The organism is uncultured Hyphomicrobium sp. (assembly GCF_902826555.1).
GTDB lineage: Bacteria > Pseudomonadota > Alphaproteobacteria > Rhizobiales > Hyphomicrobiaceae > Hyphomicrobium_C.
The window spans coordinates 64685-122234 of sequence record NZ_CADEFI010000002.1 but is presented as its reverse complement, the minus strand read 5'-3'; the positions used below and the strand labels follow the sequence as shown (position 1 = coordinate 122234).

Annotated in this window: 50 protein-coding genes and 1 other RNA gene; 30 read left to right on the top strand and 21 right to left on the bottom strand. The window is 64.8% G+C overall.

What is annotated here, in order from left to right; all coding sequences use genetic code 11:
* Positions 1-338: 338 nt before the first annotated feature.
* Positions 339-1871 (bottom strand): hypothetical protein, encoded by a 1533-nt coding sequence (locus tag QZV93_RS01950; RefSeq protein WP_295555520.1) that lies wholly within the window; start codon positions 1869-1871, stop codon positions 339-341.
* A gap of 172 nt (positions 1872-2043) precedes the next feature.
* Positions 2044-3078, bottom strand: a complete 1035-nt coding sequence (locus QZV93_RS01945; RefSeq protein WP_295555519.1) for a DUF1134 domain-containing protein — start codon at positions 3076-3078, stop codon at positions 2044-2046.
* Positions 3079-3530: 452 nt separating this feature from the next.
* Between QZV93_RS01945 and chpT the strand changes: the two genes are divergently transcribed.
* From chpT to fetB, 4 genes are all read left to right on the top strand, one after another.
* The gene (chpT, locus tag QZV93_RS01940; protein WP_295555518.1) at positions 3531-4178 is read left to right on the top strand and encodes a histidine phosphotransferase ChpT; all 648 of its coding nucleotides are present in this window, start codon (positions 3531-3533) and stop codon (positions 4176-4178) included.
* A gap of 238 nt (positions 4179-4416) precedes the next feature.
* Positions 4417-4788: a response regulator gene (locus QZV93_RS01935; protein WP_295555517.1), complete on the top strand. Its 372-nt coding sequence runs from the start codon at positions 4417-4419 to the stop codon at positions 4786-4788.
* A gap of 134 nt (positions 4789-4922) precedes the next feature.
* The gene (locus QZV93_RS01930) at positions 4923-5528 is read left to right on the top strand and encodes an ATP-binding cassette domain-containing protein (protein ID WP_295555515.1); all 606 of its coding nucleotides are present in this window, start codon (positions 4923-4925) and stop codon (positions 5526-5528) included.
* Positions 5525-6322: an iron export ABC transporter permease subunit FetB gene (fetB, locus tag QZV93_RS01925; protein WP_295555513.1), complete on the top strand. Its 798-nt coding sequence runs from the start codon at positions 5525-5527 to the stop codon at positions 6320-6322. The genes QZV93_RS01930 and fetB overlap by 4 nt, the downstream gene beginning before the upstream one ends.
* Positions 6323-6395: 73 nt before the next feature.
* On the opposite strand, the gene QZV93_RS01920 is transcribed toward fetB, so the two are convergent.
* The 5 genes from QZV93_RS01920 to QZV93_RS01900 all read right to left on the bottom strand — a co-directional run bounded on the left by QZV93_RS01920 (position 6396) and on the right by QZV93_RS01900 (position 10073).
* A complete protein-coding gene (locus QZV93_RS01920) occupies positions 6396-7337 on the bottom strand; it encodes a hypothetical protein (RefSeq protein WP_295555511.1) in 942 nt (313 codons plus the stop codon).
* Between the two features lie 245 nt (positions 7338-7582).
* Positions 7583-7909 carry a hypothetical protein gene (locus QZV93_RS01915; protein WP_295555510.1) on the bottom strand — a complete coding sequence of 109 codons (327 nt, stop codon included), beginning with the start codon at positions 7907-7909 and terminating at the stop codon, positions 7583-7585.
* Positions 7910-8065: 156 nt separating this feature from the next.
* Complete coding sequence (locus QZV93_RS01910; RefSeq protein WP_295555509.1) at positions 8066-8281, bottom strand: cold-shock protein; 216 nt, start codon at positions 8279-8281, stop codon at positions 8066-8068.
* A 267-nt stretch (positions 8282-8548) separates the two neighbouring features.
* Positions 8549-9415 (bottom strand): 23S rRNA (adenine(2030)-N(6))-methyltransferase RlmJ, encoded by an 867-nt coding sequence (gene rlmJ / locus QZV93_RS01905; protein WP_295555508.1) that lies wholly within the window; start codon positions 9413-9415, stop codon positions 8549-8551.
* A gap of 103 nt (positions 9416-9518) precedes the next feature.
* Entirely contained in the window at positions 9519-10073 is a 555-nt protein-coding gene (locus QZV93_RS01900; RefSeq protein WP_295555507.1) for a polymer-forming cytoskeletal protein, read from the bottom strand.
* A 182-nt stretch (positions 10074-10255) separates the two neighbouring features.
* Between QZV93_RS01900 and QZV93_RS01895 the strand changes: the two genes are divergently transcribed.
* Complete coding sequence (locus tag QZV93_RS01895) at positions 10256-10936, top strand: protein-L-isoaspartate(D-aspartate) O-methyltransferase (RefSeq protein ID WP_295555506.1); 681 nt, start codon at positions 10256-10258, stop codon at positions 10934-10936.
* Between the two features lie 64 nt (positions 10937-11000).
* Positions 11001-11216, top strand: coding sequence for a hypothetical protein (locus QZV93_RS01890; RefSeq protein ID WP_295555504.1), 216 nt, complete (start codon positions 11001-11003; stop codon positions 11214-11216).
* 42 nt (positions 11217-11258) lie between these two features.
* On the opposite strand, the gene QZV93_RS01885 is transcribed toward QZV93_RS01890, so the two are convergent.
* The gene (locus QZV93_RS01885; RefSeq protein ID WP_295555503.1) at positions 11259-13790 is read right to left on the bottom strand and encodes a UvrD-helicase domain-containing protein; all 2532 of its coding nucleotides are present in this window, start codon (positions 13788-13790) and stop codon (positions 11259-11261) included.
* A gap of 466 nt (positions 13791-14256) precedes the next feature.
* On the opposite strand from QZV93_RS01885, the gene QZV93_RS01880 reads away from it, so the two are divergent.
* Positions 14257-18300 (top strand): AsmA family protein, encoded by a 4044-nt coding sequence (locus tag QZV93_RS01880; RefSeq protein WP_295555501.1) that lies wholly within the window; start codon positions 14257-14259, stop codon positions 18298-18300.
* Between the two features lie 26 nt (positions 18301-18326).
* Here the strand turns inward: QZV93_RS01880 and QZV93_RS01875 are convergent, their stop codons facing one another.
* Genes QZV93_RS01875 through fumC form a run of 3 tightly spaced genes read right to left on the bottom strand, consistent with a single transcriptional unit; the run spans position 18327 to position 20210 of the window.
* Positions 18327-18587 (bottom strand): ribbon-helix-helix domain-containing protein, encoded by a 261-nt coding sequence (locus QZV93_RS01875; RefSeq protein ID WP_295555499.1) that lies wholly within the window; start codon positions 18585-18587, stop codon positions 18327-18329.
* On the bottom strand, positions 18584-18790 hold the full coding sequence (locus QZV93_RS01870) for a DUF4169 family protein (protein WP_295555498.1): 207 nt from the start codon (positions 18788-18790) through the stop codon (positions 18584-18586). Before QZV93_RS01870 ends, QZV93_RS01875 begins: the two co-directional genes overlap by 4 nt.
* Before the next feature lie 7 nt (positions 18791-18797).
* Positions 18798-20210, bottom strand: coding sequence for a class II fumarate hydratase (fumC, locus tag QZV93_RS01865; protein ID WP_295555497.1), 1413 nt, complete (start codon positions 20208-20210; stop codon positions 18798-18800).
* 236 nt (positions 20211-20446) lie between these two features.
* On the opposite strand from fumC, the gene QZV93_RS01860 reads away from it, so the two are divergent.
* Positions 20447-22057: a cyclic diguanylate phosphodiesterase gene (locus QZV93_RS01860; protein WP_295555496.1), complete on the top strand. Its 1611-nt coding sequence runs from the start codon at positions 20447-20449 to the stop codon at positions 22055-22057.
* Between the two features lie 69 nt (positions 22058-22126).
* Here the strand turns inward: QZV93_RS01860 and QZV93_RS01855 are convergent, their stop codons facing one another.
* Entirely contained in the window at positions 22127-22435 is a 309-nt protein-coding gene (locus QZV93_RS01855) for a hypothetical protein (protein WP_295555495.1), read from the bottom strand.
* Between the two features lie 261 nt (positions 22436-22696).
* Here QZV93_RS01855 and QZV93_RS01850 point away from each other — a divergent pair, with 261 nt between their 5' ends.
* Positions 22697-23053, top strand: coding sequence for a hypothetical protein (locus tag QZV93_RS01850; RefSeq protein ID WP_295555493.1), 357 nt, complete (start codon positions 22697-22699; stop codon positions 23051-23053).
* Between the two features lie 31 nt (positions 23054-23084).
* Here the strand turns inward: QZV93_RS01850 and QZV93_RS01845 are convergent, their stop codons facing one another.
* Both QZV93_RS01845 and ssrA read right to left on the bottom strand, forming a co-directional pair.
* On the bottom strand, positions 23085-23792 hold the full coding sequence (locus tag QZV93_RS01845; protein WP_295555491.1) for a ClpXP protease specificity-enhancing factor SspB: 708 nt from the start codon (positions 23790-23792) through the stop codon (positions 23085-23087).
* A 51-nt stretch (positions 23793-23843) separates the two neighbouring features.
* Positions 23844-24254, bottom strand: a transfer-messenger RNA (tmRNA) gene (gene ssrA, locus QZV93_RS01840).
* A 104-nt stretch (positions 24255-24358) separates the two neighbouring features.
* Here ssrA and QZV93_RS01835 point away from each other — a divergent pair.
* From QZV93_RS01835 to QZV93_RS01790, 10 genes are all read left to right on the top strand, one after another.
* On the top strand, positions 24359-25126 hold the full coding sequence (locus tag QZV93_RS01835) for a type II CAAX endopeptidase family protein (protein ID WP_295555490.1): 768 nt from the start codon (positions 24359-24361) through the stop codon (positions 25124-25126).
* Positions 25127-25170: 44 nt separating this feature from the next.
* The gene (locus tag QZV93_RS01830) at positions 25171-25989 is read left to right on the top strand and encodes a thymidylate synthase (protein ID WP_295555632.1); all 819 of its coding nucleotides are present in this window, start codon (positions 25171-25173) and stop codon (positions 25987-25989) included.
* 3 nt (positions 25990-25992) lie between these two features.
* Positions 25993-26496, top strand: coding sequence for a dihydrofolate reductase (locus QZV93_RS01825; protein ID WP_295555489.1), 504 nt, complete (start codon positions 25993-25995; stop codon positions 26494-26496).
* A 211-nt stretch (positions 26497-26707) separates the two neighbouring features.
* Positions 26708-27835 carry an FtsH protease activity modulator HflK gene (gene hflK, locus QZV93_RS01820; protein ID WP_295555488.1) on the top strand — a complete coding sequence of 376 codons (1128 nt, stop codon included), beginning with the start codon at positions 26708-26710 and terminating at the stop codon, positions 27833-27835.
* Between the two features lies 1 nt (position 27836).
* Entirely contained in the window at positions 27837-28718 is an 882-nt protein-coding gene (gene hflC, locus QZV93_RS01815) for a protease modulator HflC (protein WP_295555487.1), read from the top strand.
* Complete coding sequence (locus tag QZV93_RS01810; RefSeq protein WP_295555485.1) at positions 28718-28903, top strand: DUF2065 domain-containing protein; 186 nt, start codon at positions 28718-28720, stop codon at positions 28901-28903. The genes hflC and QZV93_RS01810 overlap by 1 nt, the downstream gene beginning before the upstream one ends.
* Positions 28904-29105: 202 nt before the next feature.
* Positions 29106-30581, top strand: coding sequence for a Do family serine endopeptidase (locus QZV93_RS01805; protein WP_295555483.1), 1476 nt, complete (start codon positions 29106-29108; stop codon positions 30579-30581).
* A gap of 44 nt (positions 30582-30625) precedes the next feature.
* A complete protein-coding gene (locus QZV93_RS01800; protein ID WP_295555482.1) occupies positions 30626-31339 on the top strand; it encodes a phosphatidylserine decarboxylase in 714 nt (237 codons plus the stop codon).
* Between the two features lie 21 nt (positions 31340-31360).
* Positions 31361-32326 carry a phosphatidylcholine/phosphatidylserine synthase gene (locus QZV93_RS01795; protein ID WP_295555480.1) on the top strand — a complete coding sequence of 322 codons (966 nt, stop codon included), beginning with the start codon at positions 31361-31363 and terminating at the stop codon, positions 32324-32326.
* 148 nt (positions 32327-32474) lie between these two features.
* The gene (locus QZV93_RS01790) at positions 32475-34262 is read left to right on the top strand and encodes a hypothetical protein (protein WP_295555479.1); all 1788 of its coding nucleotides are present in this window, start codon (positions 32475-32477) and stop codon (positions 34260-34262) included.
* A 19-nt stretch (positions 34263-34281) separates the two neighbouring features.
* Here the strand turns inward: QZV93_RS01790 and QZV93_RS01785 are convergent, their stop codons facing one another.
* Both QZV93_RS01785 and QZV93_RS01780 read right to left on the bottom strand, forming a co-directional pair.
* Positions 34282-36363 (bottom strand): DUF87 domain-containing protein, encoded by a 2082-nt coding sequence (locus QZV93_RS01785; RefSeq protein WP_295555478.1) that lies wholly within the window; start codon positions 36361-36363, stop codon positions 34282-34284.
* A gap of 14 nt (positions 36364-36377) precedes the next feature.
* Entirely contained in the window at positions 36378-37220 is an 843-nt protein-coding gene (locus QZV93_RS01780; RefSeq protein ID WP_295555477.1) for a HAMP domain-containing sensor histidine kinase, read from the bottom strand.
* Between the two features lie 228 nt (positions 37221-37448).
* Here QZV93_RS01780 and QZV93_RS01775 point away from each other — a divergent pair, with 228 nt between their 5' ends.
* A complete protein-coding gene (locus QZV93_RS01775) occupies positions 37449-38516 on the top strand; it encodes a hypothetical protein (RefSeq protein WP_295555475.1) in 1068 nt (355 codons plus the stop codon).
* 31 nt (positions 38517-38547) lie between these two features.
* Here QZV93_RS01775 and mscL read toward each other — a convergent pair whose 3' ends face one another.
* The gene (mscL, locus tag QZV93_RS01770) at positions 38548-38931 is read right to left on the bottom strand and encodes a large-conductance mechanosensitive channel protein MscL (RefSeq protein WP_363156411.1); all 384 of its coding nucleotides are present in this window, start codon (positions 38929-38931) and stop codon (positions 38548-38550) included.
* Positions 38932-39106: 175 nt separating this feature from the next.
* On the opposite strand from mscL, the gene QZV93_RS01765 reads away from it, so the two are divergent.
* The 9 genes from QZV93_RS01765 to QZV93_RS01725 all read left to right on the top strand — a co-directional run bounded on the left by QZV93_RS01765 (position 39107) and on the right by QZV93_RS01725 (position 50967).
* The gene (locus tag QZV93_RS01765; protein WP_295555471.1) at positions 39107-39367 is read left to right on the top strand and encodes a DUF4212 domain-containing protein; all 261 of its coding nucleotides are present in this window, start codon (positions 39107-39109) and stop codon (positions 39365-39367) included.
* A 50-nt stretch (positions 39368-39417) separates the two neighbouring features.
* Positions 39418-41241, top strand: a complete 1824-nt coding sequence (locus QZV93_RS01760; protein WP_295555469.1) for a sodium:solute symporter — start codon at positions 39418-39420, stop codon at positions 41239-41241.
* Between the two features lie 81 nt (positions 41242-41322).
* The gene (gene pip / locus QZV93_RS01755) at positions 41323-42285 is read left to right on the top strand and encodes a prolyl aminopeptidase (protein WP_295555468.1); all 963 of its coding nucleotides are present in this window, start codon (positions 41323-41325) and stop codon (positions 42283-42285) included.
* Positions 42286-42431: 146 nt separating this feature from the next.
* Positions 42432-43064 (top strand): response regulator transcription factor, encoded by a 633-nt coding sequence (locus QZV93_RS01750; protein ID WP_295555467.1) that lies wholly within the window; start codon positions 42432-42434, stop codon positions 43062-43064.
* Between the two features lie 417 nt (positions 43065-43481).
* Positions 43482-44687: an aminotransferase class V-fold PLP-dependent enzyme gene (locus QZV93_RS01745; protein WP_295555466.1), complete on the top strand. Its 1206-nt coding sequence runs from the start codon at positions 43482-43484 to the stop codon at positions 44685-44687.
* Between the two features lie 127 nt (positions 44688-44814).
* Positions 44815-45771 carry a CoA ester lyase gene (locus tag QZV93_RS01740; protein ID WP_295555465.1) on the top strand — a complete coding sequence of 319 codons (957 nt, stop codon included), beginning with the start codon at positions 44815-44817 and terminating at the stop codon, positions 45769-45771.
* A 42-nt stretch (positions 45772-45813) separates the two neighbouring features.
* A complete protein-coding gene (locus QZV93_RS01735) occupies positions 45814-46983 on the top strand; it encodes a malate--CoA ligase subunit beta (protein WP_295555464.1) in 1170 nt (389 codons plus the stop codon).
* A gap of 12 nt (positions 46984-46995) precedes the next feature.
* Positions 46996-47892, top strand: a complete 897-nt coding sequence (gene sucD, locus QZV93_RS01730) for a succinate--CoA ligase subunit alpha (protein ID WP_295555462.1) — start codon at positions 46996-46998, stop codon at positions 47890-47892.
* A 222-nt stretch (positions 47893-48114) separates the two neighbouring features.
* Positions 48115-50967, top strand: a complete 2853-nt coding sequence (locus QZV93_RS01725; protein ID WP_295555460.1) for a phosphoenolpyruvate carboxylase — start codon at positions 48115-48117, stop codon at positions 50965-50967.
* A 249-nt stretch (positions 50968-51216) separates the two neighbouring features.
* Here the strand turns inward: QZV93_RS01725 and QZV93_RS01720 are convergent, their stop codons facing one another.
* The 4 genes from QZV93_RS01720 to prmB all read right to left on the bottom strand — a co-directional run bounded on the left by QZV93_RS01720 (position 51217) and on the right by prmB (position 55466).
* Complete coding sequence (locus QZV93_RS01720) at positions 51217-52542, bottom strand: TRAP transporter large permease subunit (protein WP_295555459.1); 1326 nt, start codon at positions 52540-52542, stop codon at positions 51217-51219.
* Positions 52539-53177 (bottom strand): TRAP transporter small permease, encoded by a 639-nt coding sequence (locus QZV93_RS01715; protein ID WP_295555457.1) that lies wholly within the window; start codon positions 53175-53177, stop codon positions 52539-52541. Before QZV93_RS01715 ends, QZV93_RS01720 begins: the two co-directional genes overlap by 4 nt.
* Before the next feature lie 93 nt (positions 53178-53270).
* The gene (locus QZV93_RS01710) at positions 53271-54290 is read right to left on the bottom strand and encodes a DctP family TRAP transporter solute-binding subunit (RefSeq protein WP_295555630.1); all 1020 of its coding nucleotides are present in this window, start codon (positions 54288-54290) and stop codon (positions 53271-53273) included.
* A 246-nt stretch (positions 54291-54536) separates the two neighbouring features.
* Positions 54537-55466, bottom strand: coding sequence for a 50S ribosomal protein L3 N(5)-glutamine methyltransferase (gene prmB / locus QZV93_RS01705; RefSeq protein ID WP_295555456.1), 930 nt, complete (start codon positions 55464-55466; stop codon positions 54537-54539).
* A gap of 301 nt (positions 55467-55767) precedes the next feature.
* Here prmB and QZV93_RS01700 point away from each other — a divergent pair, with 301 nt between their 5' ends.
* Positions 55768-57444 carry a formate--tetrahydrofolate ligase gene (locus QZV93_RS01700; protein WP_295555453.1) on the top strand — a complete coding sequence of 559 codons (1677 nt, stop codon included), beginning with the start codon at positions 55768-55770 and terminating at the stop codon, positions 57442-57444.
* The last annotated feature ends 106 nt before the right edge of the window (positions 57445-57550 follow it).

Here is a 57550-nt window from a genome sequence, read left to right as displayed (position 1 = left end):
CCCGATAGGAGGCGCGACGATCGGAGCGCTCGGGGCCGAAGCGATCATGGTCTCTCCAGTGGGACCGATGATTCACGCTTCGGCCTGATAGGGGCCGAAGCGATCATGGTCTCTTTAGTGGGACCGATGATTCACGCTTCGGCCTGATAGGGGCCGAAGCGATCATGGTCCTTGGCGAGCGTGAAACGAAATGCGGGGTGGCGCCCTGCGGCTCCACCCCGACGATCTTCTCCCTAGACTTGGGCCTTTATTTCGTTCGTTTGCCGGTGTGGATTGGCCCCTCGCACCCCGATGGCGGCACAATGAAAGCGCCGCTCGCTGCTGTCAAGAACCGCAACTCAAGCAACGGGCTTTTCTGCCCGGGTAATCCTTTCGATGAGGCTCGCGCGGCGGTCGCTCTTCTTGGGAGCGGCGTCGCCGTTGGCTGCCGGCGCGGCCGAGGAGCCGGCTCCATTCTCTGCGGAACCGTTGGAAGGTTCGTGGGCCGCGGCCGCGGTGGAGGCTCCATCAAGGGCCCGCAGGAAACCGTTTACGCGCGCCGAATCTCCAGTCTCCCTCCGCGCGCCTCCGACCAACGGTTGTGCCGGACGCGTGGGGCGCGGGGCGGCGATGCGGTCGACGAGAGGTTGCTTGGGACGCCCCGTGCTGTCCTTTCGCGTGCCGCCGGTCTGCACCGTTCCCGCACCCAGGCGACGCATCTCGTCCATGAAATGGGCACCCTGACGGGCAAGCTTCTCGTTGGCTGCCGCGATCTCGGCGCGCAGCCTCTGGATGGTGCTGGTCTGCTCCTCAGACTGAGCCTGCAAAGCGCTGACGCGTGCGCGCATCGCCACCTTGCTGTCCTTCAGCGTGCGATCGTCGGCGTCCTCGGCCTCGTAGGTCGCGAGCGCGGCCTTGAGCTTCGCGACCTCGGCGGCGCGATCCTCGTTGGCCGTCTTGAGTGAACGGATCTCGGCCTCCAGCGCCGCTTGACCGGCGTGATTGGCCTCCGCCATGCCACGCGCCGAGCGCAAGGCGTTCTCGGCATCGACCAGATCCTTGCGCAAGCGATTGATCTCGGCGGTGAGATCGATTCCGGATCCGGCGGGCTGCGCGGCACGCTCGCTCGACGCTCTCGCGGAGGGCGCAGCTTCGTCTGCCGCAGCGGCGGCCGAAACCGGATCGGATTTGGCGGCGGCCCCCGACATCGCACTCTGCAAGCGGCTGATGAGCGCCGACTGATCGCGCGTCTTGGAGCGCAACGCCTCGATTTCCGCCCGCAGCGCCACTTCGCCGTCGAAGCGGGGGTCAGCGAGCGTCTCGCGGTTCCTGGCTGCGCGGGCCGTCAAGGTGGCATTCAGGCGGTGAATTTCGTCACGCTGCTGAGCGTTGATCTGTGTCGCCTCCTCGAGCGCCTGCGACTGGCGCTGCGAGGCGTGCGTGAGACTGCCGATCTCGCGGTCGCGGTGCACGAGCATGTTCTTCGCCTCGTTGAGGCGGAACTCCACCTTCGGCATGCGCTCGGCAATCGTCTGCTCCAGAACGCGGCGGGCGTTCTCGTGCTCCTCGAGGCGTGCGCGCAGGCGCTCTACCTCGCCTTCGAGCTCGCTAATTCCAGCGTCGCGGCGGTTAAGCTCGACACGCTGGCGGGCAGCGGAGTACGCGGCCTTCTCCACCTTCTGCTCGAGCTTGTGAATGGTGAGGGCATACGTGGCGCGCAGACGATCCTTGTCGGCTGCGATTTCCGCCGAGGACAGGGGCATCGTGGCGCGGAGCGTATCGGTCGCTATGCGCGCGGAGCGACGCCCGTAGAGAGGCGCCAGCAGAAAGCCGATGAGGCCTGCCGTAAAAAAACCGAGCGCGACCAGCATGGCCGACTGGATGGTGATCACCGGCGCATCTCCCGGATCACTCCTCTCATTTCCGCGTGCTCGTCTCTATCTCCGCAGTCCTCGTCACGGTCCGCGGAGGCGGACGTGCAAGCCAACGCACCCGACAGGGCGACTTAATCTGCCCCCGGTCTCCGGCGCAAGTGTGTCGCGCCGGAACGCGTTCGCCGCCCCCTTATAAAGGATTCCATGTCGGCGCGCGGGTATACTTCAGGTAGCCCACGTTGGCACCCAGACGGAGGCCGACACCCGAGCGGATGACCGCGAGCGTCACGTTGCCATAGGTTTGGAACTGCACGCTCAATCCGCCGACGAGATAGGCCGCTCCCTGAACGCCGCCAAATCTATTATAGATTTCCGAGGGATCGTGGAGATTGTAGACAAGCACCATCGCTTTTGAGCCTTCGGCGCCGGCGTCGTAGCCAAACGACGGGCCTTGCCAGAACACTTTGTGGTCGCCCGCGTCCTTCGTGTAGAGCATGCCCTCGCCGTAGCGGAGGCCCACCACAAATGCGCCACCCGCGTCCTCGCCCAGAATGTAGCCGTTCGGGCGACCCTGGCTCTTGAACGCATACTCGACGGCCTGGCCGAGGCCCTGGCTTATGGCACCGAAGAACCCATGCCCGGCAGAGATGATCTCGTTCTGCTCATAGGTCCTGGCCTCGCGCGGCGGCGGGCCTTCGCGATAGCCCTCCTGCGGCGGGGCTGCATAGGGTTCGCCATAGCCTCCGGGGCCTGCACCGTCGATGGGCTGACCGGGATCGCTGTAGCTGTCGGCGCCGCGAGACGGCGAGTAGGACTCGCCGGCGGAGTAGCCGCCTTGGCGCGCGGGCGAATAGGCATCGTTGCCGCCGCCGTATCCGCCACCGTTTTGCGGGTAGCCGTCTCCATTGACGGCATAGCCGCCCCGGCTCGGCGAATAGGTCCCGGTATCGCCATTACCACCGCCCGGAGCGTAGGAGCTGCCGTTTCCGGCGCTGCGCGATGCGTAGGACCCATTGCTGCCGTATGAGCCGCGATTGGGCGCATACGAATCGCCATTCGAGGGATATGGCTCGGGGCGCGGCCCGGAGTAGGACTGCTCGCCGCCACTGCGGTAGCTGTCGGGACTCCACGTCCCATTCTCCTGTGCGACGGCTTGGGCGCCGACAAGCAAAAGCGCCGTTCCGGCAAGCGCGGGCCAACGGCGCGGACGAACATTCATGGTCATGGGTTTTCGAAATCCTTGGGGCACGCAGCCGCGTTGGACGAGCGCGACGGCAGCGCGCAGAGACGAGCCGAACCCTGAATGATCCTTGCTTCAAAGTATTACCAAAGTGTGGCTGGACCGCGGCCCGAACGGCCTCGCAATTCGGCAGAAAAGTGCAAGACGCAGAGACGACTCGCAAATTTCGGATTGCGCTTTCTTCGCCGCAACGCACGCGGAGGGATGCGGAAGGGTCGAGATCGATTCGATTTTGCATCGCCCGCACGAGCGCAAGCACCGCGCGTGGCCGTCGAGACTCATTCGCACGTGAAAATCGGGGCTTTTCCAGCATCCCGGGCCGGCGGGCTTTGCAGTTCTGCAGGTGGCGTGTATCAGAGCTTCAGGGGTGTTTGTGACAGGTCACGACACACGCGGGAGAGGGCGCTTTTCCGAAAGCACTCCAGGGGGCGAATTTCATGACTGATGCACCGCAGCGCGTTCATCCGACAGACCTCGAGCTTGCTGCACTGATCTCGAGCAAGATCTGCCACGACGTGATCGGCCCGGTGGGCGCCATCTACAATGGCCTCGAAATTCTGAACGATGATGACGACTTGGAAGCCAAGACCTATGCGCTTTCCGTCATCCGCAACGTTACGGAGCAGGCTTCCGCGCGTCTGCAGTTCGCGCGCTTCGCATTCGGTGCGGCGGGGAGCGCCGGTGCGCTGATCGACCTCGGTACCGCAGAGCAGATTTCCCGCGGGTTCATCGGCCAAGGCAAGCACAAGCTTTCCTGGCAGGGACTCGGCGGATACATGTCCAAGGACAAAGTGAAACTGCTGCTCAATCTCGTCGCGGTGGCGGTGACCGCGCTGCCGCGCGGCGGCGATATCGAGGTTCACATGCAGGGGACGACGGAGGCGCCGAGCTTCGTCATCCGTTGCCGTGGGGCGGGCGCTCGCGCCCCGCAGCATCTCGGCGAGTTCATCTCCGGCGAAGGCGTGCCTCCGCTCGATGCGCTGACCATCCAAGCCTACTATACGTGGCGCCTGGCCCAGGCCGCAGGGATGAACCTCTCCATCGTCAAGGATGGTGCAGACGTACTGCTTTCGGCGCTCGCTTGAGACGACCGAAGAACGCCAGTTAAGGTTCGACCCCTTCGGCGCGGACGTTCGCGCGGCGTATATCCCCTGCATTTCCGGTCGTTCGAGGCGTCCCGGCGGACTCGCCTCAACCAGTCGTTAACTCCTTTAGATCACAAATGACTTGTCATTTCGTACACCAGTTGCCTGTCGGCGGCTCGCCGCGCAACTCGCCGTGCCGCAGAACTGTTCCGATTGCCCCACGTGGAGTGCAAAAGACATGAAGCGGTGTCTTGTCGCCGATCAGTCCGAAATCATCCGCAAAGTCGCGCGTCATTACCTCGAGCAAAGCTCGTTCGAGGTTCTCGAGGCCGACTCTGCCGACGACGCGCTCGCGCTCTGCCGCAACAATCGCATCGACGCCATCTTTCTCGACTGGCGCCTCCCCGGAACGACACCGGTCGAGTTCCTGACCGCACTGCGCTTTTCGGGTGAAAATACGCGCAAGCCGCTGGTGATCTACGCCACATCCGAGAACGATCCGGCTGACATCTCGCGCGCGTTCTCCGCCGGCGCCGATACCTACATGATGAAGCCGTTCGATCGCATCGCGTTCCTGGACACGCTGAGCAACGCCGGGCTAACCGCCTGATTCCGGCGCATTCCCCGACAAGCCGCGGGGACAACCCCGCACGCCGTCTGGCCTCCCGTCTCCGCGCTTGGTAAGCGTCGCTATCCTCAGCTCGAAGATAGGGACCGGATTTGCTGCGAGTCGAGCATCTCAGGGTGGGATCTCTGCCACCGCTGTCATTCGCCGTCTCCAACGGCGAATGCCTGGCGATCGAAGGTCCGTCGGGCTCCGGCAAGACGCGCATCCTGCGCGCCATCGCCGATCTCGATCCGGTTGAGGGGCACGTTTTTCTCGACGGCACGGAGCGGCGGGAGATGGCGCCGCAGCTCTGGCGACGCGCGGTGCGCTATGCGGCCGCGGAGCCCGGATGGTGGACCGATACGCCGCGCGACACGCTCCCAATCTCTCAAGCCACCCTGCCCCGTATCGATCGGCTGATTTCCGCACTCGGTCTCGCCGAGGACATCCTCGACCGGCCGGTCAGCCTGCTTTCGACGGGCGAACGGCAGCGCATCGCGCTCGTGCGCGCGCTTGCCGACGACCCCAAGGTGTTGCTGCTCGACGAGCCTACCGCCGCGCTCGACAAGTCGGCATCGGCACTCGTCGAGGAGATGGTCCGGTTTCAGCTTCTCGCCGGACATTGCGTGCTGATCGCCAGTCACGACGCGGGGCTGATCGGGCGTCTCGCGCATGTGCGCCTCCAGCTCGCGCCGTCGGACCGTACCACCAAGTCAAAACCTGACCGGACGCCGCCGCCATGACCTACGTCCCTCTCGAAATCCCTGACCTTGCGCTGGCGGCTCTGCTGCTGATCGCGAACGGCGTGGTGTCATTCTGGTTCCGGCTCGGGCTCGAGCGATCGCTCGCCATCTCGGCCGTGCGCATGATCCTTCAGCTTGCCGTGGTGGCGCTGGCGCTGCGCTTCATCTTCGCGCTCAATTCCCCATTGTGGACGGTGCTGTTCGCAATGTTCATGGCGGGCGCGGCCGCGTTCGAGGTGATCTCGCGGCAAGAGCGGCGGGTGGTCGGACCAATTGCGATGGCACTCGGCGCCGGCGCGCCCTTCTTCGCCGGGCTCGTGGCAACCCTATTCGCGACGACGATCGTCATCGGGCCGGATCCCTGGTATGCGCCGCGCTACGTGCTGCCGCTGTTCGGCATGATGCTCGGCAACGCCATGGCGGGGACCAGCCTCGTGCTCGATGCCATCACGTCCGCGGCGGTGCGGGAACGCGCGGCGATCGAGGCCCGGCTCGCGCTCGGGGCGAGCCGCTTCGAAGCGCTCGACGGCATTCTGAGGCGCGCGCTGACGACGGGGTTGATGCCGATCCTCTCGGCGATGGCGACAACCGGCGTGGTGGCACTGCCGGGCATGATGACGGGCCAGATCCTGGCCGGCATCGATCCCGTGTCGGCGGCCAAGTATCAAGTGATGATCATGTTCCTGATCGCCGGCTCGACGGGCATCGCAGTGGTGGCGGCGGGGCTCGGTGCGGTGCTGCTCATCACCGACGAACGCCACCGGCTGCGTTTGGATCGACTGTCCAAGGTCTGATTGCTGGTCGCAAAGCAAATCGGCCCCTCCCGTTCGGGAGAGGCCGATGCTGAAACTATCTCGAGCGCACGGATTACGGAGTCGGCGCGACCGGTGAGACCGGTACCGAAGCGGTGGATGACGTGTCCGATGCCGGAGGCGCGGTGGCCGCCGGTGCCGTGGATGCCGTCGACGCAGACGGGGTTGCCGCGGGCGATGCAGCGGGCGCGGCCTGCTGCTGGGCCGACATAGCTGCAGCAGCGCGCTCAGCGGCCTGTGCCGCCCGTTCGGCCGCTGCGGCGGCACGCTCGGCTGCGGCGGCAGCAGATTCGGCTGCGGCGGCGGCAGCCTTGCTCGCCTCATTGGAAGCCCCGGTGTCGTCGGCCTTCACGGCGGCATCGGTGGCGGCCGGAGATGCGGCTGCGGCGGCTGCGGCGGCGCTCGGCGGGACGGGGATCGCACCGGTCTCGACGGCCGGCGTGGCTGGAGTGTCAGGCTTGGCGTCAGCCGACTTATGCTCCTCGGTCTTCGTCTCCGCCGGCTTTGCGTCGGCGGCCTGCTCCGGCTTGGTTTCGGCCGGCTTCTCAGCCGCCTTCTCCTCGGTTTTGGCCGGGCTCGACGATGTATCGGCTTGCTTGCTCGTCGAGGACTTCTCGGTGCTGCTGCCGGCGACAGAGTCCTTTTTCTTCTTTTCGGCGGGCGCCTTCGCGTCCTGCGTCTTGCCGGCCTTGTTGATGTCGGGACCCCAGCAGACGGTGGCCGATGCCGTGCACGTGTGCTCGTCGACGACGATGAGGTTCAAGAAGAGTTCGCAGCTCACGTCCTTCTTGCCGACCGAGTACTTCTCGATGCCCTGCTCGGCCGCCCAGGTGGCGACGTGCTTGTCGAGCAGATCCATGGAATCCCTCGTCGGGCCTTCCTTGCCATAGTCGTTGACCGTGAAGCCCATGCGCTTGCAGCCCGCGATCGCAGGGTGGGCAAAGGCGAGCGCGCCGGTCAGCGCGGTTGCAAGGGCAAACCTGGACACGAAACCCATTAAGTTTCTCCGTAACGGCCGAGGATCGTTTGTGCTTCCTGCTGCTATAGCCGTGTCAGGCAAGCATGCCTAGACTGCTTGGCAAGATTATGCGCAGGTTTACTAACAGCGCAAAATACTTACCCCTCGGGAAGAACTCGTCGGCAGGCGGCTACCATCGCCCGCCGGAACCGCTTGTCCAAAAAAACCGACACCGCGCCCTCTGAAAGGCGCGGTGTCGGAATTCCACCTTTCGGCAGGGCCGATCAAAGCTTGCAAATCGTGGCAGAACCGCGGCAGGTCCAGCCCCAGCTGCCACTCTGCTTGCAGCTGTAGGTGCGCGGGCCGTACGTGTAGCCGGGCAGATTCGCCGCTGCGCCGACTTTGTTGTTCGAGCCCATCCAGGCCGCCCAGGCGCCCCAGTCAACGGCCTGAAGCAGAGCTTCGTCGACCTGCAGCTTCGCGTCCTGCTGGCTGCCCGCCTCGCCGATCGCACCCTTCTTGACGCATGACTTCGCCTCGGCCGAAGCCGACATGGCCACCAGGCCCATGACGGCCGCGAGCGCCGTTGTCAAACGCACAGCTTTGAGCATCGCTCTATCTCCCTAAGCAAACCACCCGTAGGTCATATGCATATCACGACCGGGCCGGACTCTGCCCGAGTTCACAAGCCCTGCCCATCCGTCTTTCACAGGAAAGCGGTGCCAAAATGCGATTTTCAACATCTCGTTGCCTGCCGACAACTGACCTCAATTGGCCTGCTGTAAGTTCACGGCTTTCGGTCCTTTTCCGCGCTTGTCGGGCTCGGTATCGAAGGAGAGGCGCGTGCCTTCGGCCAGTGTCCCCACACCCGACCGCTCGATGGCGGTCACATGCACGAAAACGTCCTTGCCGCCGTCGTCGGGCGTAATGAACCCGTAGCCCTTCTGGTCGTTGTAAAACTTGACTGTTCCAACTTGGCGCATCTCACTCTCCAAGGGCCCGCGTCGCTCAGGGACTTCAGCAGGAGAGCGGGCGACGCTCCAGCTGGAGGGCCGCCATCACCTTCGACGCGTGAGACGCTTTGGATTTTTCGAGACCACGACTCTCAGCACGGACATCCCACTCGAACCGGACCGGTCACGCCGGCGCTTGCGTGCGCTTGCTCAGTCGCAAGAACGCGGGAAGTATTCCGAAAAGAGGTGTCGCGCGCAACCCTCGCGCGTGCCGGAGAGGCACGGAAAACCCGGGCTTCACGAGGATGTTACGCGCTCTCCGGCGAGCCATTCGAGACGGCTCGTCGCGCTCTTCTCGCGTGCAAGCTTCGATGCGAGATAGGGCAGCAAGATCGATAGCTTCGTGTCGAGGGTGAAGGGCGGGTTGAGGATCAGAAGACCGGTTGCCGTCAGTCCTGCATCGGCGCGCGGCGTCTCGACGAAAAGCTCGGCCGCGAGCAACTTGGGGATGCCGAGCGCGGCTGCATCGCGCAAGAACGCCGTCGCAGCCCGGACGTCCTTGATGGGATACCAGAGGAGCACGGTGCCGGTCGCGAAGCGGCGATAGGCTGTGACCAAGCCTTCCAGCAGCCGCTGAAACTCCCCGGGCTCCTCGAACGGCGGATCGATCAGGACGAGGCCGCGCCGCTCCTTGGGAGGTAGCACCGCCTTGAGCGCCGTCCAGCCGTCGAGGGCCAGGACCTTGGTTTGCCGGTCCTTGGCGAACAGATGCGCAAGACGGGCGGCGTCCTCGGGATGCGCCTCGTTGACGATCAGGCGATCGCCCGGGCGCATGAGGCGGCGCGCGACGAGGGGGCTTCCAGGGTAGCGGACGATCCTTTCGCCACCATCGTTCTCGTCGCAAACGATCTTCAGATATGGCGCCAGAATGGACTCGATCTCGGGAGGGCGCATTGCGGGGAGAATGCTGCCGATGCCGTCCCACCACTCACCCGTCTTCTGGGCCTCCTCGCTCGCGAGGTCATACAGTCCGGTGCCGGCGTGGGTGTCGATGACGCGGAACGGCGCCTCCTTGAGCTTCAGGTGCTCGATCACGAGCGCGAGCACGGCGTGCTTCAGGACGTCGGCGAAATTCCCGGCGTGATAGATGTGGCGATAGTTCATTCTTACACGAGGCTCGAAACCATCCGGGGGACGGACCGCCATCGGTCTCGCCCCCCGATGTCTCGTAGCACACCCGCGGGGCTTAGTGACCCCGCCGATCCGCTTACCCGGCGGACGGGTAGCTGTAGGTCGGCACGGCCGGCGGCACGCCGACGTTCGACGGGCGGGCGGGATCAGGCAGGCCGGGTTTCTCGAGCTGCGGGGCAATCTCGGATGGGTCCCGGACGCGGCGAGAGCGACCGTCGAAGGCGGCGCCCTGCTCGATCGAAAGCAGGTGGCTGTGAATATCGCCCTCGACCTCGGCTCCGGCATGGAGAACAACATGGGTGCCCATGATGGCGCCATTGACACGGCCGAACACGTCGATCGTCTCGGCGGCAACCGCTCCGTTGATCACGGCCTCCTTGCCAACCTCGAGCTCGCGGCTGTGCAGGTCGGCCTGGATATTGCCAAGCACCTTCAACGAACCTTTGCAGCGAATGGTAATCGCATCGCCCTCGATCGACAGATCGTTGCCGATCACGGATTGCGTGGCCATTCCGGCGGACGCGACGGTGTGCAGATGCTGTTTCTCCACCCCAGCTCCGCGATCCATGCGGCGCAACTGCGGGGCGGGAGCCTCGACCGGGACCGGCTCGGGCTTACGACTAAAAACCATGCTCACTCTCCCTGACGCTACTCGTGATCCGCACACGCCTTGTGTGCGGCCGGAGTTGGTCGAAACGATGTCAAAAGTTTCTGCTCTGATGGAGGGCAACGCGTGACGAAATTCCGTGCATGCGACCATTGTCGGATGGATTTTGCGGGCTCCGAATTCGAAGCTCGTGCGTTGGGGTTGTCATGACCGAATTCGACGACGAGATGAGAATCCTGCGCGAGGCCATGGTGCGCGAGATCGAGCAGTCGGCGGCCGACCTCTCTCAGGACATCGGCGGCCGGGTGCTCTCGCCGCGCGTCATGGCAGTATTGCGCGACGTGCCGCGCCACTTGTTCGTGCCACCGCAGCATCTCGCGGACGCCTATCGCAACCGCCCGATCCCCATCGGCTACGGGCAGACGATCTCGCAGCCGTTCATCGTCGCGCTCATGACCGATCTCCTGAACCTCGCAGCAACGGACCGGGTTCTCGAGGTGGGCACGGGATCGGGCTATCAGACGGCGGTGTTGGCCAAGCTTGTCGAAGACGTCTTCACGATCGAGACTTGCGCGCCCCTCTCCGAGCGCGCCGCCGAGACCTTCGCGGAGCTCGGGATCGGCAACGTCCGGAGCCGCATCGGCGACGGATATCTCGGTTGGCCCGAAGCGGCGCCGTTCGACGCCATCCTGGTTGCAGCCGCTCCTCTCGAGGTGCCCGATCCGCTCATCCAGCAGCTCGCGCCCGGAGGACGCCTGGTCGTTCCCGTCGGGGGCCAGGCGCAACAACTCATTCTTGTCGAAAAGCAGAGCGATCAATCGACCGTCTTGAGGGACATCATTCCCGTGTGCTTTGTTCCTCTCACACGGCAGGGGGGCTCTCGGTGACTTTTGGGGTTTGCTCACAGGGCTTCGCATTCGGCCCTGCGAGGGGTGGAGCAGGAGACGACGGATGGACGATCTCGACCGGTTCGAGCCTGGGTTGAATACTTTCAGTGGCATCGTGCGCGTCTGGGCGACGAGCACGGCGGAGGTCGTCACCGACAGCGGGCTTGTTGTGTTCCTCGATACGCGAGGACAGCCACCCGTGCCGCCCGGCACGCGCATCACCCTCGAAACGCGCAAATACCGCGCCTGCCATTTCGTGACCAAGGTGTCGATGCGGTGACACCCTCGTCACCCCGAGCGCCTTCTCGCCTGCTTCACCCATTCAGATTCTGGCGACGAAGCTGTCGACGACGCGTTTCTTGCCGGCGTGATCGAACTCGATGGTGAGCTTGTTGCCGTCGACCTCGGTCACGGTGCCAGGGCCGAACTTCTGATGGCGCACGCGGTTGCCGACGCTGTATCCAGCGCCCTTCGCCGACGAGGAGGCGATCAGCTCGCCCTCGATGACGACGGGCGGGCGCATGGGCTTGAGGCCGGCTTGACGCTGGCGGTCGGCGTCGCGCGACCAATTGCTGCTTCTGGATTGCTCCTGCGATTTGGCTTTCTCATAGGACTGGGCGCGCTGCCAGCCCGGCGTGTCGTAGCTGGCGCCGAAACGCGGGGCGGCCTCGTCGAAGCGGCTCTTGCCATAAGGGTTGCGGCCGAAACCTCCGGCCTCGAAAGGATTGCCGAAATTCTGATAGGCACCGCCGAACGGGCTCTTCGTCTCGAGGACCTCCACGTCACCCTCGGGCAGGTCGTCGACGAAGCGTGAGGGGATCGCCGACTGGTAGAGGCCTCGCGTGCGGCGGTTCTGCGCAAAGCTGACCTTGGCGCGGCGACGGGCGCGCGTGATCCCGACATAGGCAAGGCGGCGCTCCTCCTCGAGGCCGGCCTCCCCGCTTTCGTCGAGCGAGCGTTGATGCGGAAACAGCCCTTCCTCCCAACCGGGCAGGAATACGGTATCGAACTCTAGACCCTTGGCGGCGTGAAGCGTCATCAGGCTCACCCGGTCGCCGTCGTCACCCTGCTCGGTGTCCATGACGAGGCTGACGTGCTCGAGGAAGCTCTCGAGCGTCTCGAACTCGTGCATGAAGCGCACAAGCTCTTTCAAGTTCTCGAGCCGGGATTGGGCTTGCGGGCTCTTGTCGGCCTGCCAATGGGCGGTGTAGCCCGACTCGTCGAGGATCAGCTCGGCGAGCTCGGTGTGCTTCATGGAGTCGACCAAGCTGCGCCAACGCTCGAAGGCATTGACGAGATCCGAGAGCGACTTTCGCGCCTTGCCGCCCAGCTCCTCGGTCTCGACGATCTCGCGAGCGGCGCGGAAAAGCGGCACGCCGCGGGCGCGGGCGAGCGCGTGGACGCGCTCGACGCTGGTATCGCCCAAGCCGCGCTTCGGCACATTGACGATGCGCTCGAACTTGAGGTCGTTCGCCGGGTTGTGCGTCACCTCGAGATAGGCGAGCGCATCCTTCACCTCGGCGCGCTCGTAGAAGCGCGGGCCGCCGATGACGCGGTAGGGGATGCCGGTGGTGACAAAGCGGTCTTCGAAGGCGCGCATCTGGAAGGAGGCGCGCACCAGAATGGAGATCTGGTTCAGGCGATGACCGTCCTTGCGGAACTCCTCGATGTCGCGCGTGATGGCCCGCGCCTCCTCCTCGTCGTCCCAGACGCCCATGACGGTGACTCTGTCGCCCCTCTCCCCGTCGGTGAAGAGGGTCTTGCCGAGGCGGCCCTTGTTCTGCGCGATCAGCCCCGATGCCGCCGACAGGATGTGTCCCGTCGAGCGGTAGTTGCGTTCGAGACGGATGATCCGCGCGCCGGGAAAGTCGATCTCGAACCGCAGGATGTTGTCCACCTCGGCGCCGCGCCAGCCGTAGATGGACTGGTCGTCGTCGCCCACGCAGCAGACGTTGGGCGAGCCCTGGGCGAGCAAGCGCAGCCAGAGATACTGGGCGACGTTGGTATCCTGATACTCGTCGACCAGAATGTAGCGGAAGCGGCGGTGGTAGTCGGCGAGCACGTCGGGGTGCTCCATGAAAAGCCGCAGCGTTTCGAGCAGCAGATCGCCGAAGTCGGCGGCGTTCAGCTCTTTGAGGCGCTTTTGATAGGCGGCATACAGCGCCGCGCCCTTGCCGCCCGCGAAAGCGAATGCCTCGCCAGCCGGGACCTTGGCCGGCGTCAGACCCCGGTTCTTCCAATCGTCGATGAGGCCGGCGAGCTGGCGGGCGGGCCAGCGGTCCTTGTCCAGCCCCTCAGCCTCGATGACCTGTTTCAGGAGGCGCAGCTGATCGTCGGTGTCGAGGATGGTGAAGCCCGACTTCAAATCCACGAGTTCGGCATGACGGCGCAGGATCTTGACGCCGATGGAATGAAATGTGCCGAGCCACGGCATGGCCTCGACGGCGCCGCCGACGAGCGTGCCGATGCGCTCCTTCATCTCGCGCGCGGCCTTGTTGGTGAAGGTGACGGCGAGGATCTGGCTGCCGTAGGCGCGGCCAGTGGCCAAGATGTGGGCGATGCGGGTGGTCAAGACGCGCGTCTTGCCGGTGCCGGCACCGGCAAGAACCAGCACCGGGCCATCAAGGGCCTCGACTGCCGTGCGCTGCTCGGGATTGAGGCCCGCGAGGTAAGGCGGCTGGCCCGCGGCGCGGGCGCGCTCGGAGATGGATCGCTGTGTGGGCGCGGCGACCCCGGCTGCGTTCGTACCCGTCGGCGCCGGCGGCAGGTCGAACGGCGGAAGATCGTCTTCGCCGTGGCTGGCCGATTGGCGCGGCGGGGAACGCCGGGCTGTGTCTTTATCGTCTTGCGGCATGACTCGCTCTATAGCACGGGCTTTGTCGGGACCGATGATTCACGCTTCGGGCCGTTCTCGCGCCGCCGATTCACGTCGCAACGGATAGGCGGCGCGACGATCGGGGCGACCGGGACCCGAAGCGATCATGGGCTTGCGCCATCAATCAGGCGGCCTAGACCAGCTCCCACGACAAAAATATAGATCGCGCCAGAGGTTCCGGCAGTGGGGCAGATCATCCTCCCCAGGAAAATGCCCCAATTGGGGGTCACACTTGTCATCCGTGTTGGGCTATGGTGGCGCCCGCGCGCCGGATGTTGCCTCTCGAGGTGACCGAAATTCCCATCAGCCGCCTCGACCCCGGATGCACGGGGCTGCGTAGAACAGAAGGGCGGCCATCCCGATGCGTTCCCCGTGCGGCACCAAGGTCTTCCGGCCTTCGGCTCGCTGCAAGTCGGATCTCGTTTTTTGAGCAGATAACACGCGAATGAACAACGCCCTTCTCTACATCGGCGGCATTTTGATCACGGCCCTGGCGGTTCTTTTCGCAGTTCCTCGTTTCGTCGATTGGAACAGCTACCGCGGGATCTTCGAGGAGGAAGCATCCCGCATTCTGGGTCGCGAGGTCCGCGTCGGCGGAGACGTCAACCTGCGGCTCCTTCCGGCTCCTTTCGTCAGCTTCGAAAGACTGAGGATCGCCGACGTGGGCGATGACGGCGGCAACTCGATCATCCGTGTCGAGAGCTTCACGATGTGGCTTTCGGTGCCGCCGCTGCTCAGGGGCGTGCTGGAAGCGCACAAGGTCGAGCTTCGGCGGCCGGTCGTCAACCTGACGACCAATGCGGAAGGCAGCGGAAACTGGCGCTCGCTGGCCGTCACCCCAGGCGCTTTTCCGTTCGCGCCGACTGACGTCGCGCTGCAGTCGGTTGCCATTCACGATGGCGCGGTCATCGTCAATACGCCGTCGCGGGGAGAGCTCGCACGCTTCGACGACATCAACGGCGAACTCAATGCCGAGGCGCTGGACGGGCCGTACAAGTTCAAAGGCGATGTGAGCTGGAACGGCGTGCCGCGTCATTTCAGGCTCGCCACGGCCAAGATGGACGGCAACGGCGACCTCAGGTTCAAGGCTGCGGTCGATGTCACCGGCAGCGCCAACTCGTACGTCCTCGACGCCAAACTTACCGACCTCAAAGGCGTGCCGACCTTAGAAGGCGACCTTACGGCAAAGCTCAACCCCGGCACCGAGACAACGCCTTCCCCCGGCGACGGCGCGGAGGTTACGCTTGCGCCCGAGCCAAATCCGGCCCCGGTCGATGCTGCACCGGATGCACCGGCCGGCCAGGTCGCCGTTGCTCCCCCGGCTCCGGGACCTGTCGCGGCCGCATCGAACGGAGCCAACGGCTTCGAGCTCAAAGCCAAGGTCAAGGGGACGGCGCTCGGCGTGGCGCTCGACGATATCGCCATCTCGCTCCAGGCCGGCGCGACGCCGCAACTGATCACGGGCGCCGCCAAATTCGGCTGGGCCGACAAGACACAGCTCGACGTCAACCTCACCTCACGCTGGCTCGATCTCGATCAACTGTCGCGTACGGCAGGCTCCAAGATGCCGCTCGATGCGGCGCGGAGCTATTTCGAGGTCCTGGCCTCCGCTCTTCCGGCCGAAGCGGATACCAACGCGCTGCTCGAATTCGACCAGCTTACGCTCGGTGGCGAGCCGGTCAGCAACGTGCGGATGGCGGCTTCGCGCTCGGGCGGCCCGCTCGAGCTCAAGGGAGTGCGCGCCGATCTCCCGGGCGGCGTGCAGTTCGAGCTGGACGGCATCCTGACGCCAACCGGCAAGGTGCCGCACCTCGATGGAACGCTGTTCGTTTCCGGCAAAAGCCTGGTGCGGTTTCTCACCTGGGGCCTCGGCGCTCCCAACGTCGGGCACGCGCGAAGCGACGGTCCGTTCTCGCTCGACGGCAAGTTCGCACTCGGCGATGGGACGCTTGCCCTGACGGATGCAACCGTCGACGTTTCGGGCACACCGCTCGAAGGCGACCTCAGACTCTCGCTTGGCGAGCGCCGACAGCTCGTGGTGGCCATCGATGGACAACGCATCGACGTGGCGCAGTTCGGCTCGGGGCTCGTGGACCTTGCGAACCTGCGCCGGCTGCTGTTCGGCACCGATGCGCCGCCGGATACACAGACCGCGCAACCGGCTTCGGCTGCGCCGCCTGTGCAAGGATTCGATCCTGCTGCCGGGGATCTCAAACTCGACCTCAAGGTGGCGGAGCTGGTCGACGGAGACAGACTTCTCAAGGATGTGGACGCCGACATCCGCCTCGAGCAGGGGCGTCTCTCGATCCCACGTCTCCGGTTCGCGACGCCGGAGGGACTGTACGTCGAAGCCGAGGGCGAGGCGACTGACGTGCCTGCCCATCCCAAAGGCGCGGTGCGGGGACTGGTCTCGGCGCCGAATGACCAAGCCGCGCGTGCCTTCCTTTCGCTTTTCGGCGCCGAAGAAAAAGCAAAGGGCGACCTGGACCGCGTCGCAGGCCTCGCTCCCTTCAGGCTGGCAGGCACACTTCGGCTCGATGGGGGAGCGCAAAACTCGAACACACTCATCTTGGACGGGACACTAGGTGGCGGACGCCTGTCCGCCTCTCTGCGCCTCGACGGCGGGCGGGCCCAGTGGCGCACGTCGCCGCTCGACCTCAAGGCAACTATCGACAGTCCGGACGCCGCCGGACTGGTTGCGACACTCTTCGACGCCGATCTCAAGGCTTCAAACGCGGCGGTGCAGCCAAAGAATGGACGCGCCATCGTCAAGGCCGCAGGCGTTCCCGCGGACGGACTTCTCGCCTTTGCCGACGTGACGGGAGAGGGACTTTCGCTCGGTTACCGCGGCCACGTTCGCCTTGCCAAGCCCGGCGAGACGAACCTCGACGGAGAGCTCAAGATTGCCGCCTCGGATACCCGTGTCGCCTTGGCCATGGCCGGGCTCAGCGTCGGACAAGGCGCTGCGAGCATGCCGATCAGCGGAACCATCGCCGTGCGCCGCGAGGGCAGCGTCGTGAACCTCGAGAGCGAGGCCGTCGCGCTCGGAGGGAGCACGCTTTCGGGCAAGGTCGCCGTTACCGCTCACGACGACGGCCGCAGGACCATCGATGCCACGCTCGCGACCAACAAGGCCTCGTTTGCGTCTCTGCTCGCGCCGCTGCTCGGAGCGGCAACGGCCTCGGACGGCCTCGAGGCGGCCGCGACGGCGCGTTCCGCGCCCGAGACCGAGGCCGCTCCCGTCATCTGGCCGGAGCAGGCCTTCGACCTGGCGTTTCTCGATCGCGTGGATGGGAAAATTGCGCTCAGCGCCGCAGTGCTCAGCCTGGAGCCGGGACTTTCGGTCACCAATGCGCGGCTCGCCGCTGAACTCAGCCCTCAAGGCATCAAGGTGACGCGTTTCGAGGGCGACGCCGTGGGCGGGCGTCTCACCTCGCAGCTCGATATCACCAAGGCGCCTGCGGGCGTGGGCCTCAACGGCGGCCTCAGGATCGACGTTGCAAGCAAACCCGCGGCGACCGGAGACGGCGACGCGCCACCTCCCGGCGATGCGGCGGCATTCAACGTCACGTTTTCGAGCCGTGCGCTCAGCCCCGCGGCGGTGATCGCGGCGCTCGACGGAAAGGGCGACCTGACGGTGGGCGATGCGACCCTCAACGGCAACTCGCCAGTCGCGGTTTCTGCCGTCGCGCGCGCGGCTCTGACGGGACAGGGCCCCAGCAGCGGCAATCAACTGGCGGACGCGGTCAAGGCGGCTCTCAAGCAGGGAGAGGTCAAGCTCGGCAAGATCTCGGTGCCGGTGGAGATCAGCGACGGCGCGCTCAAACTCGGAAAAGTGCAGATCGACATGACCGACGGGCGATCGACGTTCGCGACCGCCGTCGAGCTGGCATCGATGAAGATCGACAGCGAGTGGCAGATCGAGCCGAAGCTCGACAAGGGTCTGGCGGCCAGTCCGACACGTGCGCTGCTGCCGCCGGTGACGGTCGTGTACACGGGCAAGCTCAGCCAATTTTCCGCGCTCGAGCCGCAGGTTTCCGCTTCGGCGCTCGAACGTGAGCTCGTGGTGCGGAAGATGGAGCTGGACGTCGGAGAGCTCGAGCGGTTGCGCAAACTGGACGAGGAGCGCGCCCGGGAGGACGCAACACGGCGCAAGTCCGACGACGAGGAGAGGGCACGTCTGGAAGCGGAGCGTCGCAAAGCCCTCGAGGAGGACCAGCCGGCGGCTCAGGGAGCGGTCCCGCAAGCAGAACCGGACGCCGTGCAGCGCGAGGATCTCACAGCACCTCCGCCGCCCGGAACGAACGGCGCATCCGACATCTACGATCAGAGCGTCGCGGACGCACCGGCGGGCGTTCCGATCGAAAAGGACCTCGAAGCTCAGGCTCCGCCTGTCGTCGCGCCTTCGCCGACCTCGCAGCGCCCCTCTCAGCGCCGTAAGCGGCCCGCCGACGATGTCTGGCGTCCGTTCCAGAGCACTCCTTACTGAGCCGCGCGCTTCCCGAGCGGACCTGATCAGTCGCGATTGCCGCCGTCATAGCTGACGGCAACCGAGGCCGAGCGCACATCATCGAGGATCCATACCCGCACGGCGCTGGAGAGGCCGGCCGCTCCGCGCTGCTCGTCGATGCGGGCGATGAGAGCGGCGAGAGGTATACGCTCGCGGGCGGCCGCGTCCTTGAGTGCTTCCCAGAACGGCTGCTCGAGCGAGATCGAGGTGCGGTGGCCACGGATCGAGAACGAGCGCTTGACCGGGCGCGGCGTCTCGCTCTTCATGACGGCGGCCCGCTCTCGTCGTCCGCCCCGTCGCGACGGTGCGCATCGAGGCGACGGTTTGCGATAGCGCTCTCCGCTTCCTTGCGCTCACGCTCGGCCTTCGAGCGGCCGAATTTGGCGCGGTTCTCGTCGGCGCGCTTCTCCTTTGCGAGCTTGTCGCGCGCCTTTCTGGCCTTGCGAAGGTTGACTATCTCCGCGGACATGGCGTGGCTACTCCGGTCCGATCATCTTCTCCGGACGCACGATGGCGTCGAAGTCCTCGGCGGGAATGCCGTCCTTGATGGCTTCCTCGCGCAGGGTCGTGCCCTTCTTATGTGCCGTCTTGGCGATTTTCGCCGCGCGGTCATAGCCGTACTTTTCCTTGAGCGGGGTCACGAGCATGAGGGAGTTCGCCAAGCCCTCGGCGATATTGTCGAGACGCGGCTCGATGCCGACAACGCAGTTCTCGGTGAATGAGACCGCCGCATCCGCCAAGAGACGCACCGACTGCAGGAAGTTGTAAGCCATCATCGGGTTGAACACGTTGAGCTCGAAGTGGCCCTGGCTGCCGGCAAAGCCGATGGCGGCATTGTTGCCGTGGATGTGCGCTGCGACCTGCGTCAGCGCCTCGCACTGGGTGGGGTTCACCTTGCCCGGCATGATGGATGAGCCGGGCTCGTTCTCGGGGAGTGCGAGCTCGCCGAGGCCTGCACGCGGGCCCGAGCCCAGGAAGCGGATGTCGTTGGCGATCTTGAAGCAGCTCATGGCGACCGTGGAAATGGCGCCGTGAGTGAACACCATGGCGTCGTGGGCGGCGAGCGCCTCGAACTTGTTCGGGGCCGACGTGAACGGCAGCTTGGTGATTGCGGCGATCTGCTTGGCCACCTTCTCGGCAAAGCCTTTGGGCGACGCAAGGCCGGTGCCGACGGCCGTTCCACCCTGCGCCAGCTCCATGAGGGCAGGAAGCGTCAGCTCAATGCGCTTGATGCCGTTCTCGACCTGCTGGGCGTAGCCGGAGAATTCCTGGCCGAGCGTCAGCGGCGTCGCGTCCTGCGTGTGCGTGCGGCCGATCTTGATGATGTCCCGCCAGGACCGGGCCTTCTCGGCGAGAGCGCCGTGAAGCGTCTTCAGGGCGGGGATCAGCCGGTGGACGACCTCCTCGGCGCAGGCGATGTGCATGGCCGTCGGAAACGTATCGTTCGACGACTGGCTCATGTTCACATGATCGTTGGGGTGCACGGGCTTTTTCGAGCCGACGACACCTCCCAGCATCTCGATGCAACGGTTCGAGATGACCTCGTTGGCGTTCATGTTGGATTGGGTGCCGGAGCCGGTCTGCCAGACGACGAGCGGGAAGTGATCGTCGAGCTTGCCGTCGATGACCTCCTGGGCTGCCTTGACGATCACCTCGCCGATCTTCGGGTCGAGCTTGCCCAGCTCCATGTTGGTCTCGGCGGCGGCACGTTTGACGATGCCGAGGGCGCGGATCACGGGAGCGGGCTGCTTCTCCCATCCGATCTTGAAGTTGCCGAGGCTTCTCTGCGCTTGGGCGCCCCAGTACCTGTCGGAGGGGACCTCGATCTCTCCGAAGGTATCGGTTTCAATTCGGACAGCGGTCTTGGCGGGGGTCTTCTTCTCTGTCATGGGCGGCGAGATCCGTGCTTAGAAAGCCTGAGGTCCGTGGGCCATAGCATGGGAAGCTGCCCTGAGCCAGATTCCGCCGTGCCTGCACAACTTTCGGACCTCGCTTCGAAGATCCCCCCCGGTGCACGATAAACAAAAGAACGAATACGGATTTTCTCCGAATGTTTACGGCATCGTGCGTACACTTCCCGACCTAGAAATCCGAAACAGCAGGTCGCGTCCCCGCGTAAGCCAGCATGTCAGGTTTTGTTAATCCCTTTGTCTCCGGGCGGCATCAGCGGGTCGTCGAGTTCGTGATCTGGCTCATGATCACGATCGGGCTGCTGGCCGTCGGAGCCGGTCTCCTGCACGTGCAGATGCACGACGCCTTGCGCGGCGAGGCGAAGGCCAAGCTCGCGCATTTCGATACGCTGCATAGGAACGTGACGGCCGCGTTTGCCGAACTGCGCCAGACGGCGAAGGCGGAACCCTGCTCCGAGCAGTTCATTCGCGAGTTGCGCCGCGTCGCGTTCATGCCGGATGGCTTGAACGAGTTCATCTATGCTCCGGACGGGGTTGTGACGTGCTCGACCAGCATGAGCGCTTCCCCCGCCAGCGCGTCTCTTGGTCCACCGGATGTCGTGACGTCTGAGGACGACGGCATAGCCTTCTGGATCAACAGGACACTCGATTCCGTCGGTTTGGTCGGCGTCGCAGGAAGCGTCGCTTATCAAGCCCCTTTTGCAATCGTCGTCCCCGCGCAAACTTCGTCGCAAGCGGGCCAGTCCTGGGTGGACATGGAATTCGTGTTCTCCGCGGCAGACGGACGTGTCTGGCACCTTGGCGGCGAGACCGGCATTTTCGCCGCCGCATCGCGCCACCAGGACAACGACAATCCGCTTTCGACCATGTTCGATGTCGCCTGCGGCAAGGATCACGCCTACTGCGTCGCCGTGAAGGGCGATGCCGCGGCGATGGCGCGGAGGTGGCGCTCAGAGCTTGCGCTCGCCGTGGGGCTCATCGCGTTCTATGCCGTCTGGCCTGCGTCCGTCCTCTATCGCGCGCTTGAGCGATACTGGTCGCTCGAGCAGCGGTTCAGGCGCCATCTCAGCAGCCAGTCGGTGGTCTGTGCCTATCAGCCCATCCTCGACTTGCGCACCGGCGAAATCTCCGGCTGCGAGGTGCTGGCGCGATGGCGCGACGTGGACGGCTCCATCGTTGCTCCCGACAAGTTCGTCGACATCGTCGCCGGCGCAAACCAGACCCTCTCTTTCACCAAAATGGTGGCGGAACGGGCCTTCGAGGAACTCTCGCGCGGACTTCCCAAGGACATCCGGCTGCAGCTCAACTTCAACGTCTTCCCGCGCGATCTCGACAGCGCGAAACTGCGCGAGGTCTACAAGGCATTCGAAGCGGAGCGCGACCGTTTTCAGATCGCGATCGAAATCGTCGAAAGCGATGCGCTTGGGATCGATGCCGCGCAGACGCAGATCGAGGCGCTGGCTCAGCACGGCATCCGTACCTACATCGACGATTTCGGAAGCGGATACTCGAGCATCCACCGCGTCGCTTCGCTTGCCATTCACGGCGTGAAGCTCGACCGCTCGTTTGCCATGGCGCCCAACGAAAGCCTGATGGCGCGCATGCTGGTGCACGCGCTCGACATGGTCGGGTCGTCAGGGCGGGAGATCGTGGTCGAAGGCGTCGAGACGCAGGAACGCCTCGATCTCCTTATCGCGACGAAACGGGTCGCCTATGTGCAGGGCTATCTCGTCTCGCGGCCTCTCACAATCGACGCGCTTGCGGAATTCCTTGCCGAGCATGACGCGGCTATGATGGGCGCGAAGAAAAAAGCGGCAGCAGCGTAAGCTGAGAACATCGGTGAAGGGCCGCGCATGCATGCGCGGCCCTCCGTCTCGCTCCTGATCGCTACCTACCTACGAACGGTAGCTGCGGGCGACCAGCATGGCATGGCGGCGCTCGGCGCGATTGACCAGGATGCGCTCGGCGAAGCTGATCTTGCCATCACGCCACACGCGGCGCTTCAGTGCAGCGAGGTCGGCGGCGCTGCGTGCGATCTGCGCGCGCTCGAACGGGCTCACGCCGTGCCTCTTCACGACCTTGCCGTAGCCGGGCTTGCCGTAGCCGTTGTGGTTGTAGTGCTTTGCCGGGGCAGCAACCGACACGCCGGCCGTCATCGCAAGGGCAGCAACCGTCAAAAGGGCGGTCTTGATCTTGGTGCTCATCTTTTCGTCTCCACTCTGTTTCGGGCCCGGCGCTGCGACTGCGCAGCGTCTGTCTCGGGCTTGCACAGGAAAGAACGCACGGGCCTGCGCACTTCCGTTCGTGAAAACGTAAAAAATTTCAGTCAGTTACGGTTCATCTAGCTGAACGAACGTTCATCGTTCGCAGGTACGTCGCGGGTCGGCGGCGGAACCTTCAGCGTGGGCAAGCCGCTTCACTATCAGGGATCCGCACCTACATACTTTGAAAGCAGGAGATCCATCATGAGCACTACGAAATCTTTAAGCGCCTCGCTGCTCGCTGCGGTCGTCGCGCTTTCTGCTCCGCTCTCCGGGACGCCGGCAAACGCCGCGCCGCTCGCTACGGTGAAATCAGCGGTGCCGGACCGGCAACCCACCCAGGTGCAGGACGTGCGTCATCGCAGATGGGGCGGCGTCGGCATCTATATCGGGCCGAGCTACGGGTACTACCCGCGCTATGGCTATTACGACGACGGCTATTACGACTATCCGCGCTATCGCTATCGCCAAAGCTACTATTACGACGATTATCGGCCGCACCGGAAATACAGCCGCCGCTGGACCAAGGATCGCTTCGAGCATCCGCTAGGACGGCGCTGATGCGACTCTAACGAGCAGCGGCGGCGGCTCGCTACTTCTTGCGGAACTTGTCGAGACTGACGATCTCGGCGCCGCCTGATTTCGCGGGCGCCTCCTTGTCGTTGGAACTCGGCGCCTCCTCGTCGGCCATCGCCGAGCGTTTTGCTCCGGCATTGGCCACGAGGGGGGTCGCGGCGGATATCGCCTCGTCGTTCGTTCCGGATTGAGGTTCAGCACCGGCCGGGGCCGCGTCGCTTGCGGCTGTCACGGGCTTGTCGCCGGAGGACTGAGCCTTCCGGCGTGAGGACTTGCGGGTGTGGGTTCCACGCGCCGCTGCGCCTCGAGCGGATAAGCTCTCAAAGGTATGGCCCGCGGGCTGCGCGCGCGTGTCCGGACCGCTGCCCGGCTCCTCGAACTGAAGACCGAAGCGGACGGAGGGATCAAAAAAGACCTTGATGGCCTCGAACGGGACCACGAGCCGCTCGGGGATGCCATCGAACGTCAGCTTCACCTCGAAACGGTCCTCGCTCACGACAAGGTCCCAGAACCGGTGCTGGAGCACGATGGTCATCTCTTGCGGATACTTCTCCTTCAAGCGCCGCGAAAGGGAGACGCCCGGAGCCTCGGTATCGAAGGAGATGTAGAAATGGTGATCGCCGGCCAGGCCCGACTTTGCCGTGCGGGCCAGCACCTTGCGTACGACTCCGCGCATCGCCTCTTGCGCAAGTCCCTCGTAGTCGATCGTCGACTCAACCGTCATGCCGTGCCGCTTCGTCCCCGATCGCGCCTCTCTCCCCAGCGACGCATGAAGAGTGGGAGGCTTCTGTTGCCCGGTGCCTCCCGAACCGCGCCTTGCTCGGCTAGGAGCGAGGACTTTAGTAGTTAGGCTTTTCGCGCCGCATTACGCAGCGAGAGCAGCCTCAGCATAGTTGTCATTGGCAACTATTCTGAATGACCCGATGACGGTGGTATCATGCCGGGCAAAAGCTAAACCCTTTACACCCTCGTCGATCCTAGTTCGCCCCCATCACCAGCTCACGGAGGAGAGGGTCCGTGGCCAGAGCCCCAGGAGGCCTCGCATAATCTGGGCCCCGTGAGCTCGTGGTGGAGGCGCCGGGTACTGCCCCCGGGTCCGAACGGCTTATTACGGTCGCGTTTATCGCCATAGCCGGACGAATCCGGCAGGCCAAATATATGCCGGGAGGATTTGAATTAAAAGTGCCTGGGCTCGCCGGCTTTCCGCGGGCAATCCGGGACAATCGATGATACCGATCGATGCCGTTGCCCGGGACGCCCGATAACCATTACCGTTCGAGGAATTACGCCATGTCAGCCACGCTCGAGGAGCTTCCCCGCGCGGCCTATCGCCCGGAAACGCCTTGGAGACCGTGGCCTGCCGTCGCGGTGGTCCTGGTCGCCAGCGTGGCACCCATGCTCGTCGGGCTCCTCGGCTTGCTGGCTGAGAACAACGGTCTGGTCGGCGCCGACGGGGCGATCCAGACGGACAGGATCCCCTCTCTCTCGTCTCCGTTCGTGGTCCTGCAGATGATCGCAGGGCAGCTCCTTTCGCTGGCCATCATATGGGCGGCTGCAGGCTGGAAGGGCGCGCGCGGTGAAACGCTCAGGCTTCTCCCTCCGCAGACAGGCTGGATCGAGGCTGCCGGGTACGGCGTGTTGCTGATCGCGCTCATCGGGCCGGTCGAGCTTCTGCTCTATCATCTGGCCGGCATCGAGCTTTTCACGGATGGGCGGTGGATCCTCGACGGCCTACAATCCCCGACCTGGTGGGCCGTCATCATCGCGGCAGTGGTGCTGGCGCCGCTGTGGGAGGAGATCACCTTTCGCGGCTTTCTGCTTTCCGCTCTCGCCAAGAGCCGGCTCGGCTACTGGCCGGCGGCACTCGTGTCGTCGGGATTGTGGACGCTTCTGCACGTCGGCTACTCGTGGCCGGGTCTGGTGAGCGTCTTCCTCGCGGGGCTCGGCATGAGCTGGATCATGCTGCGAACGGGGTCGATGCGCGCTGTGGTGGTGGCGCACGCCGTCGTCAACGCCTTCTCGCTGACGGTGATTTCCCTGTTTGCGCCCGCCAGTTAACGGTGGCGAGTTGGTTCGCCGGAAAGAATCGCTATCTTCATCCCATGCAGCAATATCTCGATCTTCTCCGCCGCGTCCGCAACGAGGGCGTCCACAAAAGCGACCGGACCGGCACGGGCACGCTTTCCGTGTTCGGCCATCAGATGCGCTTCGACCTCGCCGATGGCTTCCCGCTGGTGACGACCAAGAAGCTGCACGTGAAGTCGATCATCCACGAGCTGATCTGGTTTCTCGCGGGCGACACCAACGTCGGCTATCTCCAGGCCAACGGCGTGCGCATCTGGGACGAGTGGGCACGGCCGGACGGCAGCCTGGGACCGGTCTACGGCAAGCAGTGGCGGAGCTGGGCAGCGCCCGATAGGGGCCCGTCTTCGACGGGACACGGGCGCACGATCGACCAGATCAGTGAAGCGGTCGAGACGCTCAAGACCAATCCCGATAGCCGGCGCATCATCGTCTCGGCGTGGAATCCGGCCGACATCCCCGACATGGCGCTCGCGCCGTGCCACTGCCTGTTCCAGTTCTATGTCGCGAACGGGCGGCTCTCGTGCCAGCTCTACCAGCGCTCGGCGGACGTGTTTCTCGGCGTGCCGTTCAACATCGCGAGCTACGCGCTCCTCACGTTGATGATGGCGCAGGTGACGGGGCTCAAGCCGGGTGAGTTCGTGCACACGTTCGGCGACGCGCATCTCTACGTGAACCATCTCGAGCAGGCGGACCTACAGCTTTCGCGCACGCCGCGGGCGCTGCCGACGCTTGCCATCAATCCGGATGTGCAGTCGCTCTTCGCCTTCCGGTACGAGGACTTCGCGCTCGAGGGATACGATCCACATCCGCACATCGCGGCGCCGGTGGCGGTTTAGCGCATGCGCATCTCACTCATCGTTGCGGTGGCCGAGAACGGCGTCATCGGCGCCGGCGGGCGGCTGCCGTGGAAGCTCTCCGCGGACCTCAAGACGTTCCGCCGCCTCTCCATGGGCAAGCCGATCATCATGGGGCGCAAGACCTTTCAGTCGCTCAAGGGCCCGCTCGACGGGCGCGACAACATCGTACTGACGACGGATCCGTTTTTCGAGGCGGATGGGGTGAGCGTCGTCAACTCGTTCGCCGACGCGCTGACGTTGGCACGCACGCTGGCGCTGACCCGCGGGGCCGACGAGGTGATCGTGATGGGCGGAGCGGAGGTTTACAAACTCGCTCTTCCGCATGCCGAGCGCCTCTATTGGACGACGGTTCATGCCAGCCCGGACGGCGACACCCTGTTTCCGGATGTCGATCTCTCGGACTGGGTCGAAACCGAAAGCCACCCTGTGCCCAAGTCGGAAAAGGATGACGTAACGGCCACCTTAAGGGTGCTCGATCGTAAGTAGCTGATAGTTGCAGGGCGAATTGGCGTCCCGCCGCCTTGACTCGCGGCTCCCGCAAACCAATCTCCGTCGAGCGCGTTTGCGTCGTCCGGGGTCCTCCCCTATAAGCAAAGCGCAATTGCCATCCGGGACTTACGCGAGCCGGGGCGCCCGCCCGGGCCATTCCCTTCAGCGGCTCCCGACCATCATCCTCATCAATAAGGGCTAGCAACATATGCCTTGGAGCAATCAGAGCGGCGGCGGCGGAAACGGCGGCGGCTGGAAAGGCGGCGGAGGCGGCGGCCCGTGGGGCCAGGGACCCGGAAACCAGCAGCCTGATCTCGAGGAGATGCTGAAGCGTAGCCAGGATCGCATGAAGCAAGTGATGCACGGCGGCGGCGTTCCCGGACCGCTGGCGTTCCTCGCTGCCGCTGCGGCGGCTGCAGTCGTCGCCTGGTATGCCTTCTTCTTCCGCGTCGACCCCGACGAGCTCGGCGTCGTCATGCGGTTCGGCGAATTCGTGCGCCAGGAGCCGCCAGGACTTCATTTCCGTCTTCCCTACCCGATCGAGGAAGTCGTCAAGCCAAAGGTCACCCGACAGAACATCATCGAGATCGGCATGCGCTCGGCGAGCTACGAGCGCGGCTTCGGCGGGTCGGGCGTGCAGGACGTCAAGGAAGAGAGCCTGATGCTGACCGGCGACGAGAATACGGTCGACATCGACTTCGTCGTCTATTGGCGCATCAAGGATGCGGCGCAGTATCTCTTCAACATCCAGAACCCCGACAACACGGTCAAGGAAGTGGCGGAAAGCGCCATGCGCGAGGTGGTCGGGCAGTCGAACATCCAGCCCATCCTGACGGAAGCCAGACAGAAGACCGAGGCGGCCGTCCTCGACCTCATCCAGAAGACGCTCGACACCTATCAGGCCGGTATCCAGATCGACCAGGTGACGCTGCAGAAGGTCGACCCGCCGGGCGACGTGATCGACGCCTTCCGCGACGTGCAGGCGGCGCGTGCCGACAAGGAGCGCCTCCAGAACGAAGCCTTCGCGTATGCCAACAAGGTGGTGCCGGAAGCACGCGGCGAAGCCGAGCGCATCCTGCAGGCGGCCGAAGGTTTCAAGCAGGGAACCGTGGCGGAAGCCCAGGGCCAGACGGTACGCTTCCTCAAAGTCTACGACGAGTACAAGAAGGCGCCCGAGGTGACGCGCAAGCGCATCTTCCTCGAGACCATGGAGCGCGTGCTGGGCGACACCGACAAGATCATCATCGACGGCAAGAGCGGCCAGGGCGTCGTGCCCTATCTGCCGCTGGATCAGCTGCAACAGCGTCGTCAGCAACCTAACGACGGAGGCAACTGATATGCGTGCATTCCTCGCCTTCCTCGTCATCGTGCTTGGCGCCGCAGCGGCGGGCGTCTACGCATCGGCTTTCATCGTCCACCAGAACGAGCAGGCGCTCGTGCTCGAGTTCGGCAAGCCGAAGCGCGTCGTGACGCAACCGGGGCTCAACTGGAAACTGCCGCTGGTCGAGACGGTGGATATCTTCGACAAGCGCATTCTCGACATCGACACGCAGACGCAGGAGGTCACGGCCTCCGACCAGAAACGTCTGATCGTGGACGCCTTCGCGCGCTACAAGATCGTCGATCCGTTGAAGTTCTATCAGACGCTGCGCTCGGAGAGCGTCGTGCGCTCGCGCCTCGGTCCGATCGTCGAATCGGCGCTGCGGCGTGCGCTCGGCTCTTCCACCTTCCAGGATGTCGTGCGTGACAAACGCGAGGCGCTCATGAAACAGATCCTCGCCAACGTGAACGAGGAAGGACGCGACTTCGGCCTCGAGGTCGTCGACGTGCGCATCAAGCGCGCGGATCTGCCGGAGCAGAACCAGAAGAGCGTGTTCGATCGCATGCGGGCCGAGCGCCAGCGCGAGGCGGCCGAGTTCCGCGCTCAGGGCACGGGCGAAGCCAACCGCATCAAGGCGACCGCCGACCGCGAGGTGACGGTCATCAAGGCCGAGGCCACGCGCAAGGGCGAGGAGCTTCGGGGCCAGGGTGAAGCCGAGCGCAACAAGATCTTCGCCGACGCCTTCGGACGGGATCCGGACTTCTTCGCCTTCTACCGCTCGATGCAGGCGTACGAGCAGGGTCTGAAACCCGGCGACACCCGCCTGGTGATCTCGCCCGACAGCGACTTCTTCAAGTATTTCTCCGACCCATCGGGAGCCGTTCACCCGAAGCCGTAATGAGCGATCTCATCGTCGCCTTTGGACTGGTGCTCGTCATCGAAGGGCTGATCTGGGCCCTTTCGCCGACGCTTGGCCGCCATCTTCTGGCGACGGCCGCCGCGACACCGGAGGACAGCCTGCGTAAAGCCGGTTGGGTGGCGGTGGCTTTCGGCGCTATCCTCGTCTGGATGATCCGGGGATGAACATCGCGGCGGCGGGTCTGCCGCCCCCGGGCCATGGGGACACGTTGACAGCCTACTGGCGATCTCACACTTTGGGCCAAGCTCGGATCGTTCTGCCGTGCTTCCCGTCGAACGGGGTTGTGTTCATGGCTCCGCCATGGCCCGATTTCCCACCTTCCCGGAAGCGCCCAGACGGCATTCGATGGTGAAGAAGGAGCTCCTGATGATCACGACCCTTGGGCAATGCGGCCGTATCCCGGCTCTCGCCTTTGCAGCGCTTGCCCTGACCGCGTTCATCGACACGGACCGAGCGACGGCGCAGCAGCACGGACCGCAATCGGTGGCGCCCGTCGCCGAGAAGCTCATCGACGCGGTGGTCAACATCTCGACCAGCCAGATCGCCAAGGGGCCTGAGGGCGTGCCTCTGCCGCAGGTCCCCAAGGGCTCGCCGTTCGAGGACTTCTTCGAGGACTTCTTCAACAAGCGGGGCGGGCGCGCGCCGCCGTCGGACCGGAAAGTCTCCTCCCTCGGCTCGGGCTTCGTGATCGACGGAACGGAAGGCCTCGTCGTCACCAACAATCACGTCATCGACGGCGCGGACGAGATCATCGTCAATTTCCACGACGGCACGAAGCTCAAGGTCGACAAGGTGCTCGGGCGGGATACCAAGACGGATCTGGCGCTGCTCAAGGTGACGCCCAAGAAGCCGCTGGTCTCGGTCGGCTTCGGATCGTCGGCCGATCTCAAGGTCGGCGACTGGGTGATGGCCATCGGCAATCCGTTCGGCCTTGGCGGCTCGGTAACGGTCGGCATCATCTCCGCCAAGCAACGCGACATCAACGCGGGGCCCTACGACGACTTCCTGCAGACGGATGCCGCCATCAACAAAGGCAACTCGGGCGGGCCGCTGTTCAACATGGAAGGCCAGGTGGTGGGCGTGAACACGGCCATCATTTCGCCGACCGGCGGCTCGATCGGCATCGGGTTCGCGGTGCCGGCGGATACCGTCACGGCCGTCATCTCGCAGCTCAAAGAGTTCGGGCAAGTGAAGCGCGGATGGCTCGGCGTCAAGATCCAGTCGATCAGCGACGACATCGCCGAGAGCCTCGGCGTGCCCGAGAGCACGGGTGCGCTGGTTGCCGGCGTGACACCGGATTCGCCTGCTGCCAAAGCCGGCGTTGAAGCGGGCGACGTCATCCTCAAGTTCGACGGCAAGGACGTGACGACCATGCGCGGGCTGCCGAAGCTCGTCGCGCAGGCCCCGATCGGCAAGTCGGTCGCCGTGGAAGTGCTGCGCCAGGGGCAGAAAAAGAGCCTCACGGTTGCGGTCGGAACGCTTCCCGACGAAGGCGACGAGGCCGGTCCCATCGACCTCGAAAAGAAGGAGACGCCGCCGCCGTCGTCGACCAGCGTGCTCGGCCTTGCACTGGTGCCGCTTACGGACGAGCTTAGAACGCGCTATGGTTTCGACGCCAAAATCAACGGCGTCATCGTGACGGAGATCGACCCCTCGAGCCAGGCCGCATCGAAAAATATCCGGCCCGGCGACATCATCACCGAAGCCCAGCAGGAGCCGGTGCGCGACATCAAGGACATCGAGGCGGCCGTCGAGAAGGTCAAGAAAGCCGGCGGCAAGAGCGTGCTGCTCCTGGTCGAGGACTCGAAGGGCGACACGCGGTTCGTAGCCATCCCTTTCTAAGGGATGGCGCCCGGCGAAGTTGAAAGCGGAACGGGAGTACGGGATTGTCCGATCGTCATTCACTACTCGATACCATTGCCGACAGTCTGGCGCCGGTGCACCGGGATGGGCACAAATTCGTCGGCATCGGGCTCATCGCAACGCTGCTTCTGTTTCTCATCTGGTCTCCGCTCGGCTGGATCGCGGCGCTGATCACGGCGTGGATCATCTATTTCTTCCGCGATCCCGACCGCATCACGCCGCTGCGTGACGGCCTCGTCGTCGCGCCGGCGGACGGCAAGGTCTCGTTGATCGAGAAGGTGCGCCCGCCCGCGGAGCTTGAGTTCGGCGACGAGGAGCGCGTTCGCATCTCGATCTTTCTTTCCGTCTTCGACGTGCACATCCAGCGCGCGCCGGTTGCCGGGCGCATCGTGCGCTCGCTCTACATTCCAGGAGCGTTTCTGAATGCCGCTCTCGACAAGGCATCCGAGGAAAACGAGCGGCGCACCATCGTCATCGAGACCGCGGCTGGGACGAAGGTCGGTGTGGTGCAGATCGCAGGGCTCGTGGCGCGGCGGATCGTGACGCTGGCCGCGGAGGGCGACAGCCTCGGGGTCGGCGAGCGGTTCGGGCTGATCCGGTTCGGCTCGCGAGTCGATACCTACTTGCCCGTCGGCGCCTATCCCCTGGTCGCGGTCGGGCAACGGGCGATCGGCGGCGAGACGGTGCTTTCGGACCTGAAGTCGACGGAGCCGGAGCGCGAGGCGCGCCGGCATTGAATTTTTAAGCGGAGGGCTCCCATGGACCCGATCGTACCGCAACTGGAAAAAGAAACGCGGCGGCGGCGCAGACGGCGCATGTTCAGCCACGCGCGCATCCCCGTGCGCATGATGGTGCCGAACTTCTTCACGCTGCTCGGCCTCTGTGCCGGGCTCACCTCCATTCGCATGTCGATCGAAGGGCGCTACGATTTCGCGCTGGCGGCGATCGTGTTCGCGGCCCTCCTCGATGGCCTCGACGGCCGCATCGCGCGCCTTCTCAAGGCGTCGTCGCGGTTCGGCGCGGAGCTCGACAGCCTCGCCGACTTCGTCAACTTCGGCGTCGCCCCCGCCATCATGATCTTCACCTGGGGTCTCGGCGACCACAAAAGCCTGGGGTGGATCGCGGTGATGCTGTTCGCGCTGGCCTCGGCGCTGCGGCTGGCACGGTTCAACACGCTGATCGACGACGAGCGGCCGAAGTGGCAATCGGATTTCTTCATGGGCGTGCCGACGCCCGCTGCCGCGATCCTGGTGCTGCTGCCGATCTATCTCGGCCATCTCGGGCTCGACCTTAGAAGCTCGCCGGTTCTGCTCAACCTGGTGCTCGTCTACGTGATGCTCATCGGACTGATGATGGTGTCGATCCTGCCGACCTACTCCGGAAAGCTGCTTGGCGAGCGGATCGGACGCGAGTGGGTGCTGCCCTTGTTCATTCTCGCCATGCTGGCGGTCGCGTGCCTCCTCACCTACCCCTATGCGACGCTGGCCATTGCTTCCGTCGCCTATCTCGCCGCCGTGCCTTGGACGTGGCGGCGGTTTCGCGAGCTCGAACATCAGCATGCCAGCGTTGTCGCCGGTGCGGTGCCCGCTACCTCGCAGCCGGGCGCGCCGCCGACCGAACCGCCCGCGACGGGGGCGGCGGACGCGCCGTCCGAGGACAAGCGCAATGCGACAACCGGCTCGGCGCGCGTGGTCGAGATCCGCCCCGGAGAGCCCAAGCGCTGACGATTGCATCGGCCCCCGTTGCGCCGATGCACCGCTCGCGCATCGGCTTTGCGGGCTAACGGATGGTCCGACGCGACAGCTCCGGCGTTTTCCCCTACATTTCCGCCCGTTCAGAGCGTACGGGGCGTCCTAACGGGGGTATTGCGTCATGGCCGAAGCCGCAACGAAGGCGTCTAAGCGTCCGCGGAAGGTGCTCGACTACATTCTCGGACGCAACATGATGATCGGCGTCGCCTCGCTGATGCTGTTGTTTCTGTCCGGCTACGCCACCTGGCACGGCATGCGGGACTTCATCATCGGCGTCTCGGATACGCCGACCGACGCCGGCTCGATGTCGATCCCCAACGACGTGCTCGTGATCGGCGTCGTGGTGGCCCTCACCTTCCTGATGTGGCTGGCACTGCGCGAGACATTCGGCGCCGGGCGCGACTTCGGCGACCGCATCATCATGTTCGTACTCTACGTGTTCCTGGCCATCTGGTCGATCGGCTTTGGCTACGGCTTCTGGTGGAGCCTGATCTCCGGCTCGGAGGCGACACGCACCGGGCTTTCGGGACTGCAGGAAGACGCGCGCGACGCCAGCGCGGTGGTGGCTGCGCGGCTCGATGCGGTGCGCTCGCAGCTCGACAATGTCGTCTCGTGGTCGGAAAGCCAAATGGCGCGCGAGGAGACGAGCGGCGGGAGTTGCGGCACGTCTTCGGGCGCCGGACGCGGGCCGCTCTACAATGCGCGCCGCGGCGTGAGAGATTCCGTCGCGACGCTGCGCGACGGCATGGTGCGGAGCTGGCTCGAACCGGTGCAGGCCGAGGTCGAGCAATTGCGCCAGAGCGCACAATCGCTCGGCGGCACGAGCGTCGAAGAGCGGCAGCGCAATTTCGAGGCCACGGCATCGCAGATCCGCGGCTCCGCGCGCAACATCGCGGCGCGTTCGAACGAGCTCGGCAAATCGACGGCCGCAGAGATGCGGGCGCTCGCCGAGTCCGTCTCGGTGGCGCCGGGCCAGGCCGGCTTCTCCTGCTACGATCCGACGCTGGCGCAGCGGCTCACGCAGGCCGCGAGCCAGGCCGACCAGCCGGCCGAAGTGAAGCTACGCGATGCGGCCTTCAGCGAGGGTCCGGCGGGCGTCGCGAACGCGGTCAAGAACCTCTGGAAGAACATCGGCGCCTACGGCTACAGCCTGGGCCACTTCATCTTCACGCTCGGCTCGGATCCGGCGACGACCACCGATGCGGGCGACCCTATCACCGGCCGCGATCTGATCGCGCTTCTCGCATCGATCGGCATCGACTTCGGATTGCTCGTGCTCGCAATCATCAATCCGCCCGCGCGGCGGCCCGAGATGGCCGGCGACAAGCGGCGGGCGATCCAGGCGGCCATCGCGACGGCCATCGCGCGCGCGCCCGACGCAAACCTCGAATGGGTGCGCCGCCACTTCATCTATCACAAGACGCACTCGTACCTCGTCATCCCCAATCTCTACAGCTGCGACTCCGAGAAGGAGGGCGAGAAGGCGCTGGCCATGAACCAGCTCGCGGGCGTCCTCGACGATCTCGACCTCGTCGAATGGCCGAAGCCGGGATTCTTCAAGCTGACAAAGAGCGAGTTGCAGAAGCTCAAGGACGAAGAGGACCAGGCCAGCGATACCGACCTGACCGAGATCCGCAAGAAGTGGCTCGACAAGGTGGGGAAGACGACCGGCCCCGATGCGGAGGCGCGCGACCAGGAAACACGCGAATCCACGCCGCAGCGCAATCACGGGCTCTTCTCCAAGGCGGAGAAGGCGCTCACCATTGCCGGCTGGAGCGCCGGCGCGCGGCGCGACGTCGAGGTTTACCGGCTGGTCGACGTCGAGGGGCTAACGCCGATCCTCGACGTGCTCAACGATTGGGGCGATGACGGCGCGCATCCTGCCCCTGCCGCGGAGGAAAAGGCCTGACGGCAGTCGAACCGGCGGCTCAGCGCGGGATGTCGCCGCGGCGCAGAAGGCGATCGCGCAGGGCGAGGCGCGCGTTGCTGGCGGCCGGCTCCGAAGGCTCGGGCGTGGCGGACGCCGCGGGAGGCGCGGCCGGCGCCGTGGTGGGCGAGCGCTGGATGTCGGACGCGCGGCGCATGAAGGGCTGGTCCGCGCGCGATGGAGCCGGCGTGGGCTGCTGCTCTACAACGGTCTGTTGAACTGCAGGCATACGGCGGCTGGTAAACTCACTCACCTCGCGCTCGAGCGCGGCGCGATCGAAGGGCTGTCTCTCGGCCTCGCGCGGCGGAGCCGAGGCTGCGACGCGTTCGGCGACCTGAGCATCGGTGGACCGGCGGGACAGCCCCGTCGGCAACGACACGGCCTCGGCAAAGAGCTGGGCCTGGGCCGAGGCATCGAGCTGGCCGCATACGCCGGCGGCGCGCCACCGTTCGATCACGGCATCGAGGAAGCTCTCGTCACCGACCGATTCCTGCCATTTCTGCGAGAACTGCGCGGTCGTCGAACGCGGCAGCGCGTGGGCCGGCACCTCGTCGAACTTGATGCGAACCGGGATCGGAACGCCATCGCCGAATGCGATGGCCTCGCGGGCTCCCAGCGCCGGCAGGAACTCGATCAGCCCTGTGCCGGTGTCGGAGACGGCGGAGGCGACGATGGCCTGGTCGCGGTCGTTGGACATGCGCAGCGCGAACACGGTGTTGCACTGGGACAGGATGGTGGGATCGATCTCGGCCGGGCGCTGCGTCACGATGCACAGCGAGGCGCCGTACTTGCGGCCTTCCTTGGCAATCTTGGCGATGGCCCGCTTGCAAGGCTCGAAGCCCATCTGCGGGTTCAACGGTACGTAGCGGTGCGCCTCTTCGCAGACGACGGTGACCGGGATCTTGCCCTCGCCCCACAGGGCAAAATCGAAGGCCATGCGGCAGAGCACGGAAACGACGACGTTGACGACCTCGGGCGGCAGGCCCGTCAGCTCGAGAATGGTGATCGGCTTGCCGTTGACGGGGACGCGGAAGATGCGCGACAGCACCTGGCTCATGCCGTCGTAGACGGTGACCGAGCCGAACATAAACGCGTAGCGCCCATCCTGGACGAAGGTTTCGATGCGGGTTTTGAGCTGGCGATAGGGGGCGAGATCCTTGCGGTTCTCGAGCTTGCCCATGCGCTCGTCGATCAGGTTGGTGAGATCGGAAATACGATAGGGGACGGGCGTATCGACCGTAAACTTCGAGCCTTCGAGACCCGGCTTGCGGATCTTCTGCTGATCCTGCGCGCGCCCGATGCTGTAGCGCGCCTTCGCGAGCGGGATCAGGTCCTGGAGAATCTCGATCTCGCCCTTGCGCTCACTGTCTCCAACGAGGACCTCGACCGCCTCCTCGAAGTTCAGAAGCCACAACGGGAGCTGCAGCGTTCGCGGCGAGATCACCTCCGCACGATCGCCGAAGGCGGTGGCGTATTCGTTGTGCGGATCGAGCAGAACGATGTGCGCGTTGGGATTGCGCTCCAGGATGGCGCGGAAGATCAGCGCGGTCGTGCAGGACTTGCCGGTGCCGGTGGTGCCGAGAATGGCGAAATGCTTGCCCAGCAGCTCATCGACGCGGACCATGGCAGGGATCGACGAATCCTGACGGATCGAGCCGATGCGAACCGTGTCTTTTTCGTTGCCCGTATAGGTGAGTTGAAGCTCGTATTTGGTGGCGAAACGCACGCGATCGCCGAGTGTCGGGTAGGTCGTCGTGCCGCGGTGGAAACCGCTAGGCTTTCCTTCCGCGTCCTTGATCAATTCGCCGACGAGACCAAGCTCGGCAATGCGAATCTCCTGCTCGTTGCCGTGAGCGGGCAGCGGAACGGAGAGCGCAGAGACAGTCGCCAGCACCGTGGCGTTGCCGGTGTCGATCGCAAGCAGGGTCCCCATCTCCGGCCGATCCGCGCGGTTCCTCGGATCGTTCTCGTGAGTGACGTCGAGGAGCAGAATGGCTTTCGAGCCCGTCACGGATGCGATGCGGCCAATCGAACGTGGCAGCACGTGGTACTGAGGCTCTTTGGTGACCGCGCCGGAGTGCATCTTATCAATCCATTCTAGAGGGTGGCGCCATTGCCGAAGACCGCGTCCCGTGCCTCGATCGGGGAGACCTGGTGTGCGGGGGGAAACGTTACGGTGACGTCGGTACCTTTCCCCTTGACGCTCGTGATCATAAGCTCGCCGCCGTGCAGCTTTACCAGCGCATCGGCGATGGTCAGGCCGAGGCCGGCGCCTTCCCGCCAACGCGTGCGCGCGCGATCGACCTGGCCGAACGGCTCGAGCGCAATGCGGACCTCATCTGCGCTCATGCCGATGCCAGTGTCGCGTACGGAGATCATCGCGCCGCCGTTGCCCTGTGCCAGGACCTCGACCACGACAGAGCCGCCACGTTCCGTGAACTTGACGGCGTTGTGGATGAGATTGTGGAAGACTTGATTGAGCTTCGTATCGTCGCCGCGCACCGGCGGCAGCGAGAACGCCACGCGCAGCGACAGCGCGACGCCTGCTTCGGCTGCCTGGGGCTTCTCGGCCTCGACGCAGTCACGGAGCACATCGCCGATATCAACCTCGAAGGCATCGAGGGCATAGGTGCCGCTCTGCATCTTCGAGATGTCCAGGATGTCGTTGATGACTGCGAGCAAATGCTCCGCGGCGTGATTGATGAGGTCGCCGTATTGCACGATCTGATCGCCGGTGAGCTGACGGACTCCATGCTCTTTGAGAAGCTTCGAGAACCCGAGGACCGTGTTGAGCGGCGTGCGCAGCTCATGGCTCATATTGGCGATGAACTCGGACTTGACCCTGTTGGCGAGCTCGGCCTCCAGGCGCGCCTGGCGTTCGGCCATACGGGTGCGCTGACGCAGGACGGCATCCCCAACCAACGTCGAGTATTCCTGCATCAAAGAGTTCGCGTTGCTCTTACGAAGTCCGCCGTTTTTCATGTGGACCGGACGCCAAATCTCCTAAATCGATCAACAACCGTAGAGGCCATTGGATAAGACGTGGTTAATCTGCATCTAATGCTCGATAGAGGAACAAGGAGCCGCCCCGGACCCATCCGACCCCGTTGTTTTCGGCGTTGCATTGGGCTTTGATGCGGGCCTCGGACAGCAGGGGGAGACCGGCCGATGGATCGTCGTGAGTTCCTGATTACCAGCGGCGGCGCTGCAGTTGCAGCCACATCGTCGGCAGCTGCGCACGCCGAAGGCCCTTTTCCCGCCGCCGTTGCTGACGGACAGGGCATCCCGCTCAAGCTCTCCATGCCGTGGGCCGATACGCCACAGGGACCGGCGGACGGCGTCCGCCGGCTCGCTCGCCGCATCGAGGCGATGACGGGGGGACGGTACCGGATCGAGGTGGTAGCGCAAGGCAGCGGCCTAGCGAGCGAGGCAGATCTCGTCCACGGCTCGGCGCACGATTTCGCGCCCCTGCACCCGGCCTTCGCCTACTTCGCCGGGTTGCCGGGCTCGGGCGGCCTCGAGCCCCGGGATTTCGCGCACTGGATCTCCGTCGGCGGCGGGCAGATGCTCTGGGACGATCTGGCCGGCCGTCACGGCTGGAAGCCGCTCCTTGCCGGACACTCGGGTGACACGCCGCCCCTGTGGTCGCGCGAGCCGATTGCGCGCCTCAACGACCTTGCCGGCCAGCGCATTTCTGCGCCGGGGCTCGGCGCCGACGTGGCGCGCGCGCTCGGGGCCGAGGTGCACGACACGCTAGCGCCGCACGAGGCAGCTACCGCACTCGCCAGCGGATCCGTTTTTGCGGCCGAAGCCGGCGGGCTCCTCACCTGCTTTGCCGCCGGCCTGCCGCACGCTGCGCGCTACGGCACGGGGACCGGCCTCAACGGCCATGGCACTGCCCTTTCGCTCCATATCCGCCAGCCGGTCTGGGAGCGCTTCTCGGAGGCCGACAAGGCCATCTTCGCCGCCGCGGCAGCCGAGGAATACCAGCTTTCGCTCGCCGAAGCGCGCGCGCATGCCGGCGTCACCCGCCAAGTGCTTGCGACCTACATGCGCGTCAAGCTGGCGCCGTGGCCCGCCGATATCACGGACGCACTCGGCCGCGTGGCAGAGGCCACGATTGCGCATGTGGCGGGGCGCGATGCCATCGCGGCGCGCATCGACCAGAGCTACATGGCGTTCCGCAGCATGCTCTCGGGAGCGCCACTTCCGGAGCGCTCGCCGCTTGTCGGTTGACGTCAGGAGTCCGGCCGCTCGGGCCGGATCGCTATTTCCTCACCAGCGCGTCGCGGATCTCACGCAGGTAGACCTCGGACGGCGAGGGTGGCGGAGCTTCGGCGGCAGCGACCGGCTTCTTGAACTTGTTGATGGCGCGGATGAGCAGGAAAATAGCTGCCGCGGTGACCACGAACTTGAGGACCGCATTGAGGAAGAGGCCGTACTTGATCAGAACGCCATCGCCGGTGGGCGTCGGCAGGGTGATGGCGAGGCTGCTGAAATCGATACCGGCCAGGAGATAGCCGATCGGCGGCATGACGATGTTCTCGACCAGGGTCGAGACAATGGGGGCGAAGGCCGCACCGATGATCACGCCAACAGCGAGGTCAACCACGTTGCCCCGCATTGCAAATTCCTTGAATTCGGACAGTATCGACATTCGCAAGCTTCCTTCAGACAATCGATTTCGACTCGCTCCGAGCCGCGGGGCCGATGCTAGGGTAGCCTGAGCAAACCGGCAATTCTCGGCTGGGGCGGAAAATCGCCTCATTGGAACCACAAGTCCCGCGCACGTCACGGTCGGGACAGAGGATGGATGGAAAACCGTCATGATCGAACGTCGCGAGCGAAAACCCTACTGGCGGCACACCAAGTGGCAGATGCTGGCCAGCCTGGTGCCGTTCCTCGCGGTCATCCTCGTGCTGCCCCTCTATGCCGACCGCCTGAATTCGAGCAAGTTTATGGGGTTCCCGCTCGGCTACTTCCTGTCGCTGCATGGACTGGTGCTGATCGCGGTGATCACGGTGGCAAGCTTCGTCAACCGGCAGGACGCCATCGATCACTGGCACGGCGCGCATGAGGACGCCTGAGCGGCGCAGGCGCCGAGCCCCCGCTCGCGACCGGACGGAGTCCTAAAGCCATGTCGTTCTCGCATCGGACCGGCTACGTCAATCCGCGCCTCGGGACCTATTTCGGCATCTTCATGAGCGCGTTCGTCGCGCTGGCGCTGATCACCCTCATCCTCGAGGGGCTCGGTGTCGGCGATTCCGCGCTCCGGCTCACGATGTTCCTCGGGCCGATCGTGCTCTATGCCGCCATCGGCCTCGCCGCCTACACGAGCGAGCCGATCGATTATTTCGCCGCCGGCCGGCGGGTTCCAGCCTTCTACACCGGCCTGGTGCTCGCGCAGACCGCGCTCGGGGCAACCGGCCTCGTCACGCTCACGGGCGTGTTCTTCCTGATCGGGTTCGATGCGCTGTGTCTCGTGATCGGTGGCTTGGCGGGCTTCGTGGTCATGGCGGTGCTGCTGGCGCCGTTCTTCCGGAAATTCGGGGCTTTCACGGTGCCGAGCTACCTCGGCAAGCGTTTCGACAGCCGGGCGCTGAGGCTGGTGGCCGGCGCGGTGCTGGCGGTTCCCATGCTGCTCGTCATCGCGGCGGAGCTCAGGATCGGCGCGCACGCGGCGACGTGGTTCATCCCCATCTCGCAATCGATGGCGGTGATGCTGCTGGTGGCCGTAGTCGTGGTCACGCTTACGGCCGGCGGGATGCGTTCGCTCGCGTGGTCCTCGGCGGCGCAGAGCATCGCCGCTCTGATCGCGCTCCTGGTGCCGGTGGCGATCGTGGGCGTCATCGTCACCAATCTGCCTCTGCCGCAGATTTCCGCGGGTCCCGTGCTGCGCGCGATCGGGCGGGCGGAGGCGGCACAGGGATTGCCGATCATCCTTCCGCCGGCGCTCGCGTTCGACATACCGGGCGAAGGTCTTTCGCTCATTGCCAAGCGTTATTCCGACGCCTTCGGCAGCGTGGGGCCGCTCGCGTTCGTTATCGCGACGCTCTCCATGGTGGCTGGGCTTGCGAGTGCGCCATGGCTCCTGCCCCGTGTCGCGGGGACGCCGGGCGTGTACGAGGCGCGCAAGTCGCTCGGCTGGGCGACGCTGCTGTTCGGCATCGCCATGCTCACGGTCGCCTCGGTCGCCGTTTTCATGCGCGACTACCTGACGGACATCGTGACCGCCGCCGGACCGGTGCGCTTTCCGGCATGGTTCGAGACGCTACAGACGCACGGCATCATTTCCGTAAGCGGGGACGGCCGGCCGACGCTGGCAAGCTTCAGCGTGAGCCGGGACGACGTGCTCCTCAGCCTGCCGATCGTGGCCGAGATGCCGGCCGCACTCGTCTATCTGGCTGCCGGCGGCATCGTCGCCGCCGCGCTGGCGACAGCGGGTGCCGTGGCGCTGGCTCTCGGCAACATCCTCGCCGAAGACATCATGTACGGGCTCTCCTGGCTGCCGGCGAAGCCGGTCCCGCGTCTCATCGTGTCGCGGATCGCGCTCGGAACGGCGGCTGCGTTCGCTGGGTTGATCGCCCTCCTGGCGCCAACCGATCCGCTCGATCTCATGCTATGGGCGATTGCGCTCACGGGCGCGGCCGCGTTTCCAGTCATGCTGCTTTCCATCTGGTGGAAGCGGCTCAATGCTTTCGGAGCGGTGGCCGGGCTTTTGACGGGGTTCTGCGTCACGGTGCTTGCAATCATCGCCGGCGAAGCAGGGCTTACCGGGACAGACGGGGCGCTCGCGGCCGCCATCGGACTGCCGGCCGGTGCCGTTGCCACAATCGCGGTCGCGCTCGCGACGCCTGCTCCCCCGCGCAACCTGCTCGAGCTCGTGCGCGACATTCGCGTGCCAGGCGGCGAAATTCTCTACGATCGTGAAATGCGCCATCTGCGCCGCAAGAAGGTCTAGGCTCTCGATCGAATTCAAGAGTTCACAGGCTAAACAGCAGCGCGGGCAGCGCGCCAAGACCGGAAGCGTACTGGAAGGCCGATGTCGTCCCGAGACCGCCTCACTCCCTATCCTCCGCGCGAGCTTTTCAACGAGGGCTTCGTCGCCACGGGCGACGGGCATTCGCTGTATTTCGCCGAATGCGGAAATCCGGACGGGGAACCGGCGCTGATCGTGCACGGCGGACCGGGCGGAGGATGCAATCCCGCCATGCGCCGTTTTCACGATCCGCGGCATTACCGGATCATTCTGCTTGACCAGCGCGGGTGCGGGCGCTCGATGCCCAATGCATCGATCGAGAACAACACGACCTGGCATCTGGTCGACGATATTGAGCACCTGCGCTGCCATCTCGAACTTCCGCGCTGGCAACTCTTCGGTGGCTCGTGGGGATCGACGCTGGCACTGGCCTACGCCGTGACGCATCCCGATCGCGTGAGCGCGCTGGTGCTCAGAGGCATTTTTCTGCTGCGCAAGAGCGAGCTCCTCTGGTTCTACCAGGACGGGTGCAGCGCGCTCTTTCCGGAGGCCTGGGAGGCATTCGAGCGTGTCATCCCGCCGGAGGAGCGAGGCGACATGATCGGCGCGTACTACCGGCGCCTCACCGACCCCGATCCCCGAGTTCATATTCCGGCGGCGGAAGCCTGGAGCGTGTGGGAGGGAACCACGCTCTCGTTGATCGAGGACCCCGTGCGGGTGCGCTCTTTTGCCAACCCGGCCTATGCGCTCGCGTTCGCCCGCATCGAATGCCACTATTTCGTCAACGCGGGCTTTTTTACGGAGGACGGTGCGTTGCTGAAGCAAGCTCACCGGCTGGCCGGCATTCCCGGCGTGATCGTGCACGGGCGCTACGATGTCGTGACACCGGTCCGCAATGCCTGGGACCTCAAGAAGGTGTGGCCATCTGCCGAGTTGCGTATCGTCCCCGATGCAGGGCATGCCATGACGGAGCCCGGCATCATCCACGAGCTTGTGCGTGCGACGTCGCATTTCCGCGACCGCTGACCGGCACGAGACCTCCAGGGCTCGTTCGCCATGCCTTGCGATGGTGCTGGCTCGACCAGCCTCCGGGCGGATAAAGTAAACATCCAGGCTGGGCCGGCGGACGCGAAGGCGCGTCCTGCTCCCGAACCTTCGAGTTTTTTCGATATATGCCGAAAGAGATCCGCCGCACCGTTGCAATCGCCGACAAGAACCCCGTCGTCCGGACGGGCCTTGTCGACATCATCGCGCGCGACGGCCGATTCACCGTGACGGCGGCCGTGTCTACAGGATCTGCCTTCCTCGAGCTCATCGAGGCGCATAAGGTCGAGATCGCGATCATCGGCTGGTCGTTGCCGGACATGACCGGCGGCGATGTCCTGGCGGGCCTCAAGGAGAGGCGCTCCGACGTGCGCACGATCGTCTATACGGGCGAGCCGGGCATGGATGTGCTGCGGCGCACGATCAAGGCGGGTGCCTGGGGCTTCATGTCGAAAAGCGACGAGCCGGAGGTCTTGCTCGAGACGATCTCGTCGGTGTCGCACGGACGCGTCTCGTTTCCCTACGTAGACATGGATGCGGCAAGCAAGGATCCGCTGGACGTGCTCACGGTGCGCGAGCGGGAATTGCTCGCGGCTCTTGCGGACGGATGGTCGAACCTGCAAATTGCAGCGCGCATCGGTATTTCAAGAAACACAGTGAAATACCACTTGAAGAACCTCTACGATAAGCTCAACGTCAACAATCGCGCCATGGCGGTGGCACTGTTCATGACGCAGCAGGCTCAGCGCGAAATGCGCTAGAGCATGGCCATTCCGATCGCATCGCGATCATGCTGCAGGTTTTGAAGGGGCCAGTGATCTGCGCTGCTGTGCGTCAGCCGTCCCGAATTTGCCGCAGGGTGGGTAGGCAGAAACTACCCAACTGGGCAATTCCCAGGTCGGCAAACACCGCCCATAAGCCTACCCAAGAGATTTGTGCCGTCGCCCAACCGGGTATTGCGCACGGTTAGGAAGATGTTACGAATTGAACCGAAAGGCGTTCAATTCTCACATCAACCGATCCTGTCCGAGGGCGATCACAACAGTCGGCAAACGCGCGGCTCCACGCACGAGGCTCTGCCTTTTTGCCGGACGCCGCGGCTGTTGAGCTGACGCTTGGCGCACTAGACGCTAAGGTTGGTGCAAGAAACTCGAAACGCCACACTGGAGGAGACGCAGATGACTACGATGGTGAAGCCGCACCTGTTCATCCCTGGCCCGACCAATATTCCGGACGCCGTTCGCATGGCAATGAACCTCCCCATGGAGGACATGCGCAGCCCCGAGTTCCCCAAATTCACGCTCCCGATCTTCGAGGACCTCAAGAAGGTCTTCAAGCAGAAGGACGGCCGCGTTTTCATCTTTCCGTCGTCGGGCACCGGCGCCTGGGAATCGGCGATCACCAACACGCTCGCCGTCGGCGACAAGGTTCTGATGAGCCGCTTCGGCCAGTTCTCGCTGCTCTGGGTCGATATGGCCGAGCGTCTCGGTCTCAAGGTCGAGCTTTGTGACGAAGAGTGGGGCACGGGCGTTCCGCTCGAGAAGTACGCCGACATCCTGGCCAAGGACAAGAACCACGAGATCAAGGCCGTCTTCGCCACGCACAACGAGACGGCAACGGGCGTGTCCTCCGACATCGCCGGCGTGCGCAAGGCACTCGACGCCGCCAAGCACCCTGCACTGCTGTTCGTCGACGGCGTCTCGTCGGTCGGCTCGCTCGACATGCGCATGGGCGAGTGGGGCGTTGACGCTTGCGTCTCCGGCTCGCAGAAGGGCTTCATGCTGCCAACCGGCCTTGGCATCCTGGCCGTGTCGCAGAAGGCGCTCGACGCCAACAAGAGCCTCAACGGCCGCATGAACCGTTGCTTCTTCTCCTGGGAAGACATGATCAAGACCAACGATCTTGGCTACTTCCCGTATACTCCGGCCACGCAGCTCATCCGTGGCCTGCGCGCATCCATCGACCTCATCTTCGCCGAAGGCCTCGACAACGTCATCGCGCGCCACACGCGCCTTGCCTCCGGCGTGCGCGCCGCGGTCGATGCCTGGGGCCTCAAGCTCTGCGCGAAGGAGCCAAAGTGGCATTCCGACACGGTGTCCGCCATCGTCGTGCCCGAGGGCATCGATGCCAACAACGTTCTGAAGACCGCGTACTACCGCTACAACACCTCGCTCGGAACCGGCCTCAACAAGGTCGCCGGCAAGGTGTTCCGCATCGGTCACCTCGGCGCCCTCGACGAGGGCATGATCGGCGGCGTGCTGTTCAACGTCGAAATGGCGCTCAAGGATTGCGGCGTGCCGATCAAGTTCGGCTCGGGCACCGGCGCCGCGGCTGAGTACTTCAGCAAGACGGCGACAAAGCCCGCGCTTTCCAAAGCCGCATAGTTCGCGGGGCGGCGTCTCTCAGAGGCGCCGCCCTATTCAATTCTCAACAACTCACTCGGGTGCCCGCGGCCGGCCGGTTACGGACAAAGCCCGAAGTGTCTCAAGAAACGCCATCAAGGAAACCCCGATGAGCTACACCCTTTATCCGATCCGCAAGCAGCGCCTGCAGCGCTCGTACCTGGCCGTCCCCGGCTCCAATCCGACGATGATCGACCGCGCCCACAAGAGCGCCGCCGACTATGTGTTCCTCGATTGCGAGGATGCCGTTGCTCCGCCGGACAAGGAGCAGGCCCGCAAGAACATCATCCAGGCGCTAAACGACCTCGACTGGAAGGGCGCCGGCAAGAGCGTGTCGGTGCGCATCAACGGCCTCGACACGCATTACATGTATCGCGACGTGGTCGACATCGTGGAGCAGGCGGGCTCGAAGCTCGATACCATCCTGGTGCCGAAGGTGGGCGTGCCTGCCGACGTCTACACTGTCGAGACGATCGTCAGCCAGATTGAGGTCGCGAAGGGTCTTCCGCACAAGATCGGCATGGAAGCGCTGATCGAGACGCCGCTCGGCATGGCGAACGTGGAAGCCATCGCCTCCGCCAACAGCCGACTCGAGTCGATGCACTTCGGCGTCGCCGACTACTCGGCCTTCAACAAGGCGCGCACCGTCGTCATCGGCGGCCTCAACCCCGACTATCCGGGCGACCAGTGGCACTTCCCGCTGTCGCGCATGACGGTCGCCTGCCGTGCGTTCGGCCTGCGTCCCATCGACGGCCCGTTCGGCGGCATCGACGATCCGGACGGCTACAAGGCCGCCTGCCGTCGCGGCGCCGCGCTCGGCATGGAAGGCAAGTGGGCGATCCATCCTTCGCAGATCGAGCTCGCCAACGAGATCTACTCGCCGACGGCGGCCGAGGTCACCAAGGCCGAGCGCATCCTGGTTGCTCTCAAGGAAGCCGCCGCGCAGGGCAAGGGCGCCGCGTCGCTCGACGGCAAGATGATCGACGCCGCTTCGGAAAAGATGGCCAACCACATCCTGGCCACCGCCGCGTCGATCAAGGCCGGCGAAGCCGCACGCGCGAAATAAGAAGAAGCGACAGGAAACAGTTCCCCCCCAAGGAGGTCCAAAATGGACATTCACGAGTACCAGGCGAAGGAGCTTCTCGCGAAGTTCGGCGTGCCTGTCCCGCGCGGCGGGCTCGCCTACAGCCCGGAGCAGGCCGTTTACCGGGCGCATGAGCTCGGCGGCGCACGCTGGGTGGTCAAGGCGCAGGTCCACTCGGGTGCCCGCGGCAAAGCCGGCGGCATCAAGGTCTGCAGCCAGGAGAGCGAAGTCGAGGCCGCATCCGAAGGCCTGCTCGGCAAGAAGCTGGTCACCATCCAGACCGGCCCCGCGGGCAAGCTCGTGTCGCGCCTCTACATCGAGGAAGCGACCGACATCGACAAGGAGATCTACCTCTCCTTCGTGATGGACCGCGCAGCCGAGCGTATCGTCGTCGTCTCGTCGGCAGCGGGCGGCATGGACATCGAAGAGATCTCGCACAGCCAGCCCGACACCATCATCAAAGTGCAGGTCGATCCCGCGGTGGGCATGCAGGCGTTCCAGGCCCGCGAGGTGGCTTTCGGGCTCGGCGCCGATCCCGAGATCATCGGCAAGCTCGAGCGCGTCATCCTCGGCTGCTATCGCGCTTTCCGCGATCTCGATGCCTCCATGCTCGAGATCAACCCGCTGGTCATCACCAAGCAGAAGACCGTCGTCGCGCTCGACGCCAAGATGAGCTTCGACGAGAACGCGCTGTTCCGCCGTCCGCAAATCGCCGAGCTGCGCGACAAGAGCCAGGAGGATCCGCGCGAGACCTACGCCAACGATCGCGGTCTTTCCTATGTCGGACTCGACGGAGACATCGGCTGCATCGTGAACGGCGCGGGCCTGGCAATGGCAACGCTCGACATGATCAAGCTCGCGGGCGGCGAGCCGGCGAACTTCCTCGACATCGGCGGCGGCGCGAGCCCCGAGCGCGTGACGAAGTCGTTCAAGGCAGTGCTGCGCGACAAGAACGTGAAGGCGATCCTCGTCAACGTGTTCGCCGGCATCAACCGGTGCGACTGGGTGGCGAAGGGCGTCGTCGACGCCATCAAGGAGCTCGACATTCAGATTCCGATCGTCGTGCGCCTAGCCGGCACCAACGTCGAAGAGGGCCGCAAGATCATCGATCAGAGCGGCCTCACCATGATCAGCGCGGAGACGCTGGCAGACGCAGCAAACAAGGCCGTTTCGGCCGCCAAGAAAGCCGCGTAAGGAGGAAAACAAATGGCCATCTTCATCAATGAGAATACGCCGATCCTCGTGCAAGGCTTTACGGGCCGCATCGGCACGTTCCATGCCCAGGAAATGATCGACTACGGCACCAACGTGGTCGGCGGCGTGACGCCCGGCAAGGGCGGCACCACGCACCTCGGCCGCCCGGTGTTCAACACCATGAAGGGCGCCGTCGACGAGACGAACGCAGAGGCTTCTATCGTGTTCGTTCCGCCGCCGTTCGCCGCGGATGCGATCATGGAAGCGGCCGATGCCGGCATCAAATACTGCGTCTGCATCACGGACGGCATCCCGACGCAGGACATGATCCGCGTGAAGCGCTACATGCGCCGCTACAAGAAGGAGGGCCGCATGGTTCTCACGGGCCCGAACTGCGCCGGCACGATCTCGCCCGGCAAGGCCATGCTCGGCATCATGCCTGGCCACATCTACATGCCGGGTCGCGTGGGCATCGTCGGACGCTCGGGCACGCTCGGCTACGAAGCCGCTTCCCAGCTCAAGGCGCTCGGCATCGGCGTTTCGACGTCGGTCGGCATCGGCGGCGACCCGATCAACGGCTCCTCGTTCAAAGATGTCCTCGAGCATTTCGCCCAGGACCCCGAGACCGATGCGGTGATGATGATCGGCGAAATCGGCGGTCCGCAGGAAGCGGAAGCGGGACAATATATCCGCGACCACTTCAAGAAGCCGGTCGTTGCCTACATCGCCGGCCTCTCGGCTCCGAAGGGACGGCGCATGGGCCATGCCGGCGCCATCGTGTCGGCATTCGGCGAATCCGCCTCGGAGAAGGTGGACATCCTCTCCGATTGCGGGGTCGCGATCGCACCGACGCCGTCGGAGATGGGCGCAACCGTTCAGAAGGTGCTTTCTGCCCGCAAGGCGGCCTAGCTCCTTCGCTTGACGTGCTTCCCTCTCCGGATCCGTGTCTTGCGTGGCCCGCAACGGCTCCGGAGAGCTGAATTCCAGGAAGCACTCTAGGTCCGGGCTTGGCCCTGCACCCGATGGCAGGTCCGACCCGACGACCCGGCGGTCTCACGGCCGCCGGGCCCCTCTTTCTGCCTGGGACTCATTGTGCGAGCCCCGAATTTCGGGGTGGTTGAGGAGACAAAGATGAACAAGATGCTGTCCCCTGGCAGCACGAAGCTCGACGAGAAGGCGCTCCGCGCCGAACTCAAAGCCCTTCGCGCACAAATTCCTGACCAGCCGGCGCTCAATCCGATCGTCAACGTGGCGTTCGACCTGTCGCGGCGTCTCGAAGCGGGAGAGATCACCTTCAGCGATCTCAAATCGCTGGCGACGCGCCTGATGGACAGCGCCTGCGTGCATCGCGCGCTGGTGCTCAAGGAGCAGATCGGCGTCGAGAGCGAGAAAGCGACGCGGAAGGAGTTCTCCGAGTTCATCGCCCGGGAGATCGCGGGAATCGATCCCAACGATTTCGATGCGTTCAAGGCGCGGTTCGCGCGGGCACGCAACGGCATCGTCTTCACAGCCCATCCTACATTCGGGCTTTCCGAAGCGCTCTCGAACCGGATGGCCGAGATCGCCGTTTCGGGAACGGCCAAGGGACAGACGATCGAGCTTCCGCACCGGCCCGATCCGAGCCTCACGCTCGACTACGAGCACCGCCGTGTGCAGAGCGCGATCCGCAACCTGCGCGACGCCTACGCGGATGTGCTCACCGATTTCTTCGCCGCTGCGCACTCGACGTTCGGCGATCGCGCGTTCAAGGCCGATCCACAGCTTGCCACTTTCGCATCGTGGGTCGGATACGACCTCGACGGGCGCACCGACATCAAATGGACGTTCTCGTTCGTCGTGCGCCTCAAAGAGAAGATGGCGGCACTGGCGGACATCCGGGAACGTTTCCTCGCACTCAAGCCCGTACTTGGCGACGGCGCGGAGATGCTCAAGCTTTCGCGTCAGCTCACCGGCAAGCTCGATCTCGCGATCGCCGCCGCGGAAGCGCACGTGAAAGCACTGGAGAGCGTCGGCAAGGACGGATTCACGCTGGCGCAGGCGGCCAACATCATTACTCAGGGCGACGGGCACAACCTGGTCAGCGCCGAGCCGATCCTCGCGCTCCTGGAGCAGGTCGGCGGTGCCGCGCCGACCACGAAGGCAAAAATCGCCGTGGCGTCGCTGGCCGGGCTTTTGCGCGCGACCGGGCTCGGCATGAGCCACATTCACGTCCGTGTCAACGCCGTGCAGATCAACAACGCCTTCCGAGCCTTCGTGCACGAAAGGTGGACGCGCGATCTCACGGAACGGCAGGCGCTGGCGCGCATCGTGGACATGATCCACAGCGTCAAACCTGAAACCGTCAACTTCGAGACGCTCGACCTCGAGAATGCGACCGCCATCCGCCAGTTCGCGCTCGCGGCGCAGATCGCCAAGCACATCGACCGCGACACGCCGATCCGCTACCTCATCGCCGAGTGCGAGAGCCCGGCCACAATCCTGATCGCTGTCTACTTTGCCAAGTTGTTCGGGGTCTCGGAGATCGTCGACGTGTCGCCTCTGTTCGAGACGCCGGCGGCGCTCGAGACCGGGCCGCGTCTTGTCGAACGGCTGCTGGCGGAGAAGGCTTACCGCGACTATGTGACGAAGCGCGGCCGGCTGGCCGTACAGACCGGTTATTCGGACGCCGGACGCTTCATCGGGCAGATCGCGGCCGGCCTCGCGCACGAACGTCTGCATCACGGACTCGCGGAAGTCGTCCGCAAGGCCAAGCTCAAGAACGTCGAAACGCTGATCTTCTCCACGCACGGCGAGAGCATGGGCCGCGGCGCGCACCCGGGACCGCTGCGGCGCCGGCTGCGCTACGTGTTCCCCGGCGAGTCGCGCTGGCGCTTCTTCCAGCACAACCTGCCCGTCAAGCACGAGACCAGCTTCCAGGGCGGCGACGGATATCTCTTCTTCGCCAACCGTGAGTTCGCGCAGCGCGCGCTGGCGACGATCATCATGAGCGGAAAGGATCCCGGCGAGGGCGAAGACCCGTTCTATACCGACACCAACCTGGCGCTCGACTTCCAGCTCCGGCTGCGCGACTACCAGCAGGAGCTGTTCGCTCACCCCGGCTATCGGGCGCTGCTCGGCGCATTCGGCGCCAACCTCCTGTTCAAGACCGGCTCGCGTCCGGTGAAGCGGCAGGGCGACCATCATTCCGACCGTGGTGACCCGGCGCGCATGCGTGCGATCCCGAACAACGCCATTCTGCAGCAGTTCGGCTATGTGGCGAACGTTGTGGCGGGGCTCGGGGCAGCCGTCGGCAGCGAGCGCGAGAGGTTCGTCGAGATGGCCAAGCAATCGCAGCGTCTCCGGCCGCTGATCGAGATGATCGCGCGCGCCAAGCAGCTTTCGAGCCTCAATGCGGTTGGCGCCAACGCCGTGATCTTCGATGCGGGTTTCTGGGCCCAGCGCGCCTCCTGGGCGCGGGAGCAGCACCTCGACAGCGCCTTCAAATTCCTGGCCGAGCAACTCTTGGACGATGACCGGGCGGGGAAGATCACCGGACTCGCGCACTACCTCCGGCTCGACGCCATCGAGCTGCACGGCATCCTGGAAGAAATCGGGCTCGAAGGCGGCAAGATCCCGGACGATCACCGGCTGGAGCTCGACCTTCTGCAGGCGATCCGAGCCGCGCTGATCATGCGCCTTTTCATCCTCACGGCGCAGCTGCCGCGCTTTACGCCGACCAACGAGGTGACGCACGCCGAGATCGTACGCAAAGCGTTGAGCCTCGAAATTCCAGAAGTGCTCCAGGTGATGCGCCAGGCGTTCCCGCGGCGTGTGGACGATCCCCGCGACGACGGGCAGTTCGTCGAGCAGGCCACGTATCTGCCGAAGGGCATCGACGACTACGGCCGTATCGAGACCGAGATCCTGGAACCGATGGAGCAGGCCTACGAGCTCGTGCGCGAAATCGGCACCGGCATTTCGCATCATTGGGGGGCATTCGGCTGAGGCCCGCGAGCGGTTTCGGTTGATCGTCGCCGCGCTCTGGGCTTTGATGGGACGGTTACTTCCCGCTTCGGACTTTTTTGCTGCGCTGCCGATTTGCGTCACGCCTGACAGACGGCGCGACAGTCGGAGCGTCCGGGGATCGAAGCGGTCGTAGGATGGAATCCTGCAGGGAGGGGTCCAAGGCGCGGCACAAGCGCCTGCCCCTCGCCCTAACCCTCTCCCCGCTCAGCGGGGGGAGGGAATTTTCTTTCACAACATGCCGAGCCAGCGCGGCAGGCCAAGCGACAGGCTGGGCCAAAAGGTCACGAGCATCAGGAACGCCAACATGGTCACGAGCCACGGCAAGACGGCGACGGAAAGCGTCGTGAGGCCGAGGCGCGAGACGCCGCTCGCGACATAGAGGTTCAGACCGACCGGAGGCGTCAGCATGCCGATCTCCATGTTGACCACCAATATGATGCCGAAGTGGACCGGATCTATGCCGAGCTTGGCGGCCACCGGGAACAGTATGGGCGCCAGGATGAGCGTCACGGACGCCGGCTCCATCACGCAGCCGGCGACGAGCAGGATCACGTTGACGATGAGCAGGAACGTGATCGGACCGAAGCCCTGATGGATCAGCCAGTCAGCCATGGCCTGCGGGATCTGCTCGTGCGTGAGCAGGAACGTAAACAATATGGCGTTGGTAATGATGTAGAGCAGCATGGCGCTCATGCTGGCGGAGGCAAGCAGGACGCGCGGCACATCCTTGAGCGCGAGATCCTTGTAGATGTAGACCGCGACGACAAAGGCGTAGACGGCACTGACGGCGGCGGCCTCGGTCGGCGTGAATACGCCGCCATAGATGCCGCCCATGACGATGACGACGAGGGCCAGGCCCCAGAAGCAGTCCAGGAACGCGGCGAGGCGCTCGCTCCAAGGCTGGCGCTCGCTTTTCGGATAGCCGCGACTGCGTGCGAGCCAGATCGTGGTCAAGCCCAGGAGCGTCGCCAGCACAAGCCCCGGGATCACGCCTGCCATGAATAGATCGTCGACCGAGGCTGCGTGTATGCGCTTTCCGTCCGGGCCTTGAACCGTCATGCCTGCTGTGGCGACGCTGTAGAGCACCATGACGATCGACGGCGGAATGAGGATGCCGAGCACGCCGCCCGAGGCGATGACGCCGGCCGCAAAATCCTTCGGGTAGCCGCGTGCGACCATGGCCGGGATCATGATGGATCCGATGGCGACGACGGTCGCCGGAGACGAGCCGGAGACTGCCGCGAAGATGGCGCAGGCGACGACCGCGGCGAGGCCCAGGCCGCCAGGCCAGTGCCCAGCCATGGCGGTGGCGAAGCGGATCATGCGCTTGGCGACACCACCGTGTGTCAGGAAGTTGCCGGCGAGGATGAAGAACGGCACGCACATGAGCTCGAAGCTCTCGATCCCGGTGAAGAGCTTCAAGGCAACTGCATCGAGCGGCACGTCGGTCAACACGAACAGGACCGTGAGCACCGTCAGGCCAAGCGCAATCGACACCGGCATTCCGACCAGCAGCAGCGCGACCAGCAAAAGGAAAATGAAGGCTGCGGTCATCTCGCGCCCTCCGCCGGAGGCGGCGCGTCGACGCCTTCGACCTTGCCTGGATCGTGATGGGGCCGCTCGCCGGTCCTCCAGAAGGTCCATGCCACCTCAAGGAAGCGGTAGCACATGAGATACGAGCCGAGCGGCACCGCCAGATAGACGATCCACATGGGCAGCTCAAGCACCGCCGAGGTCTGTCCGGTGCCGGCGATGTGCCAAACGAGATGGGCGCCCAGCGTGCCGACAAAAGCCGTGAACAGTGCGCCCGCCAAAAGCCCCGCGATGATCAGCGCGCTCTTTGCGGTGCCGGTCAAGCGCTCGACCAGGATGTCGACCCCGACATGGATGCCGGTGCGCACGCCGTACGCGGCGCCGAACTTGGCCATCCAGACGATCATGAAGATGCACAATTCCTGTGCCCATGTGAGCCGCACGTAGGCGATGGTGAAGAAGAGGCTTTTCGACAGACTGGTGAGCCAGGGAATGTCCTCGACGCGGGACCAGCGGTACACCGAAGCGACCCCGGAAAGGCCGTAGCGCTGCGCCACGGCGACGAATATGAGCAGGGTCGCGGCGCCGATCAACGTCGCGATGACGATCTCCTCGATATGATCGAGCAGGCGCGCCGCCTTCGACCTTTCCTGCATGCGTTTCCCTCAATGGCCGCGGGCGGAGGCCGGCTTTTTTGTTGTCCTGCTATCGCACGGGAACGGAGCGCCGTCACGCCGGACTGCAAGCCTTTATTGCGTCGGCGACTTGTGGCCGGTGGCGGCGTAGATACGGTCGATGAGGTCGCGACCGACGCGGCTCGCCATCTCGTCGTGCACGGGCAGCATGGCCGCCATCCAGGCGGCCCGTTCGTCGGGCGTCGGCTCGTGGAATACGGTGGTGCCGGCCTTGCGCATCTCCTCCAGCGCCTCCTCATTCTCCTCGCGCGCGAAGCGGTTGGCGACAGGCGTCGTCTCGGCAATCGCGCGCTCGAGGCTGGCACGGATGTCGGACGGCAAGCCGCTCCAAAACTTCGCGTTCGAGATCACGGCATAGCCGAGATAGCCGTGGTAGGTCATCGTGGCGTGCTTCTGCACCTCGTACATTTTCTGGGTGTACATGTTGGCGGGCGTGTTCTCCGTGCCGTCCACCACACCCGACGAAAGCGCCTGATAGGCCTCGGAGAAAGCCATGACCTGCGGCATACCGCCAATCGACCACATCTGAGCCTCCAGGACCTTGGAGGATTGAATGCGCATCTTGAGGCCCAGCACGTCATCCGGCCCGTATAGCGGGCTGTTGGCCGAGAGGATCTTGAAGCCGTTGTTCCAATAGGCGAGGCCGATGAGCCCCTTTGACTTCAGGCGGTCTAGCAGATCGCGACCGATCTCGCCTTCCGTGACTTTGGCCAGCTCGTCGTAGCCGGCAAAGATGTAGGGCAGGTCGAAGACTTCGAAAGCCTTGATACCGAGCGGACCGAACTTCGAGACCGACGGGGCGAGCATCTGGACGGCGCCGAGTTGAAGTGCCTCCAGCTCCTCCTTGTCCTTGTAAAGCTGCGAGTTGGGGTACAGCTCGACCCTAACGCGGCCGTTGGTGTACTGCTCGGCGAGCGTTTTGAAATGCTCGGCCGCGCGGCTCTTATGGGCCTGTGGCGCGGCGACGTGGCTGAACTTGATGACGATGGGGGCAGCGGCAGTCGGCGCCTGTTCCGCGCACGCAGGTGCCGCCGCGAGCGAAAGGCCGACCAAAGCTATCAGCACAGCGCGCATCGTCGGTTCCCTGCTCATGGACGGTCTGCGTCAAGACTTCGATTCTAGCTCTTCCCGCTCCTTGTCCCAAGCGCGAACAACCTTGCGGGTGAGACGGAATACGCGCCGGGCGCGACGGCGATCCTCGCTTGGGACGCAAATGCAGCAGCAGCAGAACCCGGGCCGGCGGGCGATCCTCAACATCAGCTCTTGATGCCTCTTGGCATCGTCGATCGGGTCGTCGCGCGTCATACCTGCCTCTTGCCGTCAGCGCCTCGTGCGGCTCCTCAACGTGCGGAGGGCAGCGGCGGGAAGTGCGAACACCTCGCCTTCGCTTTGCTCCGTATCGAGCCATAGAAACGGCAAGTCGGGGTATTCGGTTTCAAGCGTATCCCTGCCGGTGCCGACTTCAACGACCAGCATCCCCTCAGGATTGAGATGAACGGCGGCCGCCTCGAGGATCCGGCGGACGAGGTCCATGCCGTCCTCGCCGCCGAGGTGGGCGAGCTGGGGCTCGGCGCTGTATTCCGGTGGGAATGCCGCCACGGCCGACGCGGTGACGTAGGGCGGGTTCGAGAGGATCAGGTCGTAGGTGCGGCCACCGAGCGCAGAGAACAGGTCGGATTGCGAGAGTGCGACGCGGCCTTCGAGGCCATAGGCGGCAACGTTGCGCCGTGCGACCTCGAGGGCATCGGGCGAGATATCGGCCGCGTCGACGGCGGCATTCGGAAAGGCGAGCGCAGCGAGGATGGCGAGGCAGCCCGAGCCGGTGCACAGATCGAGGGCATTTTCGATTGCGTCCGGATCCGCCACCACGGCCGGCAGCCCTTCCTCCAGAAGCTCGCCGATGTAGGAGCGCGGCACGATCACGCGCTCGTCGACATAGAACCTGTGCCCCTTGATCCAAGCCGCGTTGACGAGGTAGGGCGCGGGCTTGCGGGTGGAAATGCGCTGCTCAACAAGGCCGGCGATCTGCCCGCGCTCCTCGCGCGTCAGACGCGCATCCAGCCATGGTTCGAGCTGGTCGATGGGGAGATGCAGGGCCGAAAGGATGAGAAATGCCGCTTCGTCGAGGGGCGTTTCGGTGCCGTGACCGAATACGAGGCCGGCGGCGGAAAAGCGGCTCGTGGCATAGCGCAGCCAGTCGCGGACCGTCACAAGGTCGTCAATCTCGGGATGGCTCGGCGTGCTGCTCATGGTTCTCCGACGTCGGTAGGCCTTCTGCGCACTTGCGCGCGCCCCCGCCCCCCGTGTCCCTAGCCGAAGCATCCGGCTCTTGCCACCACGGAGATCACGTTGCCCCGGCAATCTCCGAAATGGGACCCGGGGGCCGATTCACCCTCATTCAAAATTACGCACGTGCGAAAGGGCCTCGCGTCATCATGTCTATTTTTTTGTGACCCGCTTGGCGATAGGCACGCAAGACGCCAATATCGCGCCAGTCTGGACCCGCGGGACAAGGGACCAGCCATAGAAACGTCCATTCGGAGGGAAGCCCGTGACGGTTAAATCAGATATCGAGATCGCGCGCGAAGCCAAGATGAAGCCGATCACCGAGGTGGCGGCCAAGCTCGGGATTCCGGCAGACGCGATCATTCCCTACGGGACGACCAAGGCGAAGATCTCGTTCGACTTCATCAATGCCCTCGGAACCCGGCCCGACGGCAAGCTGATCCTGGTCACGGCCATCAGTCCGACACCCGCCGGCGAAGGCAAGACGACGACCACGGTCGGCCTCACGGACGGGCTCAACCGCATCGGCAAGAAGGCCATGTGCGCGCTGCGCGAGCCCTCTCTCGGACCCTGCTTCGGCGTCAAGGGCGGTGCAGCCGGCGGCGGGTACGCCCAGGTGGTTCCCATGGAGGATATCAACCTCCACTTCACCGGCGACTTCCATGCCATCACCAGCGCGCACAACCTGCTCTCGGCGCTGATCGACAATCATATCTATTGGGGCAACGGGGCCGGTCTCGACATTCGGCGCATCGAGTGGCGGCGCGTGCTCGACATGAACGACCGGGCGCTGCGCTCGATCGTCAATTCGCTCGGCGGCGTCTCGAACGGTTTCCCGCGCGAGGACGGATTCGACATCACGGTCGCATCCGAGGTGATGGCGATCCTCTGCCTCTCCTCAGACCTCAAGGATCTCGAGACGCGGCTCGGCAACATCATCATCGGCTACACGCGCGACAAGAAGCCGGTGCGGGCGCGCGACGTGAAGGGCGACGGCGCCATGACGGTGCTGCTCAAGGACGCGCTGATGCCCAACATGGTGCAGACGCTCGAGAACAACCCCGTGTTCATCCATGGCGGCCCGTTCGCCAACATCGCACACGGCTGCAACTCGGTTCTGGCCACCAAGAGCGCGCTCAAAGTCGCCGATTTCGTGGTCACGGAAGCGGGCTTCGGCGCCGATCTCGGGGCCGAGAAGTTCTTCGACATCAAGTGCCGCAAGGCGGGCCTCCAGCCGGCAGCGGCGGTCATCGTCGCCACCGTGCGTGCGCTCAAGATGCACGGCGGCGTCGCCAAGGAGGACCTCAAGGGCGAGAACGTGGCTGCCGTCGCCAAGGGCTGCGAGAACCTCAAGCGCCACATCGAGAACGTGAACAAGTTCGGCGTGCCGGCGGTGGTGGCGGTCAATCGCTTCATCACCGACACGGATGCGGAGATCCAGGAGGTCATGCGCGCTGCCGAGAGCATGGGCACGCGCGCCTTCATGTGCACGCACTGGGCCGATGGCGGCAAGGGCACGGAAGCGCTCGCCCAGCACGTGGTCGAGGTTGCGAACTCGGGCAAGGCCGCGTTCAAGCCGCTCTATCCCGACGAGATGCCGCTGCGTGACAAAGTGAAGACGATCGCGACCGAGATCTACCGGGCGGCCGACATCTCCTGCGATTCATCGGTGGAGACGAAGTTCAAGGAGCTGGAGGCCATGGGGTTCGGCAACCTGCCCGTCTGCATGGCGAAGACCCAGTACTCGTTCTCGACCGATCCGACCAAGCGCGGCGCACCGACCGGCCACATCGTGCCGGTTCGCGAACTGCGTCTCTCGGCGGGCGCAGGGTTCGTGGTCGCCATCACGGGCGAGATCATGACCATGCCCGGCCTGCCCAAGGTTCCGGCGGCAGATTCCATCCGTCTCAATGCGGCAGGGCAGATCGAGGGCCTGTTCTAGAGCCGTTTCGGCTTTCATGGAATCGCCGAACGTCTCTAGGCCTCTGTTTGATCGTGCTTCTTATCGGAAAACCGGTTCCCACTTTTCCGGAAGCACTCTGGGCCGC

Bases quoted from the DNA above. Each gene is read 5' to 3' on its own strand.
- QZV93_RS01945 (WP_295555519.1), bottom strand. From the start codon at position 3,078: ATGACCATGAATGTTCGTCCGCGCCGTTGGCCCGCGCTTGCCGGAACG.
- chpT (WP_295555518.1), top strand. From the start codon at position 3,531: ATGACTGATGCACCGCAGCGCGTTCATCCGACAGACCTCGAGCTTGCT.
- QZV93_RS01935 (WP_295555517.1), top strand. From the start codon at position 4,417: ATGAAGCGGTGTCTTGTCGCCGATCAGTCCGAAATCATCCGCAAAGTC.
- fetB (WP_295555513.1), top strand. From the start codon at position 5,525: ATGACCTACGTCCCTCTCGAAATCCCTGACCTTGCGCTGGCGGCTCTG.
- QZV93_RS01920 (WP_295555511.1), bottom strand. From the start codon at position 7,337: ATGGGTTTCGTGTCCAGGTTTGCCCTTGCAACCGCGCTGACCGGCGCG.
- QZV93_RS01915 (WP_295555510.1), bottom strand. From the start codon at position 7,909: ATGCTCAAAGCTGTGCGTTTGACAACGGCGCTCGCGGCCGTCATGGGC.
- QZV93_RS01910 (WP_295555509.1), bottom strand. From the start codon at position 8,281: ATGCGCCAAGTTGGAACAGTCAAGTTTTACAACGACCAGAAGGGCTAC.
- rlmJ (WP_295555508.1), bottom strand. From the start codon at position 9,415: ATGAACTATCGCCACATCTATCACGCCGGGAATTTCGCCGACGTCCTG.
- QZV93_RS01900 (WP_295555507.1), bottom strand. From the start codon at position 10,073: ATGGTTTTTAGTCGTAAGCCCGAGCCGGTCCCGGTCGAGGCTCCCGCC.
- QZV93_RS01895 (WP_295555506.1), top strand. From the start codon at position 10,256: ATGACCGAATTCGACGACGAGATGAGAATCCTGCGCGAGGCCATGGTG.
- QZV93_RS01890 (WP_295555504.1), top strand. From the start codon at position 11,001: ATGGACGATCTCGACCGGTTCGAGCCTGGGTTGAATACTTTCAGTGGC.
- QZV93_RS01885 (WP_295555503.1), bottom strand. From the start codon at position 13,790: ATGCCGCAAGACGATAAAGACACAGCCCGGCGTTCCCCGCCGCGCCAA.
- QZV93_RS01880 (WP_295555501.1), top strand. From the start codon at position 14,257: ATGAACAACGCCCTTCTCTACATCGGCGGCATTTTGATCACGGCCCTG.
- QZV93_RS01875 (WP_295555499.1), bottom strand. From the start codon at position 18,587: ATGAAGAGCGAGACGCCGCGCCCGGTCAAGCGCTCGTTCTCGATCCGT.
- QZV93_RS01870 (WP_295555498.1), bottom strand. From the start codon at position 18,790: ATGTCCGCGGAGATAGTCAACCTTCGCAAGGCCAGAAAGGCGCGCGAC.
- fumC (WP_295555497.1), bottom strand. From the start codon at position 20,210: ATGACAGAGAAGAAGACCCCCGCCAAGACCGCTGTCCGAATTGAAACC.
- QZV93_RS01860 (WP_295555496.1), top strand. From the start codon at position 20,447: ATGTCAGGTTTTGTTAATCCCTTTGTCTCCGGGCGGCATCAGCGGGTC.
- QZV93_RS01855 (WP_295555495.1), bottom strand. From the start codon at position 22,435: ATGAGCACCAAGATCAAGACCGCCCTTTTGACGGTTGCTGCCCTTGCG.
- QZV93_RS01850 (WP_295555493.1), top strand. From the start codon at position 22,697: ATGAGCACTACGAAATCTTTAAGCGCCTCGCTGCTCGCTGCGGTCGTC.
- QZV93_RS01845 (WP_295555491.1), bottom strand. From the start codon at position 23,792: ATGACGGTTGAGTCGACGATCGACTACGAGGGACTTGCGCAAGAGGCG.
- QZV93_RS01835 (WP_295555490.1), top strand. From the start codon at position 24,359: ATGTCAGCCACGCTCGAGGAGCTTCCCCGCGCGGCCTATCGCCCGGAA.
- QZV93_RS01830 (WP_295555632.1), top strand. From the start codon at position 25,171: ATGCAGCAATATCTCGATCTTCTCCGCCGCGTCCGCAACGAGGGCGTC.
- QZV93_RS01825 (WP_295555489.1), top strand. From the start codon at position 25,993: ATGCGCATCTCACTCATCGTTGCGGTGGCCGAGAACGGCGTCATCGGC.
- hflK (WP_295555488.1), top strand. From the start codon at position 26,708: ATGCCTTGGAGCAATCAGAGCGGCGGCGGCGGAAACGGCGGCGGCTGG.
- hflC (WP_295555487.1), top strand. From the start codon at position 27,837: ATGCGTGCATTCCTCGCCTTCCTCGTCATCGTGCTTGGCGCCGCAGCG.
- QZV93_RS01810 (WP_295555485.1), top strand. From the start codon at position 28,718: ATGAGCGATCTCATCGTCGCCTTTGGACTGGTGCTCGTCATCGAAGGG.
- QZV93_RS01805 (WP_295555483.1), top strand. From the start codon at position 29,106: ATGATCACGACCCTTGGGCAATGCGGCCGTATCCCGGCTCTCGCCTTT.
- QZV93_RS01795 (WP_295555480.1), top strand. From the start codon at position 31,361: ATGGACCCGATCGTACCGCAACTGGAAAAAGAAACGCGGCGGCGGCGC.
- QZV93_RS01790 (WP_295555479.1), top strand. From the start codon at position 32,475: ATGGCCGAAGCCGCAACGAAGGCGTCTAAGCGTCCGCGGAAGGTGCTC.
- QZV93_RS01785 (WP_295555478.1), bottom strand. From the start codon at position 36,363: ATGCACTCCGGCGCGGTCACCAAAGAGCCTCAGTACCACGTGCTGCCA.
- QZV93_RS01780 (WP_295555477.1), bottom strand. From the start codon at position 37,220: ATGCAGGAATACTCGACGTTGGTTGGGGATGCCGTCCTGCGTCAGCGC.
- QZV93_RS01775 (WP_295555475.1), top strand. From the start codon at position 37,449: ATGGATCGTCGTGAGTTCCTGATTACCAGCGGCGGCGCTGCAGTTGCA.
- QZV93_RS01765 (WP_295555471.1), top strand. From the start codon at position 39,107: ATGATCGAACGTCGCGAGCGAAAACCCTACTGGCGGCACACCAAGTGG.
- QZV93_RS01760 (WP_295555469.1), top strand. From the start codon at position 39,418: ATGTCGTTCTCGCATCGGACCGGCTACGTCAATCCGCGCCTCGGGACC.
- pip (WP_295555468.1), top strand. From the start codon at position 41,323: ATGTCGTCCCGAGACCGCCTCACTCCCTATCCTCCGCGCGAGCTTTTC.
- QZV93_RS01750 (WP_295555467.1), top strand. From the start codon at position 42,432: ATGCCGAAAGAGATCCGCCGCACCGTTGCAATCGCCGACAAGAACCCC.
- QZV93_RS01745 (WP_295555466.1), top strand. From the start codon at position 43,482: ATGACTACGATGGTGAAGCCGCACCTGTTCATCCCTGGCCCGACCAAT.
- QZV93_RS01740 (WP_295555465.1), top strand. From the start codon at position 44,815: ATGAGCTACACCCTTTATCCGATCCGCAAGCAGCGCCTGCAGCGCTCG.
- QZV93_RS01735 (WP_295555464.1), top strand. From the start codon at position 45,814: ATGGACATTCACGAGTACCAGGCGAAGGAGCTTCTCGCGAAGTTCGGC.
- sucD (WP_295555462.1), top strand. From the start codon at position 46,996: ATGGCCATCTTCATCAATGAGAATACGCCGATCCTCGTGCAAGGCTTT.
- QZV93_RS01725 (WP_295555460.1), top strand. From the start codon at position 48,115: ATGAACAAGATGCTGTCCCCTGGCAGCACGAAGCTCGACGAGAAGGCG.
- QZV93_RS01720 (WP_295555459.1), bottom strand. From the start codon at position 52,542: ATGACCGCAGCCTTCATTTTCCTTTTGCTGGTCGCGCTGCTGCTGGTC.
- QZV93_RS01715 (WP_295555457.1), bottom strand. From the start codon at position 53,177: ATGCAGGAAAGGTCGAAGGCGGCGCGCCTGCTCGATCATATCGAGGAG.
- QZV93_RS01710 (WP_295555630.1), bottom strand. From the start codon at position 54,290: ATGCGCGCTGTGCTGATAGCTTTGGTCGGCCTTTCGCTCGCGGCGGCA.
- prmB (WP_295555456.1), bottom strand. From the start codon at position 55,466: ATGAGCAGCACGCCGAGCCATCCCGAGATTGACGACCTTGTGACGGTC.